51 protein-coding genes (2 of these 51 only partly in view) are annotated in these 57671 nt (G+C 71.9%); 42 read left to right on the forward strand and 9 right to left on the reverse strand.

The features are described 5' to 3' along the window. Positions 1-453 carry the end of a SufS family cysteine desulfurase gene (locus tag RBR11_RS13180; protein ID WP_308489808.1) on the forward strand. Its footprint begins 852 nt before the window's first position, so only the last 453 of its 1305 coding nucleotides appear in the window; its start codon lies beyond the left edge, outside the window; it ends in the stop codon at positions 451-453. Further along, positions 450-905, forward strand: a complete 456-nt coding sequence (gene sufU / locus RBR11_RS13185; RefSeq protein WP_308489809.1) for a Fe-S cluster assembly sulfur transfer protein SufU — start codon at positions 450-452, stop codon at positions 903-905. Before RBR11_RS13180 ends, sufU begins: the two co-directional genes overlap by 4 nt. A gap of 117 nt (positions 906-1022) precedes the next feature. Here sufU and RBR11_RS13190 read toward each other — a convergent pair whose 3' ends face one another. Beyond that, the gene (locus tag RBR11_RS13190; RefSeq protein ID WP_308489810.1) at positions 1023-2234 is read right to left on the reverse strand and encodes a hypothetical protein; all 1212 of its coding nucleotides are present in this window, start codon (positions 2232-2234) and stop codon (positions 1023-1025) included. Between the two features lie 139 nt (positions 2235-2373). On the opposite strand from RBR11_RS13190, the gene RBR11_RS13195 reads away from it, so the two are divergent. From RBR11_RS13195 to RBR11_RS13205, 3 genes are all read left to right on the forward strand, one after another. Next, positions 2374-2583, forward strand: a complete 210-nt coding sequence (locus RBR11_RS13195) for a heavy-metal-associated domain-containing protein (RefSeq protein WP_308489811.1) — start codon at positions 2374-2376, stop codon at positions 2581-2583. Further along, positions 2583-3551, forward strand: coding sequence for a heavy-metal-associated domain-containing protein (locus RBR11_RS13200; RefSeq protein WP_308489812.1), 969 nt, complete (start codon positions 2583-2585; stop codon positions 3549-3551). Before RBR11_RS13195 ends, RBR11_RS13200 begins: the two co-directional genes overlap by 1 nt. Before the next feature lie 70 nt (positions 3552-3621). Continuing rightward, the gene (locus RBR11_RS13205; protein ID WP_308489813.1) at positions 3622-6021 is read left to right on the forward strand and encodes a heavy metal translocating P-type ATPase; all 2400 of its coding nucleotides are present in this window, start codon (positions 3622-3624) and stop codon (positions 6019-6021) included. Positions 6022-6222: 201 nt separating this feature from the next. On the opposite strand, the gene RBR11_RS13210 is transcribed toward RBR11_RS13205, so the two are convergent. Continuing rightward, complete coding sequence (locus RBR11_RS13210) at positions 6223-6948, reverse strand: SDR family NAD(P)-dependent oxidoreductase (RefSeq protein WP_308489814.1); 726 nt, start codon at positions 6946-6948, stop codon at positions 6223-6225. A gap of 171 nt (positions 6949-7119) precedes the next feature. Here RBR11_RS13210 and RBR11_RS13215 point away from each other — a divergent pair, with 171 nt between their 5' ends. From RBR11_RS13215 to RBR11_RS13230, 4 genes are all read left to right on the forward strand, one after another. Next, entirely contained in the window at positions 7120-8124 is a 1005-nt protein-coding gene (locus RBR11_RS13215; protein ID WP_308489815.1) for an aldo/keto reductase, read from the forward strand. Between the two features lie 290 nt (positions 8125-8414). Further along, positions 8415-9887 (forward strand): MATE family efflux transporter, encoded by a 1473-nt coding sequence (locus RBR11_RS13220; protein WP_308489816.1) that lies wholly within the window; start codon positions 8415-8417, stop codon positions 9885-9887. A 73-nt stretch (positions 9888-9960) separates the two neighbouring features. Further along, positions 9961-10866 (forward strand): VOC family protein, encoded by a 906-nt coding sequence (locus tag RBR11_RS13225; RefSeq protein WP_308489817.1) that lies wholly within the window; start codon positions 9961-9963, stop codon positions 10864-10866. 238 nt (positions 10867-11104) lie between these two features. Beyond that, positions 11105-11584 (forward strand): hypothetical protein, encoded by a 480-nt coding sequence (locus RBR11_RS13230; RefSeq protein ID WP_308489818.1) that lies wholly within the window; start codon positions 11105-11107, stop codon positions 11582-11584. Between the two features lie 134 nt (positions 11585-11718). Here the strand turns inward: RBR11_RS13230 and RBR11_RS13235 are convergent, their stop codons facing one another. Beyond that, positions 11719-13452, reverse strand: coding sequence for an AMP-binding protein (locus RBR11_RS13235; RefSeq protein ID WP_308489819.1), 1734 nt, complete (start codon positions 13450-13452; stop codon positions 11719-11721). A 125-nt stretch (positions 13453-13577) separates the two neighbouring features. Here RBR11_RS13235 and manA point away from each other — a divergent pair, with 125 nt between their 5' ends. From manA to RBR11_RS13260, 5 genes are all read left to right on the forward strand, one after another. Then, positions 13578-14747, forward strand: coding sequence for a mannose-6-phosphate isomerase, class I (gene manA, locus RBR11_RS13240; RefSeq protein ID WP_308489820.1), 1170 nt, complete (start codon positions 13578-13580; stop codon positions 14745-14747). 119 nt (positions 14748-14866) lie between these two features. Beyond that, on the forward strand, positions 14867-15832 hold the full coding sequence (locus tag RBR11_RS13245; RefSeq protein ID WP_308489821.1) for a DMT family transporter: 966 nt from the start codon (positions 14867-14869) through the stop codon (positions 15830-15832). Between the two features lie 68 nt (positions 15833-15900). Continuing rightward, positions 15901-16575, forward strand: coding sequence for an acyl-CoA synthetase (locus tag RBR11_RS13250; protein WP_308489822.1), 675 nt, complete (start codon positions 15901-15903; stop codon positions 16573-16575). Then, entirely contained in the window at positions 16572-16925 is a 354-nt protein-coding gene (locus tag RBR11_RS13255; RefSeq protein ID WP_308489823.1) for a hypothetical protein, read from the forward strand. Before RBR11_RS13250 ends, RBR11_RS13255 begins: the two co-directional genes overlap by 4 nt. A gap of 28 nt (positions 16926-16953) precedes the next feature. Next, positions 16954-18417: an MFS transporter gene (locus RBR11_RS13260; RefSeq protein WP_308489824.1), complete on the forward strand. Its 1464-nt coding sequence runs from the start codon at positions 16954-16956 to the stop codon at positions 18415-18417. 389 nt (positions 18418-18806) lie between these two features. Here RBR11_RS13260 and purB read toward each other — a convergent pair whose 3' ends face one another. Both purB and RBR11_RS13270 read right to left on the reverse strand, forming a co-directional pair. Then, entirely contained in the window at positions 18807-20183 is a 1377-nt protein-coding gene (gene purB, locus RBR11_RS13265; protein ID WP_308489900.1) for an adenylosuccinate lyase, read from the reverse strand. A 41-nt stretch (positions 20184-20224) separates the two neighbouring features. After that, positions 20225-20749, reverse strand: coding sequence for a low molecular weight protein-tyrosine-phosphatase (locus RBR11_RS13270; RefSeq protein WP_308489825.1), 525 nt, complete (start codon positions 20747-20749; stop codon positions 20225-20227). A 115-nt stretch (positions 20750-20864) separates the two neighbouring features. On the opposite strand from RBR11_RS13270, the gene RBR11_RS13275 reads away from it, so the two are divergent. Together RBR11_RS13275 and RBR11_RS13280 are read left to right on the forward strand one after the other, a co-directional pair. Beyond that, positions 20865-21107, forward strand: coding sequence for a hypothetical protein (locus RBR11_RS13275; RefSeq protein WP_308489826.1), 243 nt, complete (start codon positions 20865-20867; stop codon positions 21105-21107). Positions 21108-21110: 3 nt separating this feature from the next. After that, the gene (locus tag RBR11_RS13280; RefSeq protein ID WP_308489827.1) at positions 21111-22502 is read left to right on the forward strand and encodes a hypothetical protein; all 1392 of its coding nucleotides are present in this window, start codon (positions 21111-21113) and stop codon (positions 22500-22502) included. Positions 22503-22522: 20 nt separating this feature from the next. Here RBR11_RS13280 and RBR11_RS13285 read toward each other — a convergent pair whose 3' ends face one another. After that, complete coding sequence (locus tag RBR11_RS13285) at positions 22523-22930, reverse strand: phage holin family protein (RefSeq protein WP_308489828.1); 408 nt, start codon at positions 22928-22930, stop codon at positions 22523-22525. A gap of 127 nt (positions 22931-23057) precedes the next feature. On the opposite strand from RBR11_RS13285, the gene RBR11_RS13290 reads away from it, so the two are divergent. The 7 genes from RBR11_RS13290 to RBR11_RS13320 all read left to right on the forward strand — a co-directional run bounded on the left by RBR11_RS13290 (position 23058) and on the right by RBR11_RS13320 (position 30862). Beyond that, positions 23058-24128 (forward strand): histidinol-phosphate transaminase, encoded by a 1071-nt coding sequence (locus tag RBR11_RS13290; protein ID WP_308489829.1) that lies wholly within the window; start codon positions 23058-23060, stop codon positions 24126-24128. Positions 24129-24374: 246 nt separating this feature from the next. After that, a complete protein-coding gene (locus RBR11_RS13295; RefSeq protein WP_308489830.1) occupies positions 24375-25520 on the forward strand; it encodes a thiamine pyrophosphate-dependent enzyme in 1146 nt (381 codons plus the stop codon). After that, positions 25520-26524 carry an alpha-ketoacid dehydrogenase subunit beta gene (locus RBR11_RS13300; protein WP_308489831.1) on the forward strand — a complete coding sequence of 335 codons (1005 nt, stop codon included), beginning with the start codon at positions 25520-25522 and terminating at the stop codon, positions 26522-26524. Before RBR11_RS13295 ends, RBR11_RS13300 begins: the two co-directional genes overlap by 1 nt. A gap of 138 nt (positions 26525-26662) precedes the next feature. Next, positions 26663-28018 carry a dihydrolipoamide acetyltransferase family protein gene (locus RBR11_RS13305; RefSeq protein WP_308489833.1) on the forward strand — a complete coding sequence of 452 codons (1356 nt, stop codon included), beginning with the start codon at positions 26663-26665 and terminating at the stop codon, positions 28016-28018. Between the two features lie 236 nt (positions 28019-28254). Further along, positions 28255-29148 (forward strand): metal ABC transporter solute-binding protein, Zn/Mn family, encoded by an 894-nt coding sequence (locus RBR11_RS13310; RefSeq protein ID WP_308489834.1) that lies wholly within the window; start codon positions 28255-28257, stop codon positions 29146-29148. Beyond that, positions 29145-29984, forward strand: coding sequence for a metal ABC transporter ATP-binding protein (locus tag RBR11_RS13315; protein WP_308489835.1), 840 nt, complete (start codon positions 29145-29147; stop codon positions 29982-29984). Before RBR11_RS13310 ends, RBR11_RS13315 begins: the two co-directional genes overlap by 4 nt. After that, positions 29981-30862, forward strand: a complete 882-nt coding sequence (locus tag RBR11_RS13320) for a metal ABC transporter permease (protein WP_373889798.1) — start codon at positions 29981-29983, stop codon at positions 30860-30862. The genes RBR11_RS13315 and RBR11_RS13320 overlap by 4 nt, the downstream gene beginning before the upstream one ends. Positions 30863-30866: 4 nt before the next feature. Here the strand turns inward: RBR11_RS13320 and RBR11_RS13325 are convergent, their stop codons facing one another. Continuing rightward, positions 30867-31553, reverse strand: a complete 687-nt coding sequence (locus tag RBR11_RS13325) for a DUF899 family protein (protein ID WP_308489836.1) — start codon at positions 31551-31553, stop codon at positions 30867-30869. 106 nt (positions 31554-31659) lie between these two features. Here RBR11_RS13325 and RBR11_RS13330 point away from each other — a divergent pair, with 106 nt between their 5' ends. The 12 genes from RBR11_RS13330 to RBR11_RS13385 all read left to right on the forward strand — a co-directional run bounded on the left by RBR11_RS13330 (position 31660) and on the right by RBR11_RS13385 (position 42605). Then, complete coding sequence (locus RBR11_RS13330; protein ID WP_308489837.1) at positions 31660-32241, forward strand: TetR/AcrR family transcriptional regulator; 582 nt, start codon at positions 31660-31662, stop codon at positions 32239-32241. A gap of 227 nt (positions 32242-32468) precedes the next feature. Beyond that, positions 32469-33779, forward strand: coding sequence for a coiled-coil domain-containing protein (locus RBR11_RS13335; protein WP_308489838.1), 1311 nt, complete (start codon positions 32469-32471; stop codon positions 33777-33779). A 174-nt stretch (positions 33780-33953) separates the two neighbouring features. Continuing rightward, positions 33954-34355 carry a Fur family transcriptional regulator gene (locus RBR11_RS13340; protein ID WP_308489839.1) on the forward strand — a complete coding sequence of 134 codons (402 nt, stop codon included), beginning with the start codon at positions 33954-33956 and terminating at the stop codon, positions 34353-34355. A 70-nt stretch (positions 34356-34425) separates the two neighbouring features. Next, the gene (locus RBR11_RS13345) at positions 34426-35433 is read left to right on the forward strand and encodes a permease (RefSeq protein ID WP_373889801.1); all 1008 of its coding nucleotides are present in this window, start codon (positions 34426-34428) and stop codon (positions 35431-35433) included. Then, complete coding sequence (locus RBR11_RS13350) at positions 35426-36262, forward strand: TIGR03943 family putative permease subunit (protein ID WP_308489840.1); 837 nt, start codon at positions 35426-35428, stop codon at positions 36260-36262. The genes RBR11_RS13345 and RBR11_RS13350 overlap by 8 nt, the downstream gene beginning before the upstream one ends. Next, positions 36252-37964: a TolB-like translocation protein gene (locus RBR11_RS13355; RefSeq protein ID WP_308489841.1), complete on the forward strand. Its 1713-nt coding sequence runs from the start codon at positions 36252-36254 to the stop codon at positions 37962-37964. The genes RBR11_RS13350 and RBR11_RS13355 overlap by 11 nt, the downstream gene beginning before the upstream one ends. After that, a complete protein-coding gene (locus RBR11_RS13360) occupies positions 37940-38782 on the forward strand; it encodes a DNA-3-methyladenine glycosylase (protein ID WP_308489843.1) in 843 nt (280 codons plus the stop codon). The genes RBR11_RS13355 and RBR11_RS13360 overlap by 25 nt, the downstream gene beginning before the upstream one ends. A gap of 187 nt (positions 38783-38969) precedes the next feature. Continuing rightward, positions 38970-39206 (forward strand): 50S ribosomal protein L28, encoded by a 237-nt coding sequence (gene rpmB, locus RBR11_RS13365; RefSeq protein WP_179409668.1) that lies wholly within the window; start codon positions 38970-38972, stop codon positions 39204-39206. Then, entirely contained in the window at positions 39206-39376 is a 171-nt protein-coding gene (rpmG, locus tag RBR11_RS13370; protein ID WP_045250846.1) for a 50S ribosomal protein L33, read from the forward strand. The genes rpmB and rpmG overlap by 1 nt, the downstream gene beginning before the upstream one ends. Positions 39377-39379: 3 nt before the next feature. After that, a complete protein-coding gene (rpsN, locus tag RBR11_RS13375) occupies positions 39380-39685 on the forward strand; it encodes a 30S ribosomal protein S14 (RefSeq protein ID WP_308489844.1) in 306 nt (101 codons plus the stop codon). A 250-nt stretch (positions 39686-39935) separates the two neighbouring features. After that, positions 39936-40223: an HU family DNA-binding protein gene (locus RBR11_RS13380; RefSeq protein ID WP_045250850.1), complete on the forward strand. Its 288-nt coding sequence runs from the start codon at positions 39936-39938 to the stop codon at positions 40221-40223. 297 nt (positions 40224-40520) lie between these two features. Next, complete coding sequence (locus tag RBR11_RS13385; RefSeq protein WP_308489903.1) at positions 40521-42605, forward strand: bifunctional copper resistance protein CopD/cytochrome c oxidase assembly protein; 2085 nt, start codon at positions 40521-40523, stop codon at positions 42603-42605. A gap of 122 nt (positions 42606-42727) precedes the next feature. Here the strand turns inward: RBR11_RS13385 and RBR11_RS13390 are convergent, their stop codons facing one another. Beyond that, entirely contained in the window at positions 42728-43804 is a 1077-nt protein-coding gene (locus RBR11_RS13390; RefSeq protein WP_308489845.1) for a hypothetical protein, read from the reverse strand. A 111-nt stretch (positions 43805-43915) separates the two neighbouring features. Here RBR11_RS13390 and RBR11_RS13395 point away from each other — a divergent pair, with 111 nt between their 5' ends. After that, complete coding sequence (locus tag RBR11_RS13395) at positions 43916-45301, forward strand: ATP-dependent DNA helicase (protein ID WP_373889799.1); 1386 nt, start codon at positions 43916-43918, stop codon at positions 45299-45301. A gap of 136 nt (positions 45302-45437) precedes the next feature. On the opposite strand, the gene RBR11_RS13400 is transcribed toward RBR11_RS13395, so the two are convergent. After that, a complete protein-coding gene (locus RBR11_RS13400) occupies positions 45438-46613 on the reverse strand; it encodes a TetR/AcrR family transcriptional regulator (RefSeq protein ID WP_308489846.1) in 1176 nt (391 codons plus the stop codon). 88 nt (positions 46614-46701) lie between these two features. Here RBR11_RS13400 and RBR11_RS13405 point away from each other — a divergent pair, with 88 nt between their 5' ends. From RBR11_RS13405 to RBR11_RS13430, 6 genes are all read left to right on the forward strand, one after another. Beyond that, positions 46702-47964, forward strand: a complete 1263-nt coding sequence (locus tag RBR11_RS13405; RefSeq protein WP_308489847.1) for an MFS transporter — start codon at positions 46702-46704, stop codon at positions 47962-47964. Positions 47965-48062: 98 nt separating this feature from the next. Further along, positions 48063-53714 carry a family 1 glycosylhydrolase gene (locus RBR11_RS13410; protein WP_308489848.1) on the forward strand — a complete coding sequence of 1884 codons (5652 nt, stop codon included), beginning with the start codon at positions 48063-48065 and terminating at the stop codon, positions 53712-53714. A 269-nt stretch (positions 53715-53983) separates the two neighbouring features. Next, the gene (locus RBR11_RS13415) at positions 53984-54571 is read left to right on the forward strand and encodes a hypothetical protein (RefSeq protein WP_308489849.1); all 588 of its coding nucleotides are present in this window, start codon (positions 53984-53986) and stop codon (positions 54569-54571) included. Continuing rightward, entirely contained in the window at positions 54568-55809 is a 1242-nt protein-coding gene (locus RBR11_RS13420) for a sensor histidine kinase (protein ID WP_308489850.1), read from the forward strand. The genes RBR11_RS13415 and RBR11_RS13420 overlap by 4 nt, the downstream gene beginning before the upstream one ends. After that, complete coding sequence (locus RBR11_RS13425; protein ID WP_308489851.1) at positions 55806-56516, forward strand: response regulator; 711 nt, start codon at positions 55806-55808, stop codon at positions 56514-56516. Before RBR11_RS13420 ends, RBR11_RS13425 begins: the two co-directional genes overlap by 4 nt. Before the next feature lie 151 nt (positions 56517-56667). Continuing rightward, positions 56668-57671: the 5' portion of a serine hydrolase domain-containing protein gene (locus tag RBR11_RS13430; protein WP_308489852.1), read on the forward strand. 235 nt of this gene lie beyond the right edge of the window; 1004 of the gene's 1239 nt are visible here — the first part of the coding sequence; its start codon is at positions 56668-56670; its stop codon lies beyond the right edge, outside the window.

The raw sequence follows: 57671 nt of genomic DNA on the forward strand, positions 1-57671 counted from the left end.
CAGCGCTTCGAGGCCGGCACGCAGCCGGTGTCGCAGGCGATCGCGCTCGCCGCGGCCGTCCGCTACCTGCAGGGTCTCGGGATGGACCGGATCCACGCGCACGAGCAGGTGCTCGAGCGGCGTCTGCGCGAGGGCCTCGGCGCGATCGACGGCGTCCGGCTGCTCGGCGCCGCGGAGGGGGCGGAGCGCGTCGCGCTGCAGTCGTTCGTCGTCGACGGCGTGCACGCGCACGACGTCGGCCAGTTCCTCGACTCCCGCGGGGTCGCCGTACGCGTCGGCCACCACTGCGCCGCGCCCGTGCACGCGCGCTTCGGCGTCACCGCCTCGGTGCGCGCGTCGGCCGCGCTCTACAACACCGAGGACGAGGTCGACCGCCTGCTCGACGCCGTCTCGGGCGTGCGCGCCTACTTCGGCGTGGAGAGGGCCGCCGAGAAGCAGGAGGCCGACGCATGAGCGGCCTCGACGACCTGTACCAGGAGCTGATCCTCGACCACTCCAAGCGCCCGCACGGCAAGGGGCTGCTCGGCGCCGAGGGCGATCCGCACACCGCGGAGTCGCACCAGCGCAACCCGATCTGCGGCGACGAGATCACGCTGCGCGCACACGTGGCGACCGCCCGCGGCGAGGAGCGCATCGCCGAGGTGAGCTGGGAGGGATCCGGCTGCTCGATCTCCCAGGCCTCCGCGTCGATGCTGACCGAGCTCGTCGTCGGATCGACGAGGGCCCAGGCCGCGGAGCTCATCCACGGGTTCCGCGAGGCGCTGCGCTCGCGCGGCGCGATCGACCTCGACGAGGACGTGTACGGGGATGCGGCCGCGCTCTCCGGCGTCTCCCGCTACGTCGCCCGGGTGAAGTGCGCGATGCTCGCCTGGGTCGCCCTCGAGGACGCCCTGCTGCGGGCCTGAGCCTCTCCCTCCGCCCGTCCTTGCCCGGCCCCTTCCCGTTTCGATGCGCGCGCAAAGTGTCGTCAGAACGGTCGATGTGCAGCACTTTGAGCGCCGCGAACGCTGAGGGGCTGTCGGTCACTCGGCCATCAGTACGTCGCGGACGATGATCGCGCGGCGCATGTCGGCCATGATCGGATCGAAGAACCGCTCCCGGTAGCGCGGCTCGCTCACCGCCGCGAACACGAACGGCAGTGAGGAGATGATCGACAGCAGGGCGGTCGTCTTCACGAGGTTGACGGTGACGGGCAGGGTCGCGCCGGCGATCACCAGCCGGTCGATGTGCCGCGGGTTCGCCGCTCCGCCCGGGCTCGTCCACTGCTCGATCACCTCGACCGGCACGGCGATGCTGCCGATGAGCATGAGCAGCGTCCACAGCAGCGCCACGAACAGCACCGCCTGCATCAGGTGCGCGATCGCCATGACCAGCAGAAGGTTGAGTCGCTCCGGCCAGCGCAGCCTCTGCGGGGCGACGGCGCCGGATCCGCGATGCTCGGCCGGGGTGCCGAAGAGCAACTCCGCGCGCTCCGCGTCGGTGTGCACCCGCCGGGTCTCGTCGATCTCCGAGGCGCACACCCGCAGCACCACGAGCAGCGCGAGCACGGCGACGACCGCCGCCACCAGGGCTATCGCCCCGCCGCGCAAGCCCGCGGTGACCTGCCAGATCGCGGCGGAGAACAGTGAGAACACCACCACCATCAGGATCACGGGGAGTGCGATCGACGCCATGTGGCCGACAGCGGCGGCGTTGCGCACCGCCAGCCGGGTCGCCCAGGAGACGAGCGCCCCGCCGCCCATGCCGGTGACGAGCGCGCACAGCACGACCACGACGACCGCGCCGATGACGGGCGCGGCCCCGGCCGCCGGGTTCAGCAGATAGCCGGTGAGCACGATGAGCACCGCGGAGCCGGCGATCACCGCGAGCGCGACGACCGTGCCCGCCCGCGCCGAGAGCCGCCGCAGCAGCAGCCGGACGAGCAGATGCGCGGTCCAGGCGATGCCGATGACCGCCGCGAGCAGCAGCACGATCACGAGGAAGACGATCCACTCCTCACCCGGGGTGACGTCGAGCGAGACGTCGATGTCGCGGCCGATCCCGTCGCCGAAGACGAGGTCCAGCACGGTGACCGCGGCGACGAGCGGCGCGACGCGGCGCGGGAGGTCGGTGAACCACCGGTGCAGTGGCACGAAGGCCGGCAGCCCCAGCTCGCGGAACCAGCGGTCCTCGGTGCGCTGCCGCGAGCGCACCCGGTCGCCGGCGTCGGCGGGTGACGGTGATGCGGTGGCCACGAAGCAGACACTACGGCACGGGTGGCCTCGCCCGACAGGGCCGGATCCGGATCCTCCTGAGACGTGCGGGAATACCCCCAGGGGGTATATGGTTGTCGATGTCGGATACCCGGATCGGGTATCGAGCGAAGGAGACGACATGACCACCACCGAGTACCGGGTGACCGGGATGACCTGCGGGCACTGCGAGGCGTCGGTCCGCCGCGAGGTCGGCAGGATCACCGGCGTCGGCGACATCGACGTGAGCGCGGCCACCGGCCGTCTCGTCGTCACCGCGACGACCGAGCTCGACGACGACGCGGTCTTCGCCGCGGTCGACGAGGCCGGGTACCGGGCGGTCCGCGCCTGATGAACACCGCGGGACGGCTCGGCCTGTACGGCGCGGCGCTCGTGGCGGCCTTCGCCGTCGCATTCGGCACCGCGGCCGCGGTCGCCCCGCGCGGCGCGGCGCCCGGGCAGGCGCACGGCCCGACCGCAGGACACGAGAAGCAGCAGGACGAGGAGGACGGCATGAACGGACACGACGCGCACCGATCCACGACCATGGACCACAGCGCCCACACCGCGAACGACACCCCGGCCGGGGTCGCGCTCGCCGCGGGCGGCTACACCCTCGCCCCCGTCTCGGCCCCGGCCACGGCAGGCGAGGCGGGCACGCTGAGCTTCCGGATCCTGGACGGATCCGGCACCCCGGTCACCGCCTATGAGCCGCAGCACGAGAAGGAGCTGCACCTCATCGTCGTCCGCACGGACGGCGCGCGGTTCCGGCACGTGCACCCGACGCTCGACCGGGCCACCGGCACCTGGAGCATCCCGTGGACGTGGGATGCCGGGGGCTCGTACCGGGTCTTCACGGACTTCGCCGCCCGGGGTGCGGATCCCGTCACACTCGCCCGCACGGTCGACGTGGCCGGACCCTTCGCACCGGCCGCCCCCGCGACGAGCGCGACCACCCGCGTCGACGGCTTCGACGCTGGGATCGCCGGCGACCTCGTACCCGGATCCGCCTCCGAGCTCACCGTGACCATCAGCCGCGACGGCGCCCCCGTCACGACCCTGCAGCCGTACCTGGGCGCGTTCGGGCACCTCGTCGCGCTGCGCGAGGGCGACCTCGCCTACCTGCATGTGCACCCCGAAGGGGCCCCGGTCGCGGAGCCGGGCGAAGCACCGGCGCCCGGCGCGACGTCCGGCCCGGACGTGCGCTTCGCGGCGCACGTGCCGACCGCCGGCCGCTACCTGCTGTACTTCGACTTCCAGGTGGACGGATCCGTGCACACCGCGGCGTTCGTGCTGGACGCGAAGGCCGCACACCACTGACGCACACTCTCCGGGGCGGCCCGAACCGCCCCGGATCCGACGGACAATCGATACGGGAGGAGACGCACCCATGACCGTGAGCGCGAACAGCGTGGAGCTCGAGATCGGCGGGATGACCTGCGCCTCCTGCGCGAACCGCATCGAGAAGACCCTGAACAAGCTCGACGGCGTCACCGCCACCGTGAACTACGCCACGGAGAAGGCGAAGGTCGAGCTGCCCGAGGGGTTCGACCCGACAGTGCTCATCGCTCAGGTCGAGGACATCGGGTACACGGCGGCCCTGCCGAAGCCCGTGACGCCGGACGTCCCGTCGACAGGCGCAGGGACCGGAGAGGCGGGCTCGGGGACCGGATCCGACGACCCGGAGCTGCGCTCCCTGCGCACCCGGCTCCTGATCGGCACCATCCTCACCGTGCCCGTCGTGGCGATGGCGATGATCCCGGCGCTGCAGTTCACGTACTGGCAGTGGGCGTCGCTCGCGCTCGCGGCCCCGGTCGTCGTCTGGGGCGCGTGGCCGTTCCACCGCGCCGCCTGGCTGAACCTGCGCCACGGCGCCGCGACCATGGACACGCTCATCTCGATGGGCACGCTGGCTGCGTTCGGCTGGTCGCTGTACGCACTGTTCCTCGGCACGGCCGGCATGCCGGGCATGCGGCACGCCTTCTCGTTCGCACTCGAGCCGGGCACCGGCGCGGGCAACATCTACCTCGAGGTGGGCGCCGGCGTGACCGTGTTCATCCTCGCCGGACGCTACTTCGAGAAGCGATCCAAGCGCCGCGCCGGTGCCGCACTGCGCGCGCTGCTGGAGCTCGGCGCGAAGGACGTCGCGGTGCTCCGCCCTTCGACGGGCTCAGGGACCGAGGAAGTGCGGATCCCGATCGGGCAGCTCGCGGCCGGCGACGAGTTCGTCGTGCGGCCGGGCGAGAAGATCGCCACGGACGGCGTCGTGGTCATGGGGAGTTCCGCAGTCGACGCGTCGATGCTCACCGGCGAATCCGTCCCGGTCGAGGTCGGGCCGGGAGACGCCGTGGCGGGCGCGACCGTGAACGCCGGCGGGCGACTGGTGGTCCGCGCGACGCGGGTCGGATCCGACACGCAGCTCGCGCAGATGGCGAAACTCGTCGAGGACGCGCAGACCGGCAAGGCCGAGGTGCAGCGCCTGGCCGACCGGATCTCCGGCGTCTTCGTGCCGATCGTCATCGCGATCGCCGTGATCGCGCTCGGCGCCTGGCTCGGCGCGGGCCTGCCCGCCACGGCGGCGTTCACCGCCGCCGTCGCGGTGCTCGTGATCGCCTGCCCGTGCGCCCTGGGCCTCGCGACACCGACCGCGCTGCTCGTCGGCACCGGCCGCGGCGCGCAGATGGGCATTCTGATCAAGGGCCCCGAGGTGCTCGAGTCCACCCGCAGGGTCGACACGATCGTGCTCGACAAGACCGGCACGGTCACCAGCGGACGGATGACGCTCGTCGACGTCATCGCCGAGGAGGGGACGGATCCGGCGGAGCTGCTCCGCCTCGCCGGCGCCCTCGAGCACGCCTCCGAGCACCCGATCGCCCAGGCGATCGCCCGGGCCGCGCTCGCCCCCTCGGGGTCGTCGAGCGAGGACACCGCAGGCGACCCCGCCCCCTCGGGGTCGTTGAGCGAGGACACCGCAGGCGACCCCGCCCCCTCGGGGTCGTTGAGCGAGGACGCCGCAGGCGACCGAGACGAAACGCGCTCCCTCCCGCCCGTCGAGTCGTTCCAGAACATCGAGGGTCGCGGCGTGCAGGGCGTCGTCGAGGGCCACGCGGTGCTCGTCGGCCGTGAGGCGCTGCTCGCCGACTGGGCACTGCACCTCAGCCCCGAGGTGGCGGCGGCGAAGGCCGAGGCCGAGGCCGGCGGCAAGACCGTGGTCGCGGTCGGCTGGGACGGATCCGTGCGCGGCCTCCTGGTGATCGCCGACACGGTGAAGCCGTCGAGCGCCGAGGCGGTCGCCGAGCTCAAGCGGCTCGGGCTCACGCCGATCCTGCTCACCGGCGACACCGAGGCGGTCGCCCGCCGGATCGCCGCCGAGGTCGGGATCGACGAGGTGTTCGCGGAGGTGCTCCCGCAGGACAAGGTCGACGTCGTCGCGCGGCTGCAGGCCGACGGACGCGTCGTCGCGATGGTCGGCGACGGCGTGAACGACGCCCCCGCGCTCGCGACGGCCGACCTCGGCATGGCGATGGGCACCGGCACGGACGTCGCGATCGAGGCGAGCGACATCACGCTCGTCCGGGGCGACCTGCGCACCGCGGCCGACGCGATCCGGCTCTCCCGGCGCACGCTCGGCACGATCAAGGCGAACCTGTTCTGGGCCTTCGCCTACAACGTGGCCGCGATCCCGATCGCCGCGCTGGGCCTGCTCAACCCGATGCTCGCGGGCGCCGCGATGGCGTTCTCCAGCGTGTTCGTGGTCGGCAACAGCCTGCGCCTCCGCCGGTTCCGCTGAGCGTCGACCCTCTCGCCCCTCGGGGTCGTTGAGCGAGCGCAGCGAGACGAAACGAGGCAACCCCTCGGAAGACCGCGTTTCGTCTCGCTGCGACTGCGTCGCTGCTCGCTCAACGACCCCGGGGAGGATCGCAGGACTCGCTCAACGACCCCGGGGAGGACCGCAAGGCTCGCTCAACGCCCTCGGATCGAGCCGGACGGCTCAGGCGGCGGCGGTCTTCCCGCCGTCCACCGGCAGGACCACCCCTGTCACGAACGACGCCGCGGGGGACGCGAGCCAGGCGATCGCCTCGGCGACCTCCTCCGGCTGCCCCATCCGCTGCATCGGGACGAACCGCCCGATCCGCTCGCGGACCTCCTCCGACTGCGCGAGCACACCGCCCGACGCGATCGGGCCGGGCGCCACGGCGTTGACGCGCACCCCGCGCGCGGCCTCGTCGAGCGCCGTGGTCCGGGTGAGCCCGACCACGCCGTGCTTCGCGGCCGAGTAGGCCGACATCCCCGGCGCCCCGCCGATCCCCGCCGTCGACGACACGTTCACGATCGCGCCGCCGTCGTGGATCACCGCGAGCTCGGCCCGCAGGCACCGGGCGAGGCCCAGCAGATCGACCGCGATCACGCGCTCCAGCTCGCTCTCGTCGAGGGCGGCGAGGGGCGTCGGGTAGTGCGAGACGCCGAGGTTGTTCACGGCGACGCCGATGCCGTCCGGCGCGTGCGCGGCGAGGAAGGATTCGAGCGCGCCGCGCACGGACGCGTCGAACGCCCCGGCGACGGCGTCGAAGCCCGCGTCGGCGAGGTCGGACTCGAGCGCGATGAGCGGATCCGACCTGCGCGCGACGAGGAGGAGACGGTGCCCGGCCTCGGCGAGCCGCCGAGAGACGGCCTCCCCGATCGCTCCGTTCGCACCGACGACGAGTGCAGTGGTCATGCGGTTGTCTCCGATCGGTCGCCCCCGTGCCACGTTGAACCCCTCCACGCCCCCTGTCAAGGGTGCGGGGAGGGCCTCGGGATCCCGGCCCTGACAGACCCTGGCAGCGCCGCGCCGATCGGAGTTGGCTGGATCACGTCCTCAGGAACCCGCCACAGAAGGAGCACACCGATGCACACTCGCACCCTCGGCCATGGCATCGACGGCGCCGGCCTCGCCGTCTCGGCGATCGGGCTCGGCGCCATGGGCATGTCGCAGAGCTACGGGCCGAACCCGGGCAGCCGTGACGACATGATCGCGGTGCTGCGGTCGGCTCTCGACCACGGCGTCACCCTCATCGACACGGCCGAGGTCTACGGCCCCTACGTCAACGAGGAGCTCGTCGGCGAGGCGGTCGAGCCGATCCGCGACCGAGTCGTGATCGCGACGAAGTTCGGCTGGCACATCGAGGCCGACGGCCGCTACACCGGCGTCGACAGCCGGCCCGAACAGATCCGCCGCGTCGCCGAGGCCTCGCTGAAGCGCCTGCGCACCGACGTGATCGACCTCTTCTACCAGCACCGCGTGGATCCGTCCGTGCCCATCGAGGACGTCGCCGGCACGGTCGGCGAGCTCGTCCGCGAGGGCAAGGTGCGCCATTTCGGCATGTCCGAGGCGTCGGCCGCGACCATCCGCCGTGCGCACGCGGTGTTCCCGGTGACCGCCGTGCAGAGCGAGTACTCGCTGTGGACGCGGGATCCCGAGGCCGAGGTGCTGCCGACGCTCGCCGAACTCGGGATCGGTTTCGTTCCGTTCAGTCCGCTCGGCAAGGGCTTCCTCACCGGCACGGTGAGCACGGACGCCGGGTTCGCGGACGGCGACATCCGCACGACGATCCCGCGCTTCACGGCCGAGAACCGCGCCGCGAACCAACGGCTCGTCGATCACGTCGCCGGGCTCGCGGAGGCCAAGGGCGCGACGCCCGGGCAGATCGCGCTCGCCTGGCTGCTCGCCCAGCAGCCGTGGATCGTGCCGATCCCTGGTACCCGTCGCACCTCACGGATCGTGGAGAACGCCGGATCCACCGCCGTCGCGCTGTCGGCCGACGAGAAGGCGGATCTCGACGGCCTGGCGCGCCGCCTCGGCGTCGCCGGCGATCGGTACAACGAGGTGCAGTTCTCCTACGTCGGGCACTGAGCCGCGAGGCCTCGGATCCTGGCACGGATCCGCCCCGCCCGACCGCGCCGGATCCCGATCCGGTTGGGCGCCGACCCGCACCCCCGACCGCGTCGGATCCTTCGCGCGGAGATGTGCGCGAACTTCGGACGGATTCCGGGAATCGCTCCGAGAAGGCCGTACATCTCCGCGCGAAGCGACCCGGGCCGCCGGGGCAACCCCGTCGAAGCATCCCCAGGCGTCGACAGCACTCGAATCGATTCGATAAGATAGGTCGGTTCCGCGCTCACCCCCATCCCCCGAAGAGCATCATGGCCACGATCCTCACCACCGGCCGCCCCTGGCGCGTCATCCTCGCCTTCGCCGTCCCCCTGCTGATCGGCAACGTCGTGCAGCAGCTGTACCAGTTCGCCGACGCCATCGTCGTCGGCCGGCACCTCGGCGTCGACGCGCTCGCCGCCGTCGGCGCGACCGGCAGCCTGATCTTCCTGCTCATCGGGTTCGCCTGGGGCCTCAGCAGCGGCTTCGCGATCCCGACCGCGCAGGCCTTCGGCGCCGGCGACCACGCCGCGGTCCGCCGCTCCGTCGCCACCGGCACCCTGCTCACCGGCGCCGCCGCGCTCGTCATCTCGATCGGCGGGCCGCTCATCGCCCGCCCTCTGCTCGAACTGCTGCAGACCCCGCCCGTGCTGCTCGATCAGGCAGCCGTGTTCACCGAGGTCACCTTCGCCGGCGGCAGCGCGGTCATGTTCTTCAACTACCTGTCCGCGGTGATCCGCTCGATCGGCGACTCGCGCAGCCCGCTCGTGTTCCTCGCGGTGTCGTGCGGGCTGAACATCGCCCTCGTGATCCTCATGGTCGGCGTCTTCGAGTGGGGCGTCGCCGGGGCCGCGCTGGCCACCGTCGTCGCCCAGGCCGTGTCGGTCGGGCTGTGCCTCGTCTACGTGTGGCGACGGCTCCCGGTGCTGCACGTGCACCGGGCGGACTGGCGGATCACCCGCGCCGACATCGCCGGGCACCTCCGCCTCGGACTGCCGATGGGCTTCCAGGCGTCGATCATCGCGATCGGCACGATCACGGTGCAGGTCGCCCTGAACACGCTCGGCCCCGACGCCGTCGCCGCCTACACGACCGCGTCCCGCGTCGACAGCCTGGCGATCGCGTTCCTCGCGTCGATCGGCCTCGCGGCGTCGATGTACACCGCGCAGAACCTCGGCGGTCGCCGCCCCGACCGGATCCGCCGCGGCGTCAAGGAGGCCGTCTGGATGGCGGTCGTCACCGCCGTCCTGCTCGGCGCGCTGCTCGTGCTGTTCGGATCCGTCATGGTGCGGCTGTTCATCGGATCCGGATCCGACGAGGTCGTCCACCTCGCGAGCCTGATGCTGCTGATCAACGGCCTCAGCTACGTCGCACTGGGCGTGCTGTTCGTGCTGCGCGGGGTGCTGCAGGGCCTCGGTCACACGCTCATCCCGACCGTGACCGGCGTGATCGAGCTCGTCATGCGCGTGGGCGCCGCGGTCCTGCTCGGCGCTCTGACCGGCTACGTCGGCGTCGTGCTGAGCAACCCGCTCGCCTGGATCGGCGCCGTCGCGCTGCTCATCCCCGCCTCCGTGAAGGCGCACCGCGCGCTCGCCCGGATGCCCGTGGATCCGGTCGAGGTCACCCCGACCACGGCGATCGCGGTGGTGGGCCCGACCGACGGATCCATGGTCGTCGACGCGGTCATCACCGCGCCGGTGCCGATCGTGCCCGCGCCGCAGGGAATCCGCGTCGGAGGTCGCTGAGGGGTTGCGCCCCGGCGCGGTGGCGCGCACGCTGGAGCCGGGGGAAGCCGCCACGCAAGGAGCGAGCCACGTCATGTCTCAGCGCATCATTCCGAACATCTGGTGCAACCGGAATGCGGAGGACGTCGGATCCTTCTACGCCTCGGTCTTCGAGAACGCCTCGTCCCGCGTCACGGCACGCTACCCGACCGAGGGGCTGCCCGACTTCCAGCAGTCCTTCGCGGGGGAGGCGGTCGTGGTGGACGTCGACATCGACGGCTACCGGATCTCCCTGATCAACGCCGGGAACGAGTTCCACCCGAACCCGGCGATCTCGTTCCTGGTGACGGTGGATCCGCTCCGCTTCGGCGGCGACGAGCACGCGGCGCGCGGGTGGATCAACCGCGCCTGGACCCTCCTCGGAGAGGAGGGGCTCGTGCTGATGGACATCGGCGAGTACTCGTTCAGCGGCCTGTACGGCTGGGTCGAGGACAAGTACGGCGTGAGCTGGCAGCTGAAGCTCGTGGATCCCGCCGCCGATCCGGTGCCGCCGATCACGCCCACGCTGCTGTTCGGCGGCGCGGTGCAGGGCAAGGGCGACGAGGCGATCGAGCTGTACACCTCGCTGCTTCCCGACTCGGGGGTGGGACGGGTCGTGCAGTACTCGGTCCAGGGGGAGGCCGACGCGCAGGGATCCATCCGGTTCGTCGAGTTCCGCCTCGCCGGGCAGGGGCTGGCCGCGATCGACTCGGACGTCGACCGCGACTTCTCGTTCACGCCCGGGCTGTCGCTGCAGGTCGATTGCGACGGCCAGGACGAGATCGACCGGCTCTGGGACGCGCTCAGCGCGGTGCCCTCGGCGGAGCAGTGCGGCTGGCTGATCGACCGGTTCGGGGTGAGCTGGCAGATCGTGCCGGCGAACATGGCCGAGCTCATGCAGCGCCCGCACGCCTACGAGCACATGATGCGGATGAAGAAGCTCGTGATCGCCGACTTCTGAGTCTGCGCCGAGGCGTCGCGCGGCTCTTCGCGCGGACCTCGTCGCGCGTATTGACCCCGCTCGGGGCCGGGTCTATGATCCCGACTGCTGGGGTACATGGGGGGCGGTCCGAGGGCTCCTCACAGTCGCGCGATCGCCCGTTCGAGTTCACATCGGGACAGCGGCCACTTCTCGTCCCGCCATCGGGACGGGTGCCTCAGCGTGTCTCGCGGTCCCTGATTCCGACAAGGGGCACGACATGATGAAGCAGTTGACCGGGCTCGGGGCGACGGCGCTCCTGGCTGCGGCGATGATCGTCGGCGCAGCGGCACCGGCGAGCGCGAACACGACGTCGACGACACACTCGAACACCATCAACGACGCCATCCCGGTGACATGCGACGGACCGGGATGGACCGCCTTCTGGGGTACCGGGAACATGGTCACCCATCTGACCGTCAACAACGCCGGCGACAGCTGGTTCACGACGACCCAGGAAGGCACGGTGACATTGACCACCATGTGGGGCGGATCGTCCGGCACATGGATGGGTCACGTCCAGGAGTGGTTCGGGTCCGAGGACAACAACAAGAGCAGCGTCCAGCACGCGACGTTCAACTTCCAGGGCGTGAACGTCTCGGACTCGTCGAAGACGCTGGCCATGCACGCCGCCTTCACGATGACGACCAACGCCAACGGAACGCTGGTGGTCAACAACCAGACCGTCAGCTGCGGTTAGCGGCGGGGAACGCGATCACGGTTCGAGGAGCGCGAAGTGCTGCTGGGGCGGGCGTTCCGCCACGCTTCGCGCTCCTCGAAACCTGAGTTCCCGCCGCCGTCGGTGCTCGCGCAACGACCGGGGCGGGCGCCGCCTCAGCGGTGGTCGCGGTCGTGGTGCTGGCCCGACTCGTCACCGGCGGCGATCCGCTCGACCTCGCGGGCGCGCAGATCGACCCGGCGGATCTTGCCCGAGATCGTCTTCGGCAACTCCGGCACGAACTCGATGATGCGCACCCACTGGTGCGACGACAGCCGCTCGCGGGCGTAGGCGAAGATCGAGCCGGCGGTCGCGTCGAGGTCGTCGTGCGCGGCCGCGGTCAGGCACACGTACGCCTTCGGCACGGCGAGGCGAGTCGGATCCGGGCTCGGCACGACGGCGGCCTCGACGACGTCGGGGTGCTCCAGCAGCACCGACTCGAGCTCGAACGGCGAGATCTTGTAGTCCGAGGCCTTGAACACGTCGTCGGCCCGGCCGATGTAGGTGAGGTAGCCGTCGGCGTCGCGCGTGGCGATGTCGCCGGTGTGGTGGAAGCCGCCCTCGCGCGAGCGCTCCGTCGCCTCGGGGTCGCCGTGGTAGCCGGCCATGAGCCCGAGCGGACCGCCGGCGAGGTCGAGGCAGATCTCGCCCTCCGCCTCCACGGAGTCCACGCGCTCGCCGGTGACCGGATCCACGAGCACCACCGGATAGCCCGGCAGCGGACGCCCCATGGATCCGTCCTTCACCACCTGCCCGGGGGAGTTGCCGACGCACGCGGTCATCTCGGTCTGCCCGAAACCGTCGCGGATCGTGCCGCCCCAGGCGTCGCGCACCCGCCCGATGACCTCGGGGTTCAGTGGTTCGCCGGCGCCGACGAGCTCGCGCGGCGGGTGCGGCAGGCGGCCGAGATCGGCCTGGATCAGCATGCGCCACACGGTCGGCGGCGCGCAGAACGTGGAGACGTGGTGCCGCTCCATGACCTCCATGAGGGTGTTCGCGTCGAACCGGTCGTAGTTGTAGACGAACACGGTCGCCTCGGCGAGGAACGGCGAGTAGAAGCTCGACCAGGCGTGCTTCGCCCAGCCCGGCGAGGAGATGTTCAGGTGCACGTCGCCCTCGCGCACCCCCAGCCACCACATCGTGGACAGATGCCCGACCGGGTACGACACGTGCGAGTGCTGCACGAGCTTCGGCCGGCTCGTCGTGCCGGAGGTGAAGTACAGCAGGCTCGTGTCGGTCGCCGGGGTCGGGCCGTCGGGCGTGAAGTCCGCCGACGCTGTCCGGGACGACGCGAAGTCGTGCCAGCCCGACGGGGCGTGATCGCCCTCGCCGACGACGGCGATCCGCAGCATCCGCTCCGGCAGCTCCGCCACGCGATCCGCGAGCGACGCCAGGGTGACGACCGTGCGGGCCTCGCCCTTCTCGGCGCGGTAGGCGAGGTCGGCGGGGGAGAGCAGGGTGGAGGTCGGGATCGCGACCGCGCCGAGCTTGGTGAGCGCGAGCATCGTCTCCCACAGGTCGATCGTGTTGCCGAGCATCACGATCACGTGGTCGCCGCGGTGCACGCCGAGGCTGCGCAGCCAGTGCGCGACCTGATCCGAACGGCGCGACAGCTCGCCGTACGACCAGCTGCGGCTGCTGAGGTCGGCAGACACGATCTGCACCGCGGGCCGGTCGGGGTTCTCGGCGGCGACGACGTCGAACCACTCGAGGGCGAAGTTGAACTCGCGCAGCGCGGGCCAGCGGAACGTGCGGCGCGCGCCCGCGTAGTCGGTCGCGTGCGCGAGCAGCAGATCGCGGGCGGAGCGGATCGCGGCGGTCGCCGCAGTGGCGGGACGGGGCTGGCTCATGGAGCCATCTTCGTCGCCTTGCGCCCCGTTCGCAGTTCGAGGAGCGATGTTTGCTCCCGAAACCGCGATTGTCGAGCAAACATCGCTCCTCGAACGGGGGCGCGGGCGTCGCCTAGGCTGGCGGGATGAGCACGCCCCCCACCCCGCTGTTCGTCGAGATCGGGAACGACCCGCGCGACTACGCGTGGGGGCGGATCGACGGGGTCGCCGAGGTGCTCGGGCGGCCCGGATCCGGCGGTCCGGAGGCGGAGCTGTGGCTCGGCGCGCATCCCGGATCGCCGACCCGCGCCGTCGCCGGCGCGCCCTGGCCGACGCTCCTGGGCTGGGAGCGGGAGAGCGGCGAGAGACTGCCGTTCCTGCTCAAGATCCTCTGCGCGGCCGGTCCGCTCTCGCTGCAGGCCCACCCCACGCCGGCGCAGGCCGCGGCGGGCTTCGCGGACGAGAACGAGCGCGGCATCCCGCTCGACGCCGCACACCGCAACTACAAGGACCCGTTCGCGAAGCCCGAGCTGATCGTCGCGCTCGCCGACGGCTTCGAGGCGCTGTGCGGCTTCCGCCCGGTCGCCGAGATCCTCGCGGACGTCGATGCCCTCGACGCGCGTGCCGCGGGGTCTGGATCCGCTGCGCTCGCGCCGTGGCGCGCGGTGCTCGCCGGATCCGACGGGCTGCGGGCCGGGTTCTCCTGGCTGCTCGCCGGCGGATCCGCGGTCGACGAGGCGGTCGCGGCGCTCGTCGCGGCGGCGGGATCCGACGCCCGATTCGAGCTCGTCACCCGGCTGGCAGCGGCGTACCCGGGCGACCCCGGCATCGCCGTCGCCCTCATGCTGCGCCACGTCACGCTCGCGGCGGGAGAGTCGCTCTGGCTGCCGGCGGGCAACATCCACGCCTACCTGCGCGGCTGCGGCGTCGAGCTCATGGGCCCGAGCGACAATGTGCTGCGCGGCGGTCTCACCCCCAAGCACGTCGACGTGCCCGAGCTCGAGCGCGTGCTGACCTTCGCCGCGAGCGACGACGATCACCTGCTGCCCCTGGTCCTGCCGGACGGCGTGCACAGCTACCGCCCGCGGATCCACACCTCCGGCGCCGAGGTGCCCTTCGAGCTGCTCGCAGTGACGGGCGACGCCTCGGTGGCCCTCGCCGGCCCGTCCATCGCGATCGCGACCGACGGATCCTTCGCGCTCGCCGCGATCGGGGCGGCCTTCGAGGCGCCCCGCGGCACCGCCGTCTTCGTCACCCGCGCGACCGAGCTGAGGGTCACCGGATCCGGCCGGCTCTGGATCGCGACCGCGGGCTGAGCCGGCACCGCCCCCGCACCCGGAGCGGGCTCTCCTGGGGATCTCCCCGTTTCGTCTCGCGCCTCGCTCCGCTCGGTGCTCGCTCAACGACCGAGACGACGACCGAGTAACGTATTACCGTGAACCCGCCCTCCTCCCGTCGCGTGATCGGGCTGTCCCGGCAGGAGTGGGCGCTCGTCGCGATCACCGTCGTCTGGGGCGGCACCTTCCTCGCGGTGCACACGGCGATGCAGCACACCGGGCCCTGGTTCTTCCTCGGTCTGCGGTTCTTCGCCGCGGGACTGGTGAGCGTGGCCATCTTCTGGAAGTCGCTGCGCGGGATCACCTGGCGCGAGATCGGCGCCGGCGTGCTGATCGGCGCCGCGATCTACGGCGGTTACGGACTGCAGCACGCCGGGCTCAAGACGATCGACTCGAGCACGAGCGCATTCATCACCGCGTTCTACGTTCCGCTGGTGCCGCTGCTGCAGTGGCTGGTGCTGCGCAAGCCGCCGCGCGCACTGACGCTGCTGGGCGCGGGCCTCGCCTTCGTCGGGCTGCTGCTCGTCGCGGGGCTCGGCTCGCGCAGCTTCTCGCTCGGCCAGGGCGAGCTGCTGACTCTCATCGCCACGGTTCCGATCGCCGGCGAGATCATCCTCATCAGCCTGTTCGCGGGGCGCTTCGACGTCGGCCGGCTCACGGTCGTGCAGCTGTTCACGCCCGCGCTGCTGGGCTTTCTCACCATGCCGTTCGTCGGTGAGTCGGTGCCGTCGTTCGACTGGATCTGGCTGATCGCCGGCGTCGCGCTCGGCGTCGCGAGCGGCGTGATCCAGCTCACCATGAACTGGGCCCAGCGCTCGGTGTCGGCGACCCGCGCCACCATCATCTACACCGGCGAGCCGGTCTGGGCCGGCGTCGTGGGCCGCATCGCGGGGGAGCGGATCCCGCCGCTCGCGATCCTCGGCGCCGCGCTGATCATCGCCGGAACCCTGCTCAGCGAGCTGCAGCCGCGCCGCCGCGACGGGAGGACCGCCGAGGATCCGGATCCGCAGGACCTCGCCGAGGCGGATCCCCATCCGGGCGGGCGCCTAGGATCCCGCGCGTAGACTGGCAGGGTACGCCCGCCCTCCCAGCGGTTGCCGAGCTCTCGAAGCACACGGACCGAGGATCCATCATGCCCGCCACCCGCACGTTCCAGCTGCGCCATGTGCAGCTCGCACGCGCCCTCTTCGCGGCGGTCGCGGCGCTGATGATCACGTTCACCGCCGATCACTCGGCGACCATCGGCCTGTCCGTGTTCAGCGGGTTCGCCCTCGTCACCGGTCTGATCTTCGCGATCTCAGCCTGGCTCGTCGCCACCCCCGGCTGGCGCTGGCCGTACGTGCTGATGACCGTCATCGCCGGGCTCACCGGCATGGCAGGAGGCGTCCCCGCCTGGCGCACCACGCCGCTGTTCTTCGTGGTCGTGATCGCCTGGGGCGTGCTCGGCGGCACGGTCGAGCTCATCGCCGGGATCCGCGGTCGTCGGGTCGCCCGAGCGGAGGGACGCGCGCCCTCGGAAGGCACCCGCGACGCGATCCTGATCGGCAGCCTCGGGCTCCTGCTCGCCGTCGCCCTGCTCTGCGTGCCGACCGGTTACGCCCTGAACTACACGATCGCCGAGGCGGGCACGTTCACCCTCACCGGCATCACCCTCGCCGTCGGCATCTTCGGCGCCTACGCCGCGATCGTCGCCGTGTTCCTGGGCATCGCAGGGCTCAGCCCGCGCGGCTCGGCACGGCCAGCCAACTCAGCGATCGACACCGCCGCCGTCTCTCCGACGCCGGCCGAGAACGAAGGATCCGCATGACCGAGAAGACCCGGCGCCGCGACCTGATGAAGCCGGTGCAGCTCGTCGGCCTGTCCCTGCTCTGCGGCGTGTTCGCCGGCGCGGTCACGCTCATCGGCACCGGCGCGTTCACCCAGGACGTGATGCGCAGCGTCGCGAACGGCACCTACGGCGCGATCCCGCCGTGGAACCTCGCGTTCATCGTCACCGGCGGCATCTTCATCGTCGCGCTGCTGATCCTGTCGATCCTGATCCTCGCGGTCGATCCCGCCGACTTCACGAAGCCGCACGACCGGCCCGTGCTGTACGACGAGGAGGCGCCGGGCACCGAAGGCGACGAATCCGCGGACAAGGGCACGTCCGGGGAATAGTCCGCGCCCTGCGGCGCTTGTGTCCGGAGTGAGCATCACCGTCGACCGCGCCGCCGTGGGCTTCCGTTCCGAACGGGGCCCGATCCTGCTGTCGATCATGATGACGACCGGCCTGATCGCGATGGACGCCACGATCCTCGCAACGGCCGTGCCGAGCGTCGTGCGCGACCTCGGCAGCTACCAGCAGTTCCCGTGGCTGTTCTCGATCTACCTGCTCGCGCAGGCCGTGAGCGTGCCGATCTACTCGAAGCTCGCCGACACCGTGGGCCGCAAGCCGATCATCCTCACCGGGGTGGGACTTTTCCTGCTCGGCTCGATCCTCTGCGGTCTGGCCTGGAGCATGACCTCGCTCATCCTGTTCCGGCTCGTGCAGGGCGTCGGGGCGGGGGCGATCGCCCCGATCGGGATGACCATCATCGGCGACATCTACAGCGTCGCCGAACGCGCCCTCGTGCAGGGCTACATCGCGAGCGTCTGGGCGGTCTCCTCCGTGGTCGGCCCGGCGCTCGGCGGCGTCTTCGCGCAGTTCGACGCGTGGCGGCTGATCTTCTTCATCAACGTGCCGCTGTGCCTGATCGCCGCGTGGGTGCTCATGCGTCACTTCCACGAGAAGATCGAGTCCCGCCGGCACCGGATCGACTATGCCGGCGCCGCTCTGCTCACGCTCGGGCTGACCGGTGTGATCCTCGGTGTGCTCGAGGGCGGCGCCGCCTGGGCCTGGGTCTCGGTGCAGAGCCTGGTCTGCTTCGGCGGCGGAGCGCTGGCGCTCGTCGCCTTCGTGCTCGTGGAGCGCCGCGCGGTGGAGCCCGTGATCGATCTGCGGCTGTTCTCGCGCCGGCTGATCCTCACCACCACGATCGCATCCTTCGCGATCGGCGCGCTGCTCACCGGCATCACGAGCTTCGCGCCCGCCTACCTGCAGGGATCCATCGGCGTCCCCCCGCTGCTGGCCGGGCTCTCGGTCGCCGCGCTGACGCTGGGCTGGCCGCTCTCGGCCTCCAACGCCGGACGGATGTACCTCCGTTTCGGGTTCCGCTTCACCGCGCTGGTCGGATCGAGCATCGCGACCGTCGGCGGGATCGCGCTCGCGCTGATCGGGCCGTACCCGAACGCGTTCGCCCTCGCCGGGGTCGCGTTCGTGATCGGCTTCGGACTGGGCTGGACCGCGGCGCCCACCCTCATCGCCTCCCAGGCGTCCGTCGGCTGGGGCGAACGCGGCGCCGTGACCGGCATGAACACGTTCTCGCGCTCCGCGGGTGCGGCGGTCGGCGTGGCGATCTACGGCGCCATCTCGAACGCGGTGCTCGCCCAGGGCGGCGGCGAGCACGACCCCGCGACCGTCATCCACGCGTCGACCTGGGTGTTCGCGGCCGCGTCGGTGACGGCGGTGCTCATCCTGCTGGCCGTCTGGACCATGCCGAAGGACCGTGCGGGCGAGCACTCCGGGGTTCCCGCGGCCGCCCCGGCCGCCCCGCGCCCGGCCGAGGCCTGAGACTCCGCCACGACGTTTCCCCCGACCGCTTTGGGGCGCATGGGGTGCGTTTTGGGGCGCATCTGGCCCGGGAAACGGGCAGGACGCGCCCCAAACGACGGAATCGCGCCCCGAAAGGAGGCGTGATCCTGGCCGATCGACGGATCGGGACGTGGGATCCGCGCGCCCGGCCCGCCTCGCCGAGGCCTGAGTCCATCCGGGCCGTCGCGTCGCCGGCGCTCGGGGATGGAAAACGCTCCTCCCGGGCTCGACGCGGCGACGGTTTCCATCTCTGCCGAGTCGGGCCGCCCACTCAGAGATGGAAAACGCTCCCACAGGCGAACCTGCAGGAGCGTTATCCATCCCCGGCTCGGGGAACGGCGGATCCCCGAACCGGGGAACGTCGGGCGCTACTTCGCCAGCGTCTCCGCGAGCCCGATGTACGTCGCCGGGGTCAGCGCGAGCAGGCGCTGCTTGGCGGCGTCGCCGATCTCCAGGCCTTGCACGAACTCGGCGAGGTCGGCGGCGCCCACGCGGTGACCGCGGGTGAGCTCCTTGAGCAGCGCGTACGGATCCTGGATCGTGGACCGGCCGGCGACGACCTCGGCGCGGATCACCGTCTGGATCGCCTCGGCGAGGACCTCCCAGTTGGTGTCGAGGTCGGCGAGCAGCACGTCGCGCGAGAGCGAGATCTCGGTGAGGCCGCGACGCAGGTTGTCGAGCGCGAGCAGCGAGTGCCCGAACGCGACGCCGATGTTGCGCTGCGTGGTCGAGTCGGTGAGGTCGCGCTGCATCCGGCTCGTGACGAGCGTCTGCGAGAGCGAGTTCAGCAGCGCCCCGGACAGCTCGAGGTTCGCCTCGGCGTTCTCGAAGCGGATCGGGTTGATCTTGTGCGGCATCGTCGAGGATCCGGTCGCACCGGCGACGGGGATCTGCGCGAAGTAGCCGAGCGAGATGTAGGTCCAGATGTCGGTGGCGAGGTTGTGCAGGATCCCGCCCGCGTGCCGGACGTGGTCGTACAGCTCGACCTGCCAGTCGTGCGACTCGATCTGGGTGGTCAGGATGTTGAAGTCGATCCCCAGGCCCTCGATGTACTCGCGGGCGATCATCGGCCAGTCCGCATCGGGTTCGGCGGCGAGGTGCGCCGACCAGGTGCCCGTCGCGCCGGAGAACTTCGCGAGGTACTCGGATCCCTCGATCCGCGTGACGACGCGCTCCAGGCGCCACGCGAAGACCGCGAGCTCCTTGCCCATCGTGGACGGGGTCGCCGGCTGCCCGTGCGTGCGGGACAGCATGGCGGCGTCGGCGTGCTCGGTCGCGAGTTCGCGGAGCTTGTCGATCACGTCCTGCAGCGCCGGCAGCCACACCCGCTCGACCGCGCGCTTGACGGTCAGTGCGTAGGACGCGGAGTTGATGTCCTCGCTCGTGCAGGCGAAGTGGGTGAGCTCGGCGATCGCGTCGAGGCCCAGGGCCGACAGGCGGTCGCGAACCAGGTACTCCACGGCCTTGACGTCGTGGCGGGTGACCGCCTCCTTCTCGGCGAGCCAGTCGATCTCGGCCTGGCCGAAGTCGCGGTACAGGCCGCGCAGGCGGTCCTTGTCGGCCTCGGCGAGCGGGGCGGTGCCGAACAGGGAGCGGTCGGTGAGGGCGATCAGCCACTCCACCTCGACCTCGACGCGGGCGCGGTTCAGGCCCGCCTCGGACAGGTAGTCGGCGAGGCCGGAGACGGCGGCGCGGTAGCGGCCGTCGAGCGGGCTGAGGGGCTGGGCCGGGAGCTGAGCAGTCAGGGGAGACCTCCTGATCGAGGCACCGCCGGCGTCGAGGGGCGTCAGACGCGGGGTGCCGATGGCCGGATGGCGGGTTCGAGCTGACGGAACAGGCCGTGGCTCGCGCTCTCGATCATACCGAGCACGTCGTCGAACATCCGGGCGTCGGCGTAGTAGGGGTCCGGGACGTCGAGCAGGGTCGGGTGGTGCTCGAACGAGAGCAGCAGGGTGACCTTGCCCTCCTCGGACTCGTCGTGCGCCCACTGCCGCAGGATCCGCTCGTGCGAGCGGTCGAGCGCGACGACGAGGTCGTTCTGTGCGAAGGACTCGGCGGTGAACTGCCGGGCGCGGTGCCGGGAGCCGTCGTAGCCGCGGCGGGCGAGCGCATCGATCGTGCGGCTGTCGGCCTGCTCGCCGACGTGCCAGTCGCCGGTGCCGGCGCTCGTCGAGATGATCCGGTCGCCGAGACCCTGCTTCTCCGCGATGTCGCGGAAGACCACCTCGGCCATGGGGGACCGGCAGATGTTCCCCGTGCACACGAAGATCACGCGGAACGGGATCACGCGTTGCGGATCCGGTTCGGTCATGGATCCATTCTGCCGGTCCGCCGGGTGCTCCTCCACAATCCGGGGACCGCGGACGCTCTGCACCCTTTGCGCTCGGGGCCTCCTGCGCCGGGCCGGGGCTCGGCAGGGTGGTGCCATGTTCACGTTCGCCGACACCGCCCAGGGGTCCTGGGCCCTCGCCGAGGCCCTGATGCGCTGCGACCGCGCGCGGGACCGGATCGAGGGCGTGATCGCCTCGCTGCGCACGATCGAGGCGGAGTGCCCGTGGCGGGCGCGCGCGATCGACCTGCTGCGCGGTGAACTCGCACGGCAGGCGCAGGAGCTGCAGCGCATCCTCGACGAACTGGGCGCCGTCGAATCCGCCCTGAGGGCCGGGTGAGCGATGGGCGACGAGGTCGAGATCGGGCGCGGCGGCGTTATCGCGGTGGATCCGGAGGACCTGCGCGTGGCTGCGGGCCGCGTCCGGTACGCGGCGATCGCGGTGCAGCTCGCGGAGCAGGAGCTGCAGGCGATTCCGGCACGGGTGCAGGCATCCGGGATCGGAGAGGTCTCCTCGCTGTGGACCCTGACGAACCGGTTGGAGACCGTCGGTACGGCGCTGGACGGGCTGGTCTGCGCGACCGAGACCCTCGCGGACGTGTACGAACTCGCGGAGCTGCGGGCCCGGCAGGCGATGGCCGCGACGACGGATCCGCGGCTCGTGCAGAGCTGCCAGGTGAGGATCGACGAGCTGCTGCGGGCGAACGGGCAGCTCTCCGCGGCGGAGGAGAGGGTCCGCAAGGAGTGGGAGGAGGCGCGGACCGCGGGGTTCACGCCCGCCGCGATCCCTGCGCCGTACTCTCCCGACGGACTGGCGCTCACGGCGCTGTTCGCCGTGAATCCGGCGCTGTACGCCCTGTTCAGCACGATGCGGTTCGGCGCGGCGGGCCTGACCGGGGCGGGCGAGCAGTTGATCCGATGGGGCGGGTCGCAGTGGGGTGTGGTGGCGCCGGGCCCGCTCGCGCCGACGCCGGGACGCGCGGTGGTCGCGGGCGATCCGCGACCGGGCGATGTGCGGGTGAAGAGCGCCGCGACCCGTGAGGCGCCGGCCGCCGCGCCCGCGTCGCTCGGCGAAGCCGTGTCGCGCATCCCCAAGGGCGGCGCCCAGGTGCGTGTGGAGACGTACCGGATGGGCGACGGCTCGACGCGGTTCGTCGCCTACGTCGACGGCACCCGGTCGAAAAGCACGGACGGCACCGACCGTGACCCGTGGGACATGGCGTCGAACGGGCGGGCCTATCTGGACCACGCCGAGTCGGACGCGTACAAGGCGACGGTCGCGGCGCTCGAGGATGCGGGCGCCGATGCGTCCACGCCGGTCGACCTCGTCGGCTATTCGCAGGGCGGCATGATCACGGATCTCCTCGCCCAGTCCGGCCGCTTCGACGTGCAGGCCGTGTTCACGGTCGGCTCACCGGTCGAGCCGGTGCTGCCGGACGACGTGCTCTCCGTCGCGGTGCGGCACACGGACGACCCGGTCGCAGGGCTCGCGGGCGGAGGGTCCCCCAGCGGCACGGGCTCGGCCGACAGCCTCGTCATCACGCGCACGGTCGCGCCCGGGCACGGGATCGACCCGGGCATGCCGGCGCATGACTTCGACGGCTACCGGGAGACCGTCCGGCTCGCGGAGGCGTCCGGCGATCCGCGGATGGACGCGATCCGCGAGCACTTCGCCGCGCTCGCCGGCGCGACCATGACCTCCCGGGACTACGCGTCCGCGAGGGTGCTGCCGTGAGCGTCCGCGCGGGTGCCGGGTCAGTAGCGCTCGCGGTCGCGACGGCGCTGCGGGCGCAGGATCGCATTGAAGAATCCGTTGATGATGCCGATGAGCAGGGCGGCGAGGATCGTCCAGCCGAAGCCGCCGACGTGCAGGCCCCAGTTCCAGAACCCGGTGATCCAGGCGGTGATCCACAGCAGGAGACCGTTGATCACCAGCGAGATCAGCCCGAGCGTGAGGATGTACAGCGGGAACGCGACGATCTTCAGCACCGTGCCGATGATCGTGTTGACGACCGCGAACAGGGCGCCGATCGCGACCAGGGTCACGAGAAGCGGGATCTCTCCGCCGGGCGGGTAGGGGATGACCGTGACCTCGAGGATCGGGATCAGGCTCACGACCCAGATGGCGAAGGCGTTGACGACGACGCGGATCAGGAACCTCATGGCCCGATTGTCGCACCCGGGGCCGGGAACGGCCGGGGAATCCGGTGCGGCACGGCACCGGGGTCGTGCGGAGGAGGCGTCGGATCGACCCGGGTGCGTCGGGGCCGCCCGGTCCTAGACTCGACCCGTGAGCGATCCGATCCTGCCCCGCATCCGTCCCGAGATCGCGGCCCTGCCGCCGTACCGCCAGGGCAAGCAGGCGGGCGCCGACGCGTTCAAGCTCTCCAGCAACGAGAACCCGTTCGACCCGCTGCCGCAGGTCGTCGCGGCGCTCGCCGAGGCCACTCCCATGAACCGGTACCCCGACGCGACCGCGCGGGCCCTGCGCGAACGGCTCGGGGAGCGGTACGGCGTCGAGCCGGACGCCGTGCACATCGCCTCGGGCAGCGTCGCGATCCTGTACCAGCTCGTCCAGGCGGCGGCCACGGTCGGCGACGAGGTGATCTACGCCTGGCGCTCCTTCGAGGCCTACCCGGGCCTGCCGCTCGTGGCGGGGGCGACCGGGGTGCAGGTGCCGCTCACCGACGGCGCCCGGCACGACCTCGACGCGATGGCTGCCGCGGTCACCGACCGCACCCGGGTGATCATCGTCTGCACGCCGAACAACCCGACCGGGCCGATCGTGACGAGCGCCGAGTTCGCCGCGTTCGTGACGAAGGTCCCGCAGGACGTGCTGATCGTCCTGGACGAGGCCTACGCCGAGTTCGTCACGGCTCCCGACGCCGTCGACGGTCTCGCCGAGCGGATCTTCGAGGCGCACCCGAACGTGGTCGTGCTCCGCACCTTCTCCAAGGCGTATGGGCTCGCGGGCCTGCGCGTCGGCTATGCGATCGGGCACCCGCGCGTGCTCGATGCCGCCCGCAGCACCGCCGTGCCGCTGTCCGTGACGGGGGCCGCCGAGCGTGCGGCGACCGCGAGCCTCGACGCCGAGGACGAGCTGCGCGCCCGGGTCGCGGTGATCGTCGAGCGCCGTGCTCTGCTCGTCGACGGCCTCCGCGCCCAGGGCTGGGATGTGCCCGACGCCCAGGGCAACTTCGTCTGGCTCCCCACGGGCGAGGCGACCGCAGCCGTCGCGACCGCGTTCGAGGACGCGGGCCTCATCGTCCGTGCGTTCCCCGGCGACGGGATCCGCATCTCCGTCGGCGAGCCCGAGTCGCTGCCGCGCGTGCTCGAAGTCGCCGCCGCCCAGCGCGGCTGACGCGCGAGCGTCCGACCGTCACAGGGGCGTGCGGGTGCGGTGGCCCGATGCGCCGGGACCCCGGACCCGTGCCCGGAAAATGCATGGGACCCCCAGCAAAAAAGCTAGGGGGACCTGGCATAAATACGTGGGACGCCTGGATATCCGCGGGAGCGCATGCGTCCGTGGGGAACGGCCTAGGTCCCGACGGATCCGTTGTACGCACCCTCCACTCGGAAGGCGGAAACCTCGGTTAGCGTAGACAACGTGACTGCCGATTCCGCCACCGTCCGCGTCCTCGACGCCGAGGGCGCCTTCGCCCCGAGCCCCGCCGCCGACGAGTACCTCCCGCTCATCGAGGCGCTGCCCGACAGTGACCTCGAGCAGTTCTACCGGGACATGGTGATCATCCGCGCCATCGATGCGCAGGCGACCAACCTGCAGCGCCAGGGTCAGCTCGCGCTGTGGCCGCCGAGCCGCGGCCAGGAGGCCGCGCAGGTCGGATCCGCCCGCGCCTCGCGCCCGCAGGACACGATCTTCCCCTCCTACCGCGAGCACGCCGTCACCCGGATCCGCGGTGTGGACCCCGTCGACATCATCAAGCTCATGCGCGGGACGTCGAACAGCGGCTGGGATCCGACCGACCCCCGCAACGGCAGGACCCGCATCTACACGCTCGTGCTCGGCTCGCAGACCCTGCACGCCACGGGCCTGGCGATGGGCCTCGTCTTCGACGGCAAGTGTGGCACCGGCGACCTCGACCGCGACGAGGCCGTCATGGTCTACTACGGCGACGGCGCCTCCAGCCAGGGCGACGTGCACGAGGCGATGGTGTTCGCCGCGAGCTACCGCGCCCCCGAGGTCTTCTTCCTGCAGAACAACCACTGGGCGATCTCCGTCCCGGTCGAGACCCAGTCCCGCGTGCCGCTCGTCCAGCGCGGATCCGGCTACGGCATCCCCAGCGTCCGGGTCGACGGCAACGACGTGCTCGCGAGCTGGGCGGTCACCCGGCGCGCGCTCGACGAGGCGCGCGGCGGCGACGGCCCCCGTGCGATCGAGGCCGTGACCTACCGCATGGGCGCGCACACGACGAGCGACGACCCGACCAAGTACCGCGGCAGCGCCGAGGAGCAGGAGTGGGCGCAGAAGGATCCGATCGTCCGGATGCGCGCGTTCCTGCAGAACCGGGGCGCGGCCGGATCCGTCTTCGCCGACGCCGAGGCCGAGGCCGCCGACGCCGCCGAGGATCTGCGCGTGCGCACGCTCGAGCTCACCGCCCCCGGCCCCGAGGCGATCTTCGACAACGTGTACAGCGACCCGCACCCGCTGATGGCCGAGCAGAAGGCCTGGCAGGCGCAGTACGAGGCGTCTTTCGCCCCCAGCGGAGCGGCAGAAGGGCAGAGTGCGAACTGATGACGACCGTAGAGACGACCCAGACGCACATCGAGACGATGCCGTTCAGCAAGGCGCTGAACGCCGGCCTGCGCAAGGCCATGGAGGACGACCCCCGCGTCATCCTCATGGGCGAGGACATCGGCAGGCTCGGCGGCGTGTTCCGCGTGACCGAGCACCTGCAGCGCGACTTCGGCGAGCAGCGCGTGCTCGACACGCCCCTCGCCGAGTCCGGCATCGTCGGCACGGCGATCGGCCTCGCGATGGGCGGGTTCCGCCCGGTCATCGAGATCCAGTTCGACGGCTTCGTGTTCCCCGCGTTCGACCAGATCACGACCCAGCTCGCCAAGCTCACCGCGCGGCACGAGGGCGCGATCTCGATGCCCGTCGTGATCCGGATCCCGTACGGCGGGCACATCGGCGCCGTCGAGCACCACCAGGAGAGCCCGGAGACCTACTTCGCGCACACCCCGGGCCTGCGCGTGGTCTCGCCGTCGACGCCGAACGACGCGTACTGGATGATCCAGGAGGCGATCGCCTCAAACGACCCCGTCATCTTCCTCGAGCCGAAGAGCCGCTACTGGCCGAAGGGCGAGGTCGACCTCTCCGCTCCCGCGCTCCCGCTGCACGCCTCGCGGATCGTCCGCCGCGGATCCGACGTCACCCTCGTCGGTCACGGCGCGATGGTCTCGACGCTGCTGCAGGCCGCCGCGCTCGCCGAGGCCGAGGGCACGAGCTGCGAGGTCGTCGACCTGCGCTCGCTCTCGCCGGTCGACTACGGCCCGATCCTCGACTCGGTGCGCTCGACCGGCCGCATGGTCTACGCGCAGGAGGCGCCGGGCTTCGTGAGCCTCGGCAGCGAGATCGCCGCGACCGTGATGGAGCGCGCGTTCTACGCGCTCGAGGCGCCGGTGCTGCGGGTGTCGGGCTACGACACCCCGTTCCCGCCCGCGAAGCTCGAGGGCGTCTACCTCCCGGATCCGGACCGGATCCTCGAGGCCGTGGACCGCTCCCTCGCCTACTGATGTCCCGTCCGATCGTTGAGCGAGGACGCCGAAGGCGACCGAGACGAAACGCTGTCCCTGCAGGATCACCGCGTTTCGTCTCGCTCCGGCTGCGCCGGTGCTCGCTCAACGACCAGCGGAAGTGAAAGGATCCCGACCATGAGCACCCAGACCTTCACCCTGCCGGACGTCGGCGAGGGGCTGACCGAGGCCGAGATCGTCACCTGGAAGGTGGCACCCGGCGACACGGTCGCGGTCAACGACGTCATCTGCGAGATCGAGACGGCCAAGTCGCTCGTCGAGCTGCCCTCGCCGCACGCCGGCGTCGTCGGCGAACTGCTCGTGCCCGAGGGGAGGACGGTCGACGTCGGCACCCCGATCATCACGTTCCTCACCGGCGCGCCCGCCCTTCGACAGGCTCAGGGACCGGAGGGCGGAGCTCCTGCCGCTCCCGCCGCGGAGGAGGGATCCGGATCCGTGCTCGTCGGGTACGGGTCCGGCCACGAGGCGACCTCGCGCCGCCGCCGCCCCGCCGAGCGGCCGGTCCGCTCCAGCGTCGGCGTGATCGCGAAGCCGCCGATCCGCAAGCTCGCCCGCGACCTCGGCGTCGACCTCGCCCACGTCACCCCGACCGGTGCCGACGGCGAGGTCACCCGCGACGACGTCGTCAAGCACGCCGAGCAGGCCAGCGTGTTCCGCAACATCCAGACCCCGGAGTGGGGCGACGTGCGCGAGGAGACCGTGCCAGCGCCGCAGACCGCCCCCGTCGGCCTCGCCCGCGGCATCTCGCCCGCGCGTCCCGGCGCCGACGCGTCGCGCACGGAGTCGATCCCCGTCAAGGGCGTGCGCAAGGCGACGAGTTCGGCGATGGTGCAGAGCGCCTACTCCGCCCCGCACGTGACCGTGTGGAAGGAGGTCGACGCCAGCCGCACGATGGAGCTCGTCAAGCGGCTCAAGGCCTCGCCCGATTTCGCCGACATCAAGGTGTCGCCGCTGCTCATCATGGCGCGCGCCGTCATCTGGGCGGTGCGCCGCACCCCGATGGTCAACGCCGCCTGGATCGACACGGAGGACGGCGCCGAGATCGCCGTGCGCCACTACGTCAACCTCGGCATCGCCGCGGCCACGCCGCGCGGACTGCTCGTCCCGAACATCAAGGACGCCCAGGACCTCGGCATGAAGGACCTCGCCCGCGCGCTGAACCGGCTCACGGCCACCGCGCGCGAGGGGAAGACCACGCCTGCCGACCAGCAGGGCGGCACCATCACGATCACCAACATCGGCGTGTTCGGGATGGACGCGGGCACCCCGATCATCAACCCCGGCGAGGCCGGCATCGTCGCCATGGGCACGATCAGCCAGAAGCCGTGGGTGGTCGACGGCGAGGTCCGCCCGCGCTGGGTCACCACGGTCGCCGGATCCTTCGACCACCGCGTCGTCGACGGCGACGGCATGAGCCGCTTCATCGCCGACGTCGCCGCCGTGCTGGAGGAGCCCGCGCTGCTCGTGGACTGAGGCCGAGCCGCCTCCTGACCCTGTCCGCGCCGGGACGGATCCGCTCGGGTCGCTCCACCGGTCGGAAAACGGAGAGCGTTCCGCGTCCTGCCCGCGTGTCGGACGGGATCCGCATCACGACACGCCGCGGGGCTCTCCGTTTTCCGAGGGTCGGAGAGGCGGATGGGTCCGACGGCGGCGTGATCGGCCCCCGCCCCGTTTTGATAATGATTATCAATTAACGTACAGTCGGACGCATGAAGAAGTCCCTCGCCGCCCTCGCCCTCGCCGCCGCCTCGCTCCTCGCCCTGGCGGGATGCTCGGCGACGGGAGCGGCCGCGGGCGGCGCGGACGGGAAGGTCTCCGTCGTCGCGACGACCGACGTCTACGGCAGCATCGCGAGCGAGATCGGCGGCGACCGGGTCAGCGTGACGAGCATCATCGACTCGATGTCGAAGGATCCGCACGAGTACGAGGCCACTGCGCGCGATCGGCTCAGCGTCCGCGGCGCAGCGCTGGTGATCGAGAACGGCGGCGGGTACGACCCGTTCATGAAGGATCTGCTGGACGGGTCGAAGGCCAAGGTCGTCACGGCCGCCGATGCGCACCCGGGGCACGACGCGGACGGCTTCAACGAGCACGTCTGGTTCGACCCGACGACGATGATCAGCGTCGTCGGCACGATCGAGCAGAAGCTCACCGAGCTCGACCCGAAGGGCAAGGCCCAGTACGCGAAGGGCGCCGAGCAGCTCACGGCCGACCTCGCCGCAGCCAACGCCCGCCTCGCCGCGATCAAGATGAAGGCGGGCGGATCCGGTGTGTTCATCACCGAGCCCGTCCCCGGGTACCTCGCCGATGCGGCGGGCCTCGTCGACAAGGCGCCGCAGGGCTTCGCCGGCGCTGTCGAGGGCGGCCGGGACGTGCCGCCGGCCACGCTGCTCGCCGCCGTGAACGTGATCCAGAGCGGGCAGGTGAAAGCCGTGCTCGCGAACTCGCAGGCGGGCGGATCCGAGACCCAGCGCGTCGAGCAGGAGGCGAAGGCGGCAGGCGTCCCCGTGGTGACGTTCTCCGAGATCCTTCCGAAGGGCACCACGTACCCTGAGTGGATGCGCGCCGCGATCGACTCCCTCGCCCGCGCCGTCGGAGCATGACGGCGCCCGCCTCCGCGCCGCAGGCCGGCGCCCCCGTGCTGGAGATCCGCGGTGCCGCGCTGCACCGCCCGCAGGGGCGTGGCGAGCGAGAGCTGTGGTCGGGGCTCGACCTCGACGTGCGCCCCGGCGAGTTCATCGCGGTGCTCGGCCCGTCCGGATCCGGCAAGACCACGCTGCTGCGAAGCATCCTCGGCCTGCAGGAGCTGAGCGCGGGATCCATCCGCGTCGACGGCGCCCCCGCCACCCGCGGCAACCCGCGCATCGGGTACATCCCGCAGCAGCGGCCCTACCCGGCCGACACCGCCATGCGCGCCCGCGACGTCGTCGCACTCGGGCTGGAGGGGCGCAGGTTCGGGCTCCCGCTGCCCCACCGCGGCGACCGGGCCCGCGTGGACGAGGTGCTCCGCGAGGTCGGCGCCGCGCCGTTCTCCGAGCGCCGCGTCGGCGCGCTGTCCGGCGGCGAGCAGCAGCGGCTGCGCGTCGGGCAGGCCCTGATGGACCGGCCCGCGCTGCTGCTCTGCGACGAGCCGCTGTCGAACCTCGATCTCGCGAACCAGCAGGGCGTCACCGAGATCATCGACCGGCAGCGGCGCGACCACGGCGCCGCCGTGCTGTTCGTGACCCACGACATCAACCCGATCCTGGGCCGCGTCGACCGGATCCTGTACATCGCCGGCGGGCGCTTCATGCTCGGCACGCCAGACGAGGTGCTGCAGACCCGGGTGCTCACCGACCTCTACGGGGCTCCGGTGTTCGTGCTGCGCGCGGGCGATCGGCTCATCGTCGTGGGCATGCCCGACGTCGAGGCTCACCACGACCACGAGGGGGCCGCATGAGCGGCGCGATGCTCGGCGCGGCCCTGCCGGCCGTGAACTGGGGCGACATCTTCTCGTTCCAGGACTACGGCCAGCTCGTCGTGCTGCTGGCGAACTCGATCGTGGCGGGCGCCGTGCTCGGCATCGTCGGCGGACTGGTCGGCGTCTTCGTGATGCAGCGCGATCTCGCGTTCGCGGTGCACGGCGTGAGCGAGCTGTCGTTCGCGGGGGCCGCGGCGGCCCTGCTGTTCGGCGGCAGCGTCGTCGCGGGGTCCATCGGCGGGGCGCTGGTGGCCGCGATCCTGATCGGGCTGCTCGGCGCGCGCGCCAGGGAGCGGAACTCGATCGTGGGCGTGCTGATGCCGTTCGGACTGGGACTCGGGATCCTGTTCCTGTCGCTCTACGACGGGCGCAGCGCCAACCGGTTCAGCCTGCTGACCGGCCAGATCGTGTCGGTGTCGTCGCCGGATCTCGGGTGGCTGATCGGGATCAGCGCGTTCGTGCTCGTCGCGCTCGTGCTGGTGTGGAACCCGCTGCGCTTCGACTCGCTGGATCCGGTCTCGGCCGAGGCGCGCGGGATCCCGACGCGGACGATCTCGCTCGTGTTCATGGTGCTGCTCGGTCTCATCGTCGCCGTCGCGGTGCACATCATCGGCGCGCTGCTGGTGATGGCGCTGCTGGTGACGCCGGCCGCCGCGGCGATGCGGGTCGCCGCGAGCCCGTTCACCGTGCCGCTACTCGCCGCCCTGTTCGGCTTCCTGTCCGCGGTCGGCGGGATCCTGCTCGCGCTCGCCGGAACCCTGCCGGTCAGCCCCTACATCACGACGATCTCGTTCGGGATCTACGGCGTCTGCTGGCTCGTGCAGCGCTCGCGGGAGCGGGTCCGCCGCACGGCCTGAGGGATCACGCCTCCGGATCCCCGTATGTCGCCGCGATCTCCTGCGAGCCCAGCCAGCGGGAGTACGTCGGCTGCTGCGGCCAGCCGTCCGGCACGTCCTGCCACTCCTCCTGGCGGCCGTAGGGCAGCACGTTCGAGACCGCGAACGTGAAGCTGAACGCCTCGGCGCCCCGGCCGTTCGTGTGCCAGGTGCGGTAGACGTCGTCCCCGTCGCGCAGGAACACGTTGAACCCGAAGCCCTCGTCGGGGCCCGAGTCCATGTCGGCGCCGAAGGGCGACTCCGCCGAGGAGTACCAGGTGAGCACGTTGCCGACGCGCTTCTTGTAGGCGAGGACCTCGTCCATCGGGCCGTTCGTGATGACCGCGAACGTCGCGTCGAACTGGCCGACGAAGTCGGGGCGCACCCACTGCGCGGTGAGTCCCGTGCAGCCCGAGCACTGCCACCGGTTCCCGTTCGACCACATGTGGTGGTAGGTCACGAGCTGGCTGCGGCCCTGGAACACGTCGGCCAGGCGGACCCGGCTGCCGTCCTCGTCGATGAGGGTGTAGTCGGGCAGCTTCACGGCGGGCAGGCGGCGGCGGGCGGCGGCGATCGCGTCGAGCTCGCGCGTCGCGGCCTTCTCCCGGATGCGCAGCTTCGCGAGCTCCTCGCGCCAGGTCTGCTCGTCGACGACAGGGGGCAGAGCGGTCATGTCAGTCCTCCGGTGTTCGCGATTCCGTGGTCGGCGCACTGATGTTCACGGCGTCCACATCTGCTATGTTCACACCGTACACATCGGGTTCAGGAGAGGGCAAGGGGTGGCCTATCACCACGGCGATCTCGCGGCGGCCCTCGTCGAGGCCGGGCTCGACCTGAGCCGCGCCGGCGGGCCCGAGGCCGTGACGGTCCGCGAGGTCACGCGCCGCGCCGGGGTCTCCCCGAACGCCGCGTACCGGCACTTCCCGAGCCGCGCCGCGCTGCTCGAGGCCGTCGCCGCGGCGATCCAGCTCCGCCTCGCGAGCGCGATGACGGACGAGCCCTCACCGGATCCCCGCGACCGGCTGCACCGGATCGGTGTCGCCTATGTCGACTTCGCACTCGCCGAACCGGGCTGGTTCGCGGTGGTGTTCTTCGGATCCCGCCCCACGGATCCGTCCTCGGTCGCCGAGGCGCCCGCCTTCCCCGCGCTCGTCGCCGCTCTCGACGCGCTCGTCGCCGAGGGTGCCCTGGATCCCGCTTGCCGGGACGACGCCGCCTGGGCGTGCTGGGCTACCGTGCACGGGTTCGCCGAGCTCTGCCTGCACGGCCCGCTCGCCGCCGTTCCGGCCCTCGAACAGCGCCGCCGCGGCGAGGTCGCGATCCGCGCGGTGGTCGCCGGGATCGCGGCCGGCGACCGCTGACCGGGGCGTCCGACGGGGCGCCCGGATGAATCCGCGGTGAACCGGGGTGGGGAACGGCCGGATCCCCCTCCCGCGTTTAGGATCCGCGGGTTAGGATCTTCTGGACCATCGCGTCGGATCGCGGCCCGCACCCAGGAGCCGGACGACGCGGACCCCCCTCGCGCAGTGCTCGCTCCGGCGTGCCAGGACGACGCGTCGACGGGATGGTGATCAGAGAGGCGCCGAACGTGGCCGAGTCAAACCCCCACCAGACCGCGGACAACAAGGCCGCCGACGACAAGGCACCGCAGGGGGACTTCTTCGACCAGCTCCTGGAGAGCCCGGCGAGCCAGCAGTCGTTCACGATCGGCTTCCGCGGCTACGACAAGACCGAGGTCGACGCGCACCTGACGGCCCTCAAGGAGGAGCTGCGCCGCGCCACCGACTCGACCTCCAAGACCGACGAGCAGCGTCGCGCCGAGATCGCGAAGCTCGAGGCGAAGCACCGCCGCGAGCTCGAGAAGGCGAAGGCCGACCACAGCGCCCGCACCGAGCAGCTCGAGTCCGACCTCGCCACCGCGCAGGCCAAGGTCGCCGAGTCGGCGGCGCAGATCCAGTCCCTGAGCACCGCGCTCGCCGGATCCCAGGACGACATCGACGAGGCCGCCTCGCGCTCGCAGTTCGAGACCGTGCTGCGCGTCGCCGAGGAGCAGGCGAGCGTCCTCATCCAGAACGCCGCCGTGCAGGCCGAGCGCCTGCTCGAGGCCGCCCGCGAGGAGGCGGCCACCAAGCGCGCCGAGCTCGAGGCGGACGTCGCGCGGATCACCGCGCAGGCCGAGCGCGACGCCGACCAGGTGCGGCTGAAGATGGACACCGAGTTCGCCGCGCACACCGCCCAGGTCGAGCGCGAGGCCGCGCACGCCCAGGAGAAGGTGAACCACGCCGAGCAGGAGGCGCACTCGATCCGCACCGAGGCCGAGAAGGGCGCGGCAGCCCTGCGCGCGATGGTCACCCGCGAGGCCACCGACCTGCGGGTGTCGGCCGAGCGCGACGTGCGCGAGATGAACGCGCGCGTGCTGGAGATGGAGGAGTCCATCACCCGCCGCCAGGACGACGCGCAGCAGGAGTTCCTCGTGCTGCACAACCAGGCCGTCGCGCACGCCGAGCGGATCACCGCCGACGCGAACGAGCAGGTCGCCGGATCCCTCGCGCACGCCGAGCGGATCTCCGCGAAGGCCGACGACTACGAGCGGCTGATGCGCTCGCAGGCAGGCGCGATCGAGGCCGAGGCGCAGGTCCGCGCCAGGGAGACCCTCGACCGCGCCCGCACCAAGGCCCAGAAGATCGTCGACATGGTCACCTCGCACACGGCGAACGTGGTCCGCGACGCCGACGACCGCGCCCGTCAGCTGCGCTGGCAGCAGCAGCAGCTCACCAGCTTCATGGCCGAGGTGCGCGAGCTGATCCGCCCCGACGGCGCTCTCGGCAGCGAGGGATCCGGATCCGCTGCCGCGTTCCTCGAGGAGGCCGAGGAGTCCGAGGCTCCCGAGGCCGAGTAAGCACTCTTTTCGGGGTCGTTGAGCGAGCACCGACGAAGTCGGAGCGAGACGAAACGCGGTGATGCGCGGGAGGCCGCGTTTCGTCTCGCTCCTCGCTGCGCTCGGGGCTCGCTCAACGACCCCGTCTGAACCGCTCCCAGCCTTGCGACAGCGCGCCGATCTAGACTCGGGGGCATGGCTCAGCGGAACACGTGGCAGCGCGAGCGCGTGCGCGAGGAGCTCGCCGACGCGCGAGGCTTCGTGAGTGCGCAGACCCTGCACGCGAGCCTGCGCGACGCGAACACCGGCATCGGTCTGGCGACCGTGTACCGCGCCCTTGCCGGGCTCGCCGCCTCGGGCGAGGCCGATTCGCTGCAGAGCCCCGAGGGCGAGGCGCTCTACCGCGCCTGCACCTCGGAGGGCCACCACCACCACCTCATCTGCCGGTCCTGCGGGCTGACCGTCGAGATCGAGGCGACCGACGTCGAGCAGTGGGCCCGGCGCACCGCCGGCCTGCACGGCTTCCGCGACGCCGAGCATGTGGTCGACATCTTCGGTCTCTGCGCCACGTGCGCCAACGCCGCAGCGGAAGCGTGACCCCGGCGTGACTGTCCAGGCCCCCAGCCACCGCGCGCCGTCGCGGGACGGATCGACCCTCCCGCACGCCCTGCGCCCGCAGCCGCCGCGGCTGTCGGGGCGCCGTGCCGTCATCGCCGCACTCGTCGGCGCCGCCGTCGTCGGCGTGCTGGTCGCGATCCAGTTCCTCGCCCCGCACCTGTTCCAGGCGTCGCTGCCGAACCGCCTGCAGGACGGCCTGACGCTCTCCCTCAGCGTGCTGTTCGAGTCGCTGCCGTTCGTGATCCTCGGCGTGCTGCTGTCGATCGTCGTGCAGGTGTGGCTGCCGGACGGCCTGATCGAGCGGATCCTGCCGCGCCGCGGCTGGGCGCGCCGGGCGGTGCTGTCGCTGCTGGGCATGCTGATCCCGGTCTGCGAGTGCGGCAACGTGCCGTTCGCGCGCGGCCTGATGATGCGGGGGCTCGGGCCGGCCGAGGCGCTCACCTTCCTCATCGCCGCGCCGATCGTGAACCCGATCGTGATCCTCACCACCCAGGCCGCGTTCGGCTGGGACGGCGGGATCCTGATCGCGCGGATCGTCGGCGGCTACCTCGTCGCGAACCTGATCGGCTGGGTGTACAGCCGCCACCCCGCGCCGGAGAAGATGCTCACCGAGCGGTTCCGCCTCACCTGCGACGTCGTCGTGCACGAGGCCGGCTCCCCGACGCGGCGCAGCCTCGCTCAGTTCCTCGTCGAGCTGCGCGCGGTCATGCCGGCCCTGATCGTCGGATCCGCCCTCGCCGGCGCCGTGCAGGTGATCGTGCCGCGCGACGTGCTGCTCGCGATCGGATCCAACCCGCTGCTCTCGGTCGTCGCGATGATCGCGCTGGCGATCTCCGTCGCGATCTGCTCGAACGTCGACGCCTTCTTCGCGCTGTCCTTCGCCTCGACGTTCTCGCCGGGCGCGATCGTCGCCTTCCTGCTGGTCGGCCCGCTCGTGGACGTCAAGATGATGGCCCTGCTGCGCACCACGTTCACCGTGCGCACGCTCGCCGGGATCGTCGGCATCGTGATCCTGTTCGGCTTCGCCCTGGGGATCGGGGTGAACGTCCTTGTCTGATCACGCGTCCGATCACACGCCGTCCCGGGCCGGGTCGCTCGGCGCGCGCTGGCTCGGCGCCGGGCTCGCCTCTCTGCTCGCGATCACCACGCTCGTGCTCGCGTTCACCGGCAGGCTCACGCTCTACGTCAGCCCCGAGACGGTGTGGTTCGCCGTCGCCGCCGCCGTCGTCACGCTGATCGGCGCGGTCTGGTCGTGCGCGCTCCCGCTCGGCGCGGAGCAGGACCACGGTCACGACCACGGTGCGGCCGACGACCACGGCACGGCCGACGACCACGACGAGCACGGGCACGCCCCGCGCCGCCCGGTCCGCCGGATCGCCGGCATCGCCCTGGCCGCGACCGGGGGCGTGATCGCCACGGGCGTCGCCGGCGGGGCGCTGCTGCTGCCGCCCGCCGCACTGTCCGTCGACATGGCCATGCAGCGGGCGCCCGTGGGCAACGTGCTGTTCGCGGGCGCCGACAACGTCGCCCTGGGCGCGAACACCGACACGAGCACCTTCGGGGTGGGCGCGTGGGCGAGCGCCTTCTCCACGGGCACCCGGCCGGAGAAGTACGATGGCACGACGGTGACGCTCACCGGCTTCCTCACCCCGGACGGGTCCGCGACGGATGACGCCCACCTGACCCGCATGGTCATCACGCACTGCGTGATGGATGCGCAGCCCGCCTCCGTGCCGGTGCGGATCAGCGCCTGGAAGGGCCAGTACTCGGTCGGCCAGTGGGTGCAGGTGAAGGGCACCGTGCGCACGGCGTCCGACGGGAAGCTCTCGATCGTCCCCGCCAGCGTGTCGAAGATCCCGCAGCCGGAGGACCCCTATGAGCACTGACGACGCGGATCGCCCGCTCACCCGGGCCGAACTGCGCGCGCGTCGCGAGGCCGAAGAGGCCGCGGCCGCGGAGTCGGCCGCTCCGGTCGAGCCTGCTCCGGTTCTCGTGACGGCCCCGGTCGCCGAGCCCGTCGAGGCGCCCGGCCCCCGCGGCACGTCCGGGGCACAGGCCGTGCCGCCCGTCCCGACGCCTCCCGCTCCGGTCTTCGAGCAGATCCCGGTCGCTGAGCCCGTCCCGGTCGCTGAGCCCGTCCCGGTCGCTGAGCCCGAACAGGCGATCCCCGGCTACGAGGAACCCGTCTGGCAGCCGCACCCGAGCCCCGAGCCGAGCGGGAAGCGCCGCCGGTTCCCGCTCGTCATCGGCGCCGTGGTCGGCGTGCTCGTGCTCGTCGTCGCCGGCTTCGGCGTGGTCAGCCTGCTGCAGGGCCCGCGCGTGACCGGGGTGAAGATCGACGCGCAGGCCGCGATCGACGCATCCGGCACCCGCATGATCATCACGGCGAGCGAACCGCTCGCGAAGGTGACGGCGCAGCAGGTGACGGTCACCCCGCGCGCCCCGTTCACGGTCGACACCTCCGGCCGCTCGCTGGGGATCCGGTTCACGGTCCCGCTCGACGACGCCACGAACTACACGGTCACGGTCAAGGACGCCACCGGCACCGACCACCAGCGCACCGGCACGCTGCAGGCGACGTTCCAGACGCCGAAGTCCTCGATCTTCCTGCTGCAGCGCAACTCCAGCGGCGACGACACGATCTTCCGCACCGACCTCGGCGGCAAGAACGCGGTGCCGGTCTTCCAGCACGCGAAGATCGACGACTTCCGCTCCACGGCCGACCACCTCGTCATCGCCACGGAGAAGGACGGCACCTCGGAGCTGCTCGTGATGGACCTGGCCGGCAAGAACCAGCACGAGCTGCCGCTGCCCGGACCGGGGTTCGCCTCGAGCCTGCAGGTCTCGGAGCGCGGCAACCTCGTCGGCTACACGTTCACCGACAAGGGCATCAGCGCCACGAGCGGCCGGGCCAGCGTGCTGGTCACCCAGTCGCTCACCGGCGACGCGACCCCGCAGATCGTGAAGCTCGCCGGCAAGCTGCCGAGCGTCGCGGAGTGGGGCTTCGTGCCCGACACCGCGGCCGTGCTGTTCATCGACTTCACCGGCGCTCTCTACGTCGAGGACCGCTCGAGCGCGACCGGATCCCCGAGCGCGCTCGGATTCGCGCAGACCATCGAGGGCATCTCACGCGGCACCTACACCGCCATCGTCAGCCGGGCGAACAACCTCGTCGAGCTGAACCTCGCCGACGGATCCGAGAAGGCGCTCGCCGCGTCGAGCCCCGACTTCGGGGTGCCGAGCACGATCGCGCCGTTCCCGGGCGGCACGCTGCGCCAGGTCACCGTGCGCGATGCGAGCGGCCTGCCGACCGGCCAGATCATCACCCGCGTCGACGATAAGGGCAAGGCTGCGAAGCTGTTCACGGTCACCGGGTCGGACGCCGTCATGCAGGCGTGCCCGTCCCCGAGCGGGCAGTACAGCGCGGTCGTCGTCGCGCCGAACCTGGTGCAGAACCCGTACGACAAGTCGCTGCTGCCGCTGCCGAGCACGATGCAGACCCACATCTTCGACACGAGGACGGGCAAGGAGCTGGTCGTGCTGTCCGGCTTCGACCCGTCCTGGTGCGCCGCCGCGCCGCGCCGCTGATGGGTGCCGATCCGCGATCCGCCGCCCAGGAGGGATCGGACGCGGGCCTCGCGCCGTCCGCTCCTGAATCGTCCGCCCCGGAGGCGGTGGGCCTGCGCCGCGCGACCCGCGCCGACCTGCACGCCCTGCCCGTCGAGGTGGCCCCGCGGCTGCTGGGCGCGCGCCTGCGCACGATCGTCGACGGCGCCGAGGTGCGGATCCGGATCACCGAGGTCGAGGCGTATCACGGAGCGGGGACGGGCGACGTGGCGGACCCCGGATCCCACGCCCGGATGGGCCGGACAGCGCGCAACGCGACGATGTGGGGCGAGGCCGGGCATCTGTACGTCTACCTGAGCCACGGGATCCACTCCTGCGTGAACGTGGTCGCCGGGCCCGAGGGGGCGGCGGGCGGGATCCTGCTGCGTGCCGGCGAGGTCGAGGTCGGCGCCGAGGTCGCGGCGGCGCGTGCCGAACTCCGTCGATCCGGGGGGTCCTCGGGCCGACCGGCGGCGGCGGCCGGCCCTTCGACTGAGTTCAGGACGTCGGCGGTCCGGCAGCGCGACCTCGCGCGGGGGCCGGGCCGGTTCGGCCGGGCCTCGGGGCTGCGGCATCCCCGGCACGACGGCATCGACGCGATCGCCGGCACCGAGCAGGCGGGCGCGCGCGCCGAGCTCTGGCTCGCCGAGCCGCTGGCCGAGGTCGCATCCGGGCCGCGCGTAGGAGTCGCGGGCACGGCCGGGACGGCCGCATTCCCGTGGCGGTTCTGGATCCCCGGGGACCCGACGGTGTCCCCGTTCCGCTGGGGCCGGGGTGCGGCGGAGGCCGCAGGGCTCTGAGCCCGACACGCCCGGGAACCGATCCGTGCTAGGATGACTCTTTGTCTGCGCACACTCCTGTGCGCAGTTCGTATGCCTCCCCCTCTTGTGCGGTCCCTGAGCTTGTCGAAGGGCGGCCGGGGGAGAGGCGTGCAGACAAGGGATCTTGGGTGAGGCCGTCCGGCCTCACGGTAGAGAAGGAGTCATCATGGCAGCAGTGTGCCAGGTGACCGGAGCAGTTCCCGGTTTCGGTCACAACATCTCGCACTCGCACCGCCGGACGAAGCGCCGCTTCGACCCGAACGTGCAGAAGAAGACCTACTACGTGCCGTCGCTCGGTCGTAAGGTCACCCTGAACGTGTCCGCCAAGGGCATCAAGGTGATCGACGCTCGCGGCATCGAGAAGGTCGTCGCGGACCTCCAGGCGAAGGGTGTGAAGCTCTAATGGCCAAGAAGGCTCAGGACATCCGTCCGATCATCAAGCTGCGTTCGACGGCGGGCACGGGGTACACCTACGTGACCAAGAAGAACCGTCGCAACACCCCCGACCGCCTCGTGCTGAAGAAGTACGACCCGGTGGTTCGCAAGCACGTCGAATTCCGAGAGGAGCGTTGATCCATGGCTAAGAAGAGCAAGATCGCGCGCAACCAGCAGCGTCAGGCCGTCGTCGACCGCTACGCGGAGCGTCGCGCCGAGCTGAAGAAGACCCTCATCGACGCCAACGCGACCGACGAGGCCCGCGAGGCCGCCCGCGTCGGCCTGCAGAAGCTCCCGCGCAACGCGTCGCCGGTGCGCCTGCGCTCGCGCGACGTCATCGACGGCCGCCCCCGCGGTGTCCTCACGAAGTTCGGCATCTCGCGTGTCCGCTTCCGTGACATGGCGCACCGTGGCGAGCTGCCCGGCGTGACCAAGTCGAGCTGGTAAGCAGCAGCAGTATTCAGGGGCGGGGATCTTCGGATCCCCGCCCCTTCTGCGTTCCCGGAGCCTCCTCGCGGTGTGACTGGTGTGACGGATGAGGCGCGACACGCCGCTGTAAAACGTCAAAACCCGCGAAATGACGCGGATTTCCGCGGTTGTGTTGGTACATTCAAGGCGGTCGCACGACCAAACGGGGAGCATCCGCTCCGCGGAACTCTGACACGAAGCGGCGGGATGCCCGCCGCTGGAGGAAGACATGGCTGACAAGTCCATCACCAAGACCGAGCTCGTCGCGAGCATCGCCAGCGCCACCGGCCAGAGCCAGGCTGCTGTCTCCGGCGTTCTCGACGCCCTGTTCGCCACGGTCTCGGACGCTGTTGCCAAGGGCAGCAAGGTCTCGATCCCGGGCTGGATCTCCTTCGAGCAGGTCGCGACCGCCGCTCGCACCGGCCGCAACCCGCAGACCGGCGCCGAGATCAAGATCCCGGCCGGCAAGCGCGTCAAGGTCACCGCGGGCTCCAAGCTCAAGGCTGCCGTCAAGTAATCCGGCTCCGCCTCGGAAGGCCGCCCCTCCTGCGAGGGGCGGCCTTCCTGCGTTCTCGGCATTCGCAGACCTGTGCGCGGTCGGGGCGGGACTCCGGTTTGGGGCGGATTCCGGCGTTTGGGGCGCAGTAGGACGGGCGGATCGGGCGAGGGGCGCCCCAAGACGCCTCCATGCGCCCCGAACGGACCGGATCCCGGGCCCGTTCCCGGCAATCGCAGACCTGTGCGCGCCTAGGCTAGGAAGGTGAATCGCCCCTCGACCCGCCCCGCAACGGGCGCGGGATCCGCCCTGCCCGCCGTGGCCCCCGGATCCGCGTCCCTGCGCCTCACGGGACCCGCGATCCTCGTGATCACGGCGATCCTCGGGGCGGTCGCGGGACTCGCCTTCGGCGGCGGCGCGGCGCCGAACGTGCTCACCGACCCCGGCCCGGTCGTGCGCTGGGGCCTGCCTCTCGCGAACGCCGTCAGCAATCTCGGCGCGGCGGCGATGCTCGGATCCCTCGTGCTCGCCCTGTTCGCCCTGCGCAGCGGCGCACGCTCCTTCGAGGTTGCCCTCGACACCGCCTCGATCGGCGCCGCCGTGTACACCGCGGCCGCCGCGGTCAGCGGCTTCCTCAACTTCCTGCTCGTCTTCCCGGTCAAGCTCAGCGCGGGCCCGGAGTTCGGTGCGCAGCTGGGCCGGTTCCTGCTCGAGCTGCCGCTCGGCCAGGCCTGGCTCGAGACCGTGATCGCGGGCGCCGTGATCACGATCGCGGCGTTCGCGTTCCGCGGCTGGATCGCGACCCTGCTCACCGCGTGCCTCGCCGCCGCCTCGTTCATGCCGCTCGCCACACAGGGCCACGCGGGCGACCTCAGCGGGCACGACGCCGCGGTGAACTCGCTGCTGCTGCACACGATCGGCGCCGCGGTGTGGCTGGGCGGTGTGGTGCTGCTCATCGTGCTGCGCGGATCCCGCACGGAGCTGACCGGTGACGCCCCCCGCAGCACGGCGGGCAAGCCCACGGCGGGCAAGGCCAAGGCCGGCAAGGCCAAAGCCGGCAAGAAGGCGAAGAAGAGCGCGGCGTTCGGCGAGGTCGTCCGCCGGTACTCGTCGATCGCCCTCGCCGCCTACGTCGTCGTCGCCGTCTCCGGCGTCGCCCGCTCGATCGTCGCGGTCGGCGACTGGGCCGGCATGCTGACCCCGTACGGCGGGATCATCGTCGCCAAGGCGATCGTGCTGATCCTGCTCGGCGCGCTCGGCGCCCGGTACCGGACGCGCCTGATCCCCGCCATCGAGACGGGCGGATCCGGCCGGTTCTGGACGCTGATCCTCGTCGAGCTGGGGCTCATGGGCATCGCGTCCGGGCTCGCCGTCGCGCTCTCCCGCACGCCCCCGCCCACCGGTACCGAGGCCGCCGTCTCGCGCACCCCGGCGGAGATCCTCACCGGATCCCCGCTGCCGCCCGAGCTGACCCCGCTCCGCTGGCTGACGATGTGGAACCTCGATCTGATCTGGGCGGTCGCCGCCGGCTTCGGGGTCGTGCTCTACCTGGCCGCGGTCTGGCGGCTGCGCCGGCGCGGCGACGCGTGGCCGATCCAGCGCACGGTCTTCTGGGTGCTCGGCATGCTGCTGCTGGTGTGGGTGACCGGCGGCGCGATCAACGCGTACCAGGAGTACCTGTTCAGCGTGCACATGCTGGGGCACATGATGCTGTCGATGGCGATCCCGGTGCTGCTCGTCTCCGGCGCCCCGGTCACGCTCGCCCTGCGCGCGATCGACAAGCGCGACGACGGCACCCGCGGCGGCCGGGAGTGGATCCTGTGGGCCGTGCACTCGCCGTTCTCGCGCGTCGTCACGAACCCGTTCGTTGCCGCCGCGATCTTCGTGCTGTCGCTGTGGGCGTTCTACTTCACCGACCTCGTGCGCTGGGCGATGACCGACCACCTCGGGCACGAGTGGATGACGGCGCACTTCCTCATCTCCGGCTACCTGTTCGTGCTGAGCCTGATCGGTGCGGATCCGGTGCCGTTCCGGCTGCCGTACGCCGGGCGGCTGATCACGCTCATTGCGGTGATGGCCACGCACGCGTTCTTCGGCATGGCGATCATGATGCAGTCCGGCCTGATGGTGGCCGAGTGGTTCGGATCCATGGGCCGCACGTGGGGGGCGACCCCGCTGCAGGACCAGTACGTCGGCGGGGGCGTGGCCTGGTCGGTGGGGGAGATCCCGACCCTGATCCTCGCGATCACGGTCGCGATCCAGTGGAGCCGCAACGACGCGAAGATCGAGAACCGGCAGGACCGGCAGGCCGACCGCACCGGCGACGCCGAGCTCGAGGAGTACAACGCGCGCCTCGCCGCGCTCGCCGAGAAGGACCGCCGCGCGGCCGCCCGCGGGCGCTGATCCCCCTCGCTCCCGCGCATTGCCCGCGAGACCGAGGCGGCGTCGCGAAACCGAGGTTTTGACCCGGGGTCTCGCGACGCAGATTCGGTCTCGCGGTCAGGAGGAACGGGGACGGGGGCGGGTCAGGATCCCGCGGTCGGCTGATCGGGGGAGGTGATGCTGATCGAGGCGGATCCGTCCGGGAGGAACTGGATCGTGCCGTCGACGTGGAACGGCACGTCCTCATCCAGCCGGCGGATCGTGCCGTCGAACAGCGACTGCACCCGCACCTGGATGTGCGCGGTGGCGGGGGTCGGCGGGATGCGCCAGCCCGCGCCGGACGGCTCGAGGGCGATCACCGGCATCGTCGCCATGCGCCAGGAGGGGTCCCCGATCACCCGGTTCTGCACGGTCATCCCGAACGGGCAGCCGGTCGGCTGCAGCACCTTCTGCGTCGCGCACTGCGTGAGGAACTCGTCCACCCGATCCTGCACGACCTTGATGAACGCCGCCGTGGGGTGGGTCTGCACGTCGAGGGGCACGTCCGCGAGCGGCTTGTCGGCGAGCACGCCGACGCCCGACGCGGTCGCGGTCGCCGTCTTCACCGACACCGTGTACAGGCCCGGGGAGAACACGAGCATCGGCACGGGATCGAGCGGTGAGGACTCGGCGCCCTTCGCCGCGACCTGCCGACGGTCGAGGGAGAACCCGTTCACGGAGAACTGGTCGGAACCGCGGATCGTGATCGACACGACCGACAGCGGGCTCTGCGCGAAGGCCCAGGACGGCGCGACGCCGATCCATCCGCCCTGCCGCACCTTGAACGTCGAGGTGCCGGGGTGGCCGCCCGCCCGGTAGTGGACGGTGACGTCCGTCGCGTCGCCGTCGGGACGCTCCCCGGCCACGGAGATCTCGGTGAGCGGGGCCAGCGCCGCCCGGCGCAGCAGCGCGTCGGATGCGGAGCGGAACGTGCTCAGCTCGAGCTCGGAGTGCTCGATCGCGACCCCGGGCAGGCGCAGCGCGTCGGCCGCACGGCCCTCCGACAGCAGCGTCAGGTAGTGCGTCACGAACGCGGACGGGCTGTAGAACTCGCGATACACGCTCGCCCCGCCGGCGGTCAGGGCGGCGAGCAGCACGACGCCGACGACGGCGAGAAGCGTCAGATCGGACCGCAGCGGGGCGCGGCGAGGAGTGGATCGTGCCCCCCGCGACTGGTCCATGGACGCCAGTCTACGAAGCGGAGCCTACGCGCGGCCCGAACGGGTTCCGGCCTGTGGATGATGTGCACAGCCCGGCCGTGCAGGGCGCGGCTCTTGTAGAATCCGAGGACCGTGACCATGCCGACCCTCTCCGCCGAACAGGAAGAACTGTTCCGGCTGATCGAGGACACCCGTGAGCACGTGTTCATCACCGGGCGCGCCGGAACCGGCAAGTCCACGCTGCTGCAGCACTTCGCCTGGCACACCGAGAAGCAGATCGCGGTGTGCGCGCCGACGGGCGTGGCGGCGCTGAACGTCGAGGGGCAGACGATCCATTCGCTGTTCCGGCTGCCGATCGGGCTCATCGCGGACGGCGAGATCGACCAGTCCGACGCGACCCGCAAGATCCTGAACGCGATCGACACCCTCGTGATCGACGAGGTGTCGATGGTGAACGCGGATCTGATGGATGCGATCGACCGCTCTCTCCGGCAGGCGCGCGGCCGGCGGGCGGAGGCGTTCGGCGGCGTGCAGGTGGTGATGTTCGGGGATCCGTACCAGCTCGCACCGGTGCCGCCGCGCGGCGACGAGCTGCGCTACATCCAGGACCACTACCGCTCGTTCTGGTTCTTCGATGCGAAGGTGTGGACGGGCGGGCAGGCGACCGACGGCCTGCTCGACATCGGCACGCACGGGGCCACCCTGCACGTGCGCGAGCTCGTGCACATCCACCGGCAGTCCGACGCCGGGTTCAAGGCGATGCTGAACGCCGTCCGGTACGGGCGGGTGACGGCCGAGATCGCCGGGGCGCTGAACGAGGCGGGCGCCCGCACCCCGCCGGATCCCGGCCCCGGGGAGATCCCGATCATCACCCTCGCCACCCGCAACGACATCGTGAACGGCATCAACCGCCGCCACCTCGCCGCGCTCGAGGGGCGCGAGCAGACCGCGAAGGCCGAGATCACCGGCGACTTCGGCAAGGGCGAGGCGAACTACCCCGCGGATCAGGAGCTCAAGCTCAAGGTCGGCGCGCAGGTGATGTTCCTGCGCAACGACATCTCGGCGATGCCGGATCCGCCGCGCTGGGTGAACGGCACGATCGGCACGGTGACGCGGATCCTCGGCGACGTCGTGCGCGTGGAGATCGACGGCGAGGAGGTCGACGTCGAGCCGGCCGTGTGGGAGCGCTACCGCTACATCTACAACCCCGGCACGAAGACGCTCTCCCGGGAGGTGGTGGCCGAGTTCACCCAGTTCCCGCTGCGACTGGCGTGGGCGGTCACGATCCACAAGTCGCAGGGCAAGACGTACGACCGGGCGGTGGTGGATCTCGGGTCCGGCGCGTTCGCGCCCGGGCAGACCTACGTCGCGCTGTCCCGGCTGACCTCGCTCGACGGGCTGTATCTGTCGCGTCCGCTGCGCCCGGGCGACATCCGCGTCGACGAGGACGTGCGCCGGTTCATGCGCGCCGCCTGGGAGGCCCGGCAGGGCGACTCCACGCCGCAGGTCGGGGGCTGAACCCGCCCGACGCCGGCGCGCGGGAACAGGCGATCGCGTCGGATCAGGCCGACGGGATCCGGATCCGCCTGATCCCGCGCGAACGCCTGCTCCGGCTGGGGTTCCGTGCACCGGTCCGTGTATCAGGCGCCGAACGCTAAGCGGTGGGACGGTCGGTCGAGCGCGAGGAGGCCGCTGCGCTGAGGATCCGCGCCTTGACGGCATCCAGCACCGCGTCGGGATCGATGACGTCGGGCTCGTAGAGCCACGCGATCATGCAGCCCAGGCCGACCGCGACCTGCCAGTCCGCGCCGGCCTCGGCGTCGGCGGCGGCGACGCCCTGCGACTCGAGCAGCGCCGCGAGCTCCCCGCGAGTCCACTGCAGCTGCTCCGCGGACCGGTCGTGCAGCGGATGCGCCGGCACCGTCGCCTCGCAGAGCAGCACGATCTCGGCGGCGGTCACCCACCGGGGGAGGCGGTCGAGGTGCAGCACCCACGGGTCCTCGACGACCCGACCGTAGAGGGCTGTCACGACCAGCTCGAGCAGCGCCTGCTTCGTGGGCGCGACGTGGATCAGCGCCGCGCGGGTCATGCCCGCTTCGTCGGCGACCGCCTGCATCGACGTCTCGTAATAGCCGTGCGCGGCGTAGAGCTGCGCGGCCGCCGCGACGATCCGCGCCCGGGTGTCGTCACCGGCGAGGGAGGGCGGCAGGACCGGGTCGGAATGCGCAGCGGTCGTTCGCGTGCGGGCGGACTCCGCCACGAGATGCGGCACGCGTCGCTCGAACGCCTCGAGCTGCGCCGGGATGTCGATCCGGTTGGGGAAGTACAGCGCGAGGATCTGCAACCCGTCCCAGCCCGCCGAGACCTCCGTCATGGCCAGGTCGGCCTCGACGGCCGAGAGTCCGCGCAGCTCGAAGAAGGCACGGCCCCGGCGCTGCGCCTCCCGGCGACGTTCCAGCATCATCGGATGGCCCGGGTGGATCGGGCTGGTCGCCTCCCCGAGCAACGCCGTGAACAGCTCGATCCAGCCGGGGACGGACTCGCTGCCGCGGGCGACCGCGGCCGCGCTCGGGACGGCCCCTTCGGACCATTCGCCCTGACCCCAGATGCGCTCCGACTGCGCGTCGAGCCGGGCGATCAGGGCGGTGAGGATCTCGCCGCGGGTCGCGAAGTAGCGCAGCACCGCCGGGTGCGAGATCCCGGCCTCGGCGGCGATGTCGCGCAAGGACGTCGCGCGGTAGCCGTTGCGGACGAACAGCACGTGGGCGGCGTCGAGGATCGACTCGATCCGATCCCGTCCCGTCCGATACGTCCCGCGCCTGCTCGCCATGTCCACCAGTATCTCGAAATCGCTTGGTCCGGTGAAGTGTTACCGCTATGGTGGTCAGTCTACAGCCCCCATCCGCTTGGAGACACCGATGTCTGACCACGCCGCCGACACCCTCGTGCACCCCGATCCGACCGGGACGAAGCTCCCGCCCTCGCTGCGGCGGCTGTTCCGAGTCGCGCCCCTCGCCTCCGCGGCCGCGCCGCTCGCCTACGGCATCACCGCCTACTTCATGGCGATCCAGGCGCAGCTGTTCGACGCCGACGCCAAGGTCGGGAACCTCGCCCTGATCAACACGCTCTCCGCCGTGGCGGCCATGCTCGCGCAGCCGATCTTCGGCGTGCTCTCCGACCGCACCCGCTCCCGCTGGGGCGCGCGCCACCCGTGGATGCTCATCGGCACCGCCATCGGTACGGTCGCCCTGGTCACGGCCGGGCTCGCGACGAACGTGGCGATGCTGACGGTCTGCATCATGCTCATCCAGTTCGGCTACAACGCCTGGCAGGGACCGTTCGCCGCCCTGCTCCCGGACCGCGTTCCCGAGCGGTTCCGCGGGCGCTACTCGACCGGCGTCGGGCTCGGAGGGCTGCTGGGCGCGGTCATCGGGCCGATCCTCGCATCGCCCTTCGCGAAGAGCATCCCGGTCGGGTACGTGTCGCTCGCGGGCGTCGTGATCCTGCTCATCCTGCTCTTCATCGCGCTCGTGCCCGGCACGGACAACCGCGGCGAACCTCGCAAGCCGTTCTCCCTCACGGCGTTCCTCTCCGCGTTCTGGGTGAATCCGATCCGCCACCCGGACTTCTTCTGGGGGTTCACCGGGCGGCTGCTGCTGTTCGGCGGGTTCTACATGATCAGCAACTTCAGCCTCTACATCGCGCAGGACTACGTCGGCCTCAGCCTCGGGGAGGCGACGTCGATCGTCCCGCTGCTCGGCCTCGCCGGGCTCCCCGGTCTCATCATCGCGACCGCCGTGGCCGGACCGCTCTCCGACCGGCTGGGGCGGCGGAAGCCCCTCGTCCTCATCTCCGGCCTGCTGATCGCGGTCGGTGCGGCCATCCCCTTCGTCCTGCCCTCGGTGCTCGGCCTCACGCTGCAGACGATCGCCGTGACGAGCGGATTCGGCGCCTTCGCGGCCGTCGATCAGGCCCTCATGTCCTCGGTGCTGCCCAGCCCGGAGGACTTCGGGAAGGATCTCGGCGTGCTGAACCTCGCGGCGACCCTGCCCAACACGGTCGCCCCGGTCGCCGCCGGCGCCATCGTCGTCGCCGTCGGCTACGCGCCGCTGTTCCTGATCGTCGGCGGGATCGCCGTCCTCGGCGCCCTCGCCGTTCTGCCGATCCGTTCCGTGCGCTGACCCGGGACGTCTGCGCACCCACCCGCCTCACCGTCGCGCCCGTCGACCCAAACCGTCGCACCCGTGGACCCAATCGTCGCACCCATCGAAAGGACGAGATGACCTCCCCCACCCCGCTCCAGCGCATCCTCCCCGTGCCCCGAACCGTCGAGGAACGCCCGGGCCACGCCCGCATCCGGCCCGGCGCCCCGCTGACGGTCGCCTCCGCCGAGCTGCTTCCGTCGGCGCGGCTGCTCGCCGAACGGCTGGAGGCCTGGGCGGGCATCGCCGTGGCTTCCCCGGTCGTCAGCGCTCCGGCACCCGGTGGCATCCATCTCGCCGTCGCCCCGGCCGACGAGCTCGTCGCGACCGTGCCGCCGGCGACCGGCGTCGCGGCCGACGGCGCCGACCTCGGAGACGAGCGCTCGGCGCTCACGCTCGCGGCCGACGGCATCCGGGTCGTGGGAGCGGCGCCCGCGGGCGTCCACCGCGCGGTGACCACACTGGCGGCGCTCGCCGAGCAGGGCGAACGGGATGCCGAGGGGCTGGTGCTGCCCGCGGCCGCGATCGCCGACGGCCCGCACCTGGCCTGGCGCGGCCTCTCGTTCGACGTCGTGCGCGCGACCTTCACGAAACAGGAGGTGCTCCGCGTGATCGAGCTCCTCGACCGGTATCGCATGAACGTGCTGCACCTGCACCTGACCGATGACCAGGGCTGGCGGATCGAGATCCCGTCGCGGCCCGAGCTGACCCCGCCCGGCAGTGCGCACTTCACGCAGGCGGAGTTCCGCGAGATCGTCGAGTTCGCGCAGGAGCGGTTCATCACCGTCGTCCCGGAGATCGACCTGCCCGGGCACTCGTCGGCGGCCCTCGTGGCGTACCCCGAGATGACGCGATCGGGAACGGCGTGGGCATTCCCGAGCGACCCGATGCAGGCCATCGCCCTGATGGCGTCGGGAGAGCACCAACCGCAGTACCTCGACCCGGAGAAGGACGAGGTGTGGGCCTTCGTCGACGACGTCGTCTCCGCCGTCGCCGCACTGACCCCCGGCCGCTTCGTGCACATCGGCGGCGACGAGGCCTTCGGGATGCCTCACGACGAGCACGTCGCCTTCGTGCAGCGCGCCCGCGAGATCGTCCGACGCCACGGGAAGGAGCCCGTCGGCTGGCAGGAGGCGATCCGCGCCGACTCGGCGCCGGGCGAGCTCGTCCAGCTCTGGATCGACGGCGGCGCCGCCATCGACGGCGAAAGCCCGTTCCTCGCCGCACTCCCGCCCCAGCTCACGGAACTCCTCGTCACCGCCTTCGCCGACTCCGCCGCCGATCCCGAGCGGGTCGTCGAGAAGCGCGCCCGCGTGATCATGTCGCGCACCGGTCTCGCGTACCTGGATGCCCCGTACGCCGAGCCCTCGACCGACGAGGACGGCGAAGCCCGGCGCGCCCGCGTCGGCATGCCCGGGTATCCGGCGGTCACGATCGAGGGCTCGGCCACCGTACCCATCCCCGGCATCGACGAGCCGACCGAGCTCGACGTCGTCGGCTTCGAGGCGGCCATCTGGTGCGAGACGGTGCAGGACTTCGACGACCTCAGCTACCTCCTGCTCCCACGGCTCCCCGGGCTCGCGCAACGGGCCTGGGCCCCCGGACCCGCGCGCGACTGGGCGGATCTTCGCGTGCGCCTCGGCGCGCAGGCGCCCGCCTGGCGACGCGAGGGCCTCACGTTCCACCACGCCCCGTCCATCGATTGGCGCGGCGAGCCCGCGCAGAAGGAGACCTCCATGTCACGCGTCCCCGACGGCTTCCTCTGGGGGGCCTCGACCTCCGCCCATCAGGTCGAGGGCAACAACGTCTCGAGCGACTTCTGGCGGATGGAGGGAGGAGGGCCGATCCTGGCCGAGTACTCGGGCGACGCCGATGACAGCTACCACCGCTACCCCGAGGACATGCGGCTGCTCGCCGACGCAGGCCTGAACGCCTACCGCTTCAGCATCGAATGGGCCCGCATCGAGCCCGAGAAGGGCCGCTGGTCGAACGCGCAGCTCGCGCACTACCGCCGCATGATCGACACCGCGCGGAGCCTCGGCCTCGAACCCGTCGTGACCCTGCACCACTTCACCTCGCCGTACTGGTTCGCCGAGGCCGGTGGCTGGAAGGGCGACGAGGCGCTGGAGCGCTGGGCCCTCTACATCGAGAAGGTGTCGGCGATCCTCGGCGACGTGGGATGGGTCTGCACCATCAATGAGCCGAACATGGTCGGGCTCACGCACATGTTCCTCGGCGCCGAAGCCGATGCGCTGACGGGCGGCATCACCTTCGCCCAGGACGGCCCGCTCATGCCCGACACCGCGATCGGCGAGCGACTCGTCGAGGCGCACCGCCTCGCGACCCGGATCCTCCGCAAGCGCACCTCCGCGAAGGTCGGCTGGACGATCGCCCAGCAGGCCTTCACCCCCACCGAGGGCAACGAGGCGATGTTCGAGAAGGTCAACTGGGCCTGGGAGGACCTCTTCCTCGAAGCGTCCCGCGACGACGACTTCGTCGGCGTGCAGTCGTACACGACCCAGCCGGTCGGCGCCGACGGCCCGGTGCCGCACCCGCCGCACCCCGACAACACGATCACGGGGTGGGCGTACCGACCCGACGCCCTCGGCATCGCCCTGCGGCACGCCCACGACGTGACCGGCAAGCCGCTGCTCGTCACCGAGAACGGCATCGCGATCGCCGACGACACCCGTCGCATCGAGTACACGCGCGAGGCCCTGCGCCACCTCGCCGCCGCCGTCGAGGACGGGATCGACGTCCGCGGATACCTGCACTGGTCGGCCCTCGACAACTACGAGTGGGGGCACTGGGCACCCACCTTCGGGCTCATCGCCGTCGACCGCGAGACGTTCGAGCGCCGCCCGAAGCCCAGCCTCGCCTGGCTCGGCGAGGTCGCCCGCACGAACGCCGCGGAGATCCCGGCGGGCACCACGTCGTTCGCGCCCGGGTCGGCGGTCGATGGCAGCACCACCCGCCATGCGGACGCCCTCGCCCGCCTCACCCTCGAGCAGAAGGTGCGACTGCTGACGGGTGCCTCCGTGTGGTCGTTGCACGGCGAGTCGGCCATCGGCCTGCGGGGCATCGTCGTCTCCGACGGCCCGACCGGCGTCCGCGGGCAGGCGCTCGACGACCGCGCACCGTCGGCGAGCCTCCCCTCGGCGACATCCATCGCGGCGAGTTGGGACCTCGACCGGCTGCGCTCGCTCGGCCGGCTGATCGCCGCCGAGGCGCGGTCGAAGGGGGTCGACGTGGTGCTCGGGCCGACGATCAACCTGCACCGCAGCCCCCGCGGCGGCCGCCACTTCGAGGCGTTCAGCGAGGACCCGTGGCTGACCGGCACCCTCGCGTCGACCTACGTCGAGGCCGTCCAGGCGGAGGGCGTCGGCGTCACGCCGAAGCACTACGTCGCGAACGACAGCGAGACCGACCGGCACACCGTCGACGTCCGCGTCGATGAGCGCACGCTGCGCGAGCTCTACCTCGCGCCGTTCGAGCGCGCCGTCGCCTCGGGCGCCTGGATGATCATGTCCTCCTACAACCAGGTCAACGGGAACCCCGCCACGGCGAACGAGCTGCTCGCCTCGCCGCTGAAGGACGAGTGGGGCTTCGACGGGGTCGTGATCTCCGACTGGGGCGCCGTCACCGACACGGTCCGGTCGGCGGCGTCGGCTCAGGACCTCGTCATGCCCGGCCCCGACGGCCCGTGGGGCGACGCCCTGCTCGCCGCGATCCGGGCGGGCGAGATCGACGAGCGGATCATCGACGACAAGGTGGCGCGCCTGCTCCAGCTCGCCGAGCGCGTCGGAGCCCTCGACGCGTCGCCGCGCACCGAGACCCCGCTGCCGTGGGTGGATGAGGACATCGCCACGATCCTGCGGGAGGCCGCGGCGGACGGAATGGTCCTCGCGCGCAACACCGGCCTCCTTCCGCTCGCCGACGAGGGGCAGCGCATCGCCGTCATCGGGCATCATGCACTCGTCGGGCGCGGGCAGGGCGGTGGCTCCGCGAGCGTGTTCCCGCCGTACCAGGTCAGTCCGCTCGACGGCATCCGAGCGGCGTTCCCGAAGGTGACCTCGACCGTCGGCGTGCCGCCGACATCCGACCTCACGCGTCTGCCGGCCGCGTCACTGACCCACGCGGGCGGATCCGGCGTCGAGGTCTCCTACCTCGACGCCGACGGCTCGGTCTTCGCCTCGGAGATCTTCCCGAGCGGCCGTTTCGCGTGGTTCGGCGACGCGAACCTGGCCATGGCTGCGCAGATCCGGATCCGGACCACCTACGTCGTCCCGGCCGACGGCCCCCGGCGCCTGGGCGTCTCGGGTCTCGGCGGCCTGGAATGGAAGGTCGACGGGAAGGTCGTCTTCTCGGGCAGGGTCGAGCCGGTCGACGGCGCCGACCTGATGGAGACGGTGCTGAACCCGCCGGTGCGGCGCGCCGAGTTCGCCTTCGTCGCCGGGCAGCGCGTGCCCCTCGAGGTGACGCTGAGCCCTTACCTTCCGAACGGGATCCCGTTCGCCGCCCTCATCCTGGGCGAGGAGCAGATCTTCGACGACCCGAAGGTCGAGCTCGAGCGCGCGGTGGCTGCGGCGCGCGACGCCGACATCGCGGTCGTCGTGGTCGGCACGACCGAGGTGATCGAATCCGAGGGCTACGACCGTGCCTCCCTCGCCCTGCCGGACGGACACGACGATCTCGTCCGTGCGGTGGCCGCCGTCAACGACCGGACGATCGTGGTGGTCAACGCGGGCGCCCCGGTGCTCATGCCGTGGTTCGACGAGGTCGCGGCGGTGGTGCTCGCGTGGTTCCCCGGGCAGGAGTTCGGCAACGCGCTCGCCGATGTCCTGCGCGGCGAGCGCGAGCCGGGCGGCCGGATGCCGACCACCTGGCCGCGAGCCGAGGCCGACGTCCCGGTCTGGACCGTCGAACCCGCCGATGGCGTCCTCGAGTACGCCGAACGCGGTGACATCGGGTACCGGGCATGGACCCGCCAGGGGCATCCGGCACCGCTGCTCGCGTTCGGCTCGGGCCTCGGCTACACCACCTGGACGACCGCGAACGCCGCCGCTGAGGTGCTCGCCGAGGGCGGCGCCCGTGTGACGGCCGACGTCGAGAACACGGGCGAGCGCACCGGGAAGCAGGTGGTGCAGGCCTATCTCTCGCGTACGGGCCCCTCCGACATCGACAGGCCGGAGCTCTGGCTCGCCGGGTTCGCCGTCGTGCGCGCCGAGCCGGGGGCGGTCACGGCGATCTCCATCGACCTCGAGCCGCGCGCCTTCGCGCACTGGTCGGTCGAGTCGCACGCATGGACGGTCGAGCCCGGCAGCTACGCGGTGAGACTCGGCACCGGCATCGATGCGCTCGGCGAGGCGATCCCCGTCGAGGTCACGAGCACTGCCACCGGGCTGCGCGCCCTCGAACCGGACGACGTCGCCTTCGGGATCCGCAGCGACTTCGCCCCGCGCACGATCGCACCGGTGGTGACGGTCGACCACGGGCGGGACGCCTCGACCGGCCCGATCCCGACTGCGGCGAGCCCGCTCGGCGACCTGCTCGATCACCCGGTCACGAGGTCCGTGATCGAGCAGACGGCGCCGGATCTCGCCACCCACCCGATGCTCGGGATGATCAAGGCGATGCCCCTTGCCACGGTGCTCACGATGGCCGCCGGGCAGATCCCCGCCGAGACGGTGCAGCTCCTCACCGAGCGCCTCGCCGCTGTCGCCGACTGACCGAGGGTGAGGGGCTGCGGGCGGTCCGCAGCCCCTCACGTCGTTCGGGCGGGGCTTCTGCGCACATCGGCCGGCCGCGGGAGAAGACCGGGCTCGGACACGCGGGAACAGGCGATCACCCCGGATCAGGCCGACGGGATCCGGATCCGCCTGATCCCGCGTGGCCGCCTGATCCCGCGTGTCGGATGTTCCGATCTCCACCCGTCCACCCGCGGATCTCCACCCTCGGGTGGTGCCCGCGGGATCCGGATCCGAGGAGCATCGGGGACATGAACCTCACCGTCCTCTCCGACATCCTTCTGATCCTCGTCGCCGTCGGCGTGATCGCCGTCCGGCAGATGACCTGGCGTCCCGTGCTCGGCGGCCGGGACTGGCTCTTCCCCGCGCTCGCCGCGGTCGTCGGCGCCGCGCTGAGCGTCCAGTCGCTGAACGGCGGCGCGCTCGGCCTGATCGACGTCGTCGCGTTCGTCATCGAGATCGTGATCTCCCTCGCCGTCGGCGCCGGGATGGGCGCGATCGCGCACATCCGCCCGATCGCCCGGACCGCGGGCGCTCCGGCGCCGGGGGCGTCCGCGAAGGCGATCGCGCTCGCCGCGGCCGAGTTCGAGACCCGCACAGGGGCCTGGGGTCTCGCGCTCTGGGTCGTGCTGATCGGCGCCCGCGTCGGCCTGTCCTTCGCGTTCGCCTCGTTCGGCAGCCACCTCGGGATCTCCGGCGGTCTGATCCTGCTCGTGCTCGCCGCGAACCGCGCCGCACGGATCCTGGTGCTGCACAACCGCGTCCTTCGACGGGCTCAGGAACCGGAGGGCCGGCGCACTGCCGCGCGGGGCGGTTCGGCGCGCATCATGGTTCCGTGACCCGCATCCCATCGCTGACCTGGTGGAGCGCCGGCATCAACCTCGCCGGCGCTCTCGCCGTCGTCTACGGCCTCTGGCATGTCGCACCGAGGATCGCGCCGTGGGTGATCGTGCTCATGCTCGCCGGACTCGCCGCCTGGGCCGGTCGAACCCTGACGGCGGCGCTGCGCCGGCCGGAGACGGATCCGGCCGCGCAGAGCGCGTCGAGCCGGCTCTCCCGCGTGGTCGCGGCGGCCGTGCCCGTGGCCTTGGCCCTCACCGGGGGAATCACCGCGGTGCCGACGCAGGGGCTCGGGGCGGCGCTGCTCGTCGTCGCGGTGCTCCTCGCGACCAGCGATCCGACGACGCCCGCTCCGGCCTGGGGTGCGGTCGCGGCCGTGGGCGCCCTCGCGACCGCGGCCGGCGCGCTGCTCGCGGCGCAGGGTGCGGCGGGCCCTGACGGCGCCCAGGCGGGCGTGCTCGGATTCGTCGCCGTGCTCGCCGCGCTGGTGCTCGCGGTCGTCGGCGGGCTCGGCCGCCGGGCGCAGCGCGTGCTGCTGATCGAGCGGGCCCGATCCGCCGAGGACGCGCTGCGCGCGCAGGAGGCGGCGTCGCGCGTGGCGATCGCCCGTGACCTGCACGACGTGCTCGCGCACAGCCTCGGCGGACTCGTCGTGCAGCTCGACGCGGCGGAGGCGCTGCTCGAGGCGGGCGACGCGGAGGCGGCCGCGAGCCGGGTGGCCGCCGCCCGGAGGCTCGCCGCCGACGGCCTCGACGAGGCCCGCGAGGCCGTCCGCACCCTGCGCGAACCGGGCCGGCCGGAGCCTGCCGCGCCGCCGTCCGACTCGATCGATCCGACCGAGCTCGGCGACCGCCTGCAGGCCCTGCTCACCGCGCACGAGGCGATCGGCGGCAGCGCCGGGCTCGGCGTCACGGGCCGACCGCGCCCGGTGCCGCCCGCGCTCGCCGACGCCCTGGTCCGTACGGTGCAGGAGGGTCTGAGCAACGCCCGGAAGCACGCGCCGGGGTCGGTCGTGCGGATCCGGATCCTCTGGCATCCTGACCGGGTGGAGTGCGTCGTCGAGAATCGGATCGGGTCGGACGTCCCCGCGGGCGCGCCCGGCAGCGGGCTCGCCTCGACCGGCGGAGGCTACGGCCTGCGCGGCGTGCGGGAGCGCTTCGCCGCGCTCGGCGGGACCGTGAACGCGGGCGTCGACACGGGCGGACTGTTCAGGCTGCGCGCGGAGGCGCCGGCATGAGCGCGCGGATCCGGATCGTCATCGCCGACGACCAGGCGATCGTCCGCGACGGGCTGGAGACCGTGCTGAGCCTCGTCCCCGACTTCGAGGTGGTCGGCACCGCGGCCGACGGCGCCGCCGCGGTCGCCCTGATCGCGCAGCTCGCCCCCGACGTGGCCCTGATGGACCTGCGGATGCCCCTGCTGGACGGGGCATCCGCGACCGCGCGCGTGACCGCGGAAACGCCCGGCACCGCGGTCCTCGTGCTGACCACCTTCGCGGACGACGCCGACATCGTCGCAGCGCTGCGCGCCGGCGCGCGCGGCTACCTCACCAAGGACGCAGGCCGCGCCGAGCTCGCCGCCGCGATCCGGGCGGTGGCGGCCGGTCAGTCCACGTTCTCCGAGCCCGTGCGCGGGGTGCTGCTCGGGCGGATCGGCGCCCTTGCGGAGGCCGTGCCCGGGCCGGACGCGGCGGCCCGCCTCACGGACGCCGACGCGGATCCCGCCCTCGAGGAGACCCTCGCCGCTCGTTTCCCCGCCCTGACCGCCCGCGAGCGCGAGGTGTACGCGCTCGTCGTGCAGGGCCGCTCGAACGCCGAGATCGCGGCGGCGCTGTTCGTCGGCGTCTCGACGGTGAAGACGCACATCAACGCGCTTTTCGCGAAGCTCGGCGCCCGCGACCGCGCGCAGGCGATCGCGATGGGCCTCGGCAGCACCGGCCGCTGAGCGTCCCGGACCGAGGCTCCGCGACCGGGGCCCGTCTCCCGCGCACGGCTGGCGGGGATCCAAGGTGCTCCGCATAGACTCGGGGGGAATGGCAGGGGGTCGAATGCGCTGGATCACAACTCGTCGCGCCGGAGCACTGGTGGCGAGCGCCGTGGCACTCGCACTGGTCCTGACCGGGTGCGGCGGCGGAAGCGTGGCGGCCCCGACGTTCACCCCGAAGCCGCAGGTGCAGGGCCCGCTGCCGAACGACGTGCAGGACCAGCTCAAGGCGGCCGTGCAGCGGGCGATGGCGGCGAGCGGATCCAGCGGCGCGATCGTCGGCGTGTGGGCGCCGTGGAGCGGATCCTGGGTGGTCGGCCTCGGCACCGTCGCCCCGGGGGACAAGACCCCGGTGAAGACCGACATGTCGTTCCGGATCGCCGACGTCACCCGGATGATGACCTGCGACGTGCTCTACGCGCTCGCCGACCGCGACATCGTCAAGCTGGACGACAAGATCCCGACCTACGTCTCGGGTGTGCCGGATCTGTCCGACGTCAGCCTCCTCGATCTGTGCGACGGCACCGCCGGCATCGGGTCCTCCGCGAGCACGGTGATGTCCGCGTGGCTGAACAACCCGGACCGGGAGTGGGAGCCCAAAGAGCTCGCCTCCTACGGGCTCGGGCAGTCGCGCACCCCGGCGCACACCGCCTACCGCGACTCGGACGCCGGCTACCTGCTGCTCGGGCTCGCGCTCGAGCGCGCCACGGGCCGCACCGCGGCGCAGCTGATCCGCGAGTACGTCACCTCGCCGCTCGGACTCTCCTCCACGTCGCTGCCCGGCTCGACCGCGGACGCCCCCCAGCCCGCGCCGGCGCTGGACGGGTTCTATCTGCCGCAGGCCGCCAACGGCGCCTACGCGTGCGACAAGCCCGCCGACATCACCGTGGCCTCGGCGAGCATGGGCTACACCGCGTCCGGCGTCGTCTCCACGATCGACGATCTCGGCCGGTACGCGCAGGCCGCCGCCGTCCAGGCGCTGCGCGTGAAGGACACGCCCAAGCGCTTCGGGAAACCGCTCGCCGTCGCCTCCGGAGCACCGTCCTGGTACCAGGCCACCGGCGGGGCGTACCTCGTCGGATCCTTGATCGGCCAGCACGGCGCGATCCCCGGCTA

The organism is Microbacterium capsulatum (assembly GCF_030865425.1).
Taxonomy (GTDB): domain Bacteria; phylum Actinomycetota; class Actinomycetes; order Actinomycetales; family Microbacteriaceae; genus Microbacterium; species Microbacterium capsulatum.

What these genes read in the sequence shown, in the direction of transcription:
- RBR11_RS13380 (WP_045250850.1), top strand. Translation starts at nt 39,936, where the DNA reads ATGGCTGACAAGTCCATCACCAAGACCGAGCTCGTCGCGAGCATCGCC.
- RBR11_RS13400 (WP_308489846.1), bottom strand. Translation starts at nt 46,613, where the DNA reads ATGGCGAGCAGGCGCGGGACGTATCGGACGGGACGGGATCGGATCGAG.
- RBR11_RS13315 (WP_308489835.1), top strand. Translation starts at nt 29,145, where the DNA reads ATGACGGCGCCCGCCTCCGCGCCGCAGGCCGGCGCCCCCGTGCTGGAG.
- RBR11_RS13305 (WP_308489833.1), top strand. Translation starts at nt 26,663, where the DNA reads ATGAGCACCCAGACCTTCACCCTGCCGGACGTCGGCGAGGGGCTGACC.
- RBR11_RS13285 (WP_308489828.1), bottom strand. Translation starts at nt 22,930, where the DNA reads ATGAGGTTCCTGATCCGCGTCGTCGTCAACGCCTTCGCCATCTGGGTC.
- RBR11_RS13300 (WP_308489831.1), top strand. Translation starts at nt 25,520, where the DNA reads ATGACGACCGTAGAGACGACCCAGACGCACATCGAGACGATGCCGTTC.
- RBR11_RS13320 (WP_373889798.1), top strand. Translation starts at nt 29,981, where the DNA reads ATGAGCGGCGCGATGCTCGGCGCGGCCCTGCCGGCCGTGAACTGGGGC.
- manA (WP_308489820.1), top strand. Translation starts at nt 13,578, where the DNA reads ATGAGCACGCCCCCCACCCCGCTGTTCGTCGAGATCGGGAACGACCCG.
- RBR11_RS13325 (WP_308489836.1), bottom strand. Translation starts at nt 31,553, where the DNA reads ATGACCGCTCTGCCCCCTGTCGTCGACGAGCAGACCTGGCGCGAGGAG.
- rpsN (WP_308489844.1), top strand. Translation starts at nt 39,380, where the DNA reads ATGGCTAAGAAGAGCAAGATCGCGCGCAACCAGCAGCGTCAGGCCGTC.
- RBR11_RS13235 (WP_308489819.1), bottom strand. Translation starts at nt 13,452, where the DNA reads ATGAGCCAGCCCCGTCCCGCCACTGCGGCGACCGCCGCGATCCGCTCC.
- rpmB (WP_179409668.1), top strand. Translation starts at nt 38,970, where the DNA reads ATGGCAGCAGTGTGCCAGGTGACCGGAGCAGTTCCCGGTTTCGGTCAC.
- RBR11_RS13220 (WP_308489816.1), top strand. Translation starts at nt 8,415, where the DNA reads ATGGCCACGATCCTCACCACCGGCCGCCCCTGGCGCGTCATCCTCGCC.
- RBR11_RS13230 (WP_308489818.1), top strand. Translation starts at nt 11,105, where the DNA reads ATGATGAAGCAGTTGACCGGGCTCGGGGCGACGGCGCTCCTGGCTGCG.
- RBR11_RS13205 (WP_308489813.1), top strand. Translation starts at nt 3,622, where the DNA reads ATGACCGTGAGCGCGAACAGCGTGGAGCTCGAGATCGGCGGGATGACC.
- RBR11_RS13210 (WP_308489814.1), bottom strand. Translation starts at nt 6,948, where the DNA reads ATGACCACTGCACTCGTCGTCGGTGCGAACGGAGCGATCGGGGAGGCC.
- RBR11_RS13340 (WP_308489839.1), top strand. Translation starts at nt 33,954, where the DNA reads ATGGCTCAGCGGAACACGTGGCAGCGCGAGCGCGTGCGCGAGGAGCTC.
- RBR11_RS13355 (WP_308489841.1), top strand. Translation starts at nt 36,252, where the DNA reads ATGAGCACTGACGACGCGGATCGCCCGCTCACCCGGGCCGAACTGCGC.
- RBR11_RS13390 (WP_308489845.1), bottom strand. Translation starts at nt 43,804, where the DNA reads ATGGACCAGTCGCGGGGGGCACGATCCACTCCTCGCCGCGCCCCGCTG.
- RBR11_RS13225 (WP_308489817.1), top strand. Translation starts at nt 9,961, where the DNA reads ATGTCTCAGCGCATCATTCCGAACATCTGGTGCAACCGGAATGCGGAG.
- RBR11_RS13255 (WP_308489823.1), top strand. Translation starts at nt 16,572, where the DNA reads ATGACCGAGAAGACCCGGCGCCGCGACCTGATGAAGCCGGTGCAGCTC.
- RBR11_RS13275 (WP_308489826.1), top strand. Translation starts at nt 20,865, where the DNA reads ATGTTCACGTTCGCCGACACCGCCCAGGGGTCCTGGGCCCTCGCCGAG.
- RBR11_RS13405 (WP_308489847.1), top strand. Translation starts at nt 46,702, where the DNA reads ATGTCTGACCACGCCGCCGACACCCTCGTGCACCCCGATCCGACCGGG.
- RBR11_RS13425 (WP_308489851.1), top strand. Translation starts at nt 55,806, where the DNA reads ATGAGCGCGCGGATCCGGATCGTCATCGCCGACGACCAGGCGATCGTC.
- RBR11_RS13415 (WP_308489849.1), top strand. Translation starts at nt 53,984, where the DNA reads ATGAACCTCACCGTCCTCTCCGACATCCTTCTGATCCTCGTCGCCGTC.
- RBR11_RS13410 (WP_308489848.1), top strand. Translation starts at nt 48,063, where the DNA reads ATGACCTCCCCCACCCCGCTCCAGCGCATCCTCCCCGTGCCCCGAACC.
- RBR11_RS13200 (WP_308489812.1), top strand. Translation starts at nt 2,583, where the DNA reads ATGAACACCGCGGGACGGCTCGGCCTGTACGGCGCGGCGCTCGTGGCG.
- sufU (WP_308489809.1), top strand. Translation starts at nt 450, where the DNA reads ATGAGCGGCCTCGACGACCTGTACCAGGAGCTGATCCTCGACCACTCC.
- RBR11_RS13280 (WP_308489827.1), top strand. Translation starts at nt 21,111, where the DNA reads ATGGGCGACGAGGTCGAGATCGGGCGCGGCGGCGTTATCGCGGTGGAT.
- RBR11_RS13310 (WP_308489834.1), top strand. Translation starts at nt 28,255, where the DNA reads ATGAAGAAGTCCCTCGCCGCCCTCGCCCTCGCCGCCGCCTCGCTCCTC.
- RBR11_RS13215 (WP_308489815.1), top strand. Translation starts at nt 7,120, where the DNA reads ATGCACACTCGCACCCTCGGCCATGGCATCGACGGCGCCGGCCTCGCC.
- rpmG (WP_045250846.1), top strand. Translation starts at nt 39,206, where the DNA reads ATGGCCAAGAAGGCTCAGGACATCCGTCCGATCATCAAGCTGCGTTCG.
- RBR11_RS13195 (WP_308489811.1), top strand. Translation starts at nt 2,374, where the DNA reads ATGACCACCACCGAGTACCGGGTGACCGGGATGACCTGCGGGCACTGC.
- RBR11_RS13250 (WP_308489822.1), top strand. Translation starts at nt 15,901, where the DNA reads ATGCCCGCCACCCGCACGTTCCAGCTGCGCCATGTGCAGCTCGCACGC.
- RBR11_RS13270 (WP_308489825.1), bottom strand. Translation starts at nt 20,749, where the DNA reads ATGACCGAACCGGATCCGCAACGCGTGATCCCGTTCCGCGTGATCTTC.